48 protein-coding genes (1 of these 48 only partly in view) are annotated in these 57,375 nt (G+C 69.9%); 18 read left to right on the forward strand and 30 right to left on the reverse strand.

Annotated elements, in window-relative coordinates; translation table 11 throughout:
- From OEB96_RS10095 to OEB96_RS10115, 5 genes are all read right to left on the reverse strand, one after another.
- The coding region (locus OEB96_RS10095) for a transposase (RefSeq protein WP_266215320.1) at positions 1-333 on the reverse strand (333 nt) is incomplete at its 3' end.
- Between the two features lie 97 nt (positions 334-430).
- The gene (locus OEB96_RS10100) at positions 431-2,005 is read right to left on the reverse strand and encodes a vWA domain-containing protein (RefSeq protein WP_266215321.1); all 1,575 of its coding nucleotides are present in this window, start codon (positions 2,003-2,005) and stop codon (positions 431-433) included.
- Positions 2,006-2,332: 327 nt separating this feature from the next.
- The gene (locus tag OEB96_RS10105) at positions 2,333-3,832 is read right to left on the reverse strand and encodes a vWA domain-containing protein (RefSeq protein ID WP_266215323.1); all 1,500 of its coding nucleotides are present in this window, start codon (positions 3,830-3,832) and stop codon (positions 2,333-2,335) included.
- A 293-nt stretch (positions 3,833-4,125) separates the two neighbouring features.
- Positions 4,126-6,852, reverse strand: a complete 2,727-nt coding sequence (gene leuS, locus OEB96_RS10110; RefSeq protein WP_266215324.1) for a leucine--tRNA ligase — start codon at positions 6,850-6,852, stop codon at positions 4,126-4,128.
- Between the two features lie 84 nt (positions 6,853-6,936).
- Entirely contained in the window at positions 6,937-7,443 is a 507-nt protein-coding gene (locus OEB96_RS10115) for a hypothetical protein (protein WP_266215325.1), read from the reverse strand.
- An 82-nt stretch (positions 7,444-7,525) separates the two neighbouring features.
- Between OEB96_RS10115 and OEB96_RS10120 the strand changes: the two genes are divergently transcribed.
- A complete protein-coding gene (locus tag OEB96_RS10120) occupies positions 7,526-8,482 on the forward strand; it encodes an outer membrane protein assembly factor BamD (protein ID WP_266215326.1) in 957 nt (318 codons plus the stop codon).
- Position 8,483: 1 nt separating this feature from the next.
- On the opposite strand, the gene OEB96_RS10125 is transcribed toward OEB96_RS10120, so the two are convergent.
- A complete protein-coding gene (locus OEB96_RS10125; RefSeq protein WP_266215327.1) occupies positions 8,484-9,581 on the reverse strand; it encodes a hypothetical protein in 1,098 nt (365 codons plus the stop codon).
- A gap of 121 nt (positions 9,582-9,702) precedes the next feature.
- Between OEB96_RS10125 and OEB96_RS10130 the strand changes: the two genes are divergently transcribed.
- Positions 9,703-11,031, forward strand: coding sequence for an FG-GAP repeat domain-containing protein (locus OEB96_RS10130; protein WP_266215328.1), 1,329 nt, complete (start codon positions 9,703-9,705; stop codon positions 11,029-11,031).
- 168 nt (positions 11,032-11,199) lie between these two features.
- Positions 11,200-13,263 (forward strand): hypothetical protein, encoded by a 2,064-nt coding sequence (locus OEB96_RS10135; protein ID WP_266215329.1) that lies wholly within the window; start codon positions 11,200-11,202, stop codon positions 13,261-13,263.
- Positions 13,264-13,273: 10 nt separating this feature from the next.
- Here the strand turns inward: OEB96_RS10135 and OEB96_RS10140 are convergent, their stop codons facing one another.
- The 4 genes from OEB96_RS10140 to OEB96_RS10155 all read right to left on the reverse strand — a co-directional run bounded on the left by OEB96_RS10140 (position 13,274) and on the right by OEB96_RS10155 (position 18,282).
- Positions 13,274-14,599, reverse strand: a complete 1,326-nt coding sequence (locus OEB96_RS10140; protein WP_266215330.1) for a TRAP transporter large permease — start codon at positions 14,597-14,599, stop codon at positions 13,274-13,276.
- Positions 14,599-16,005, reverse strand: coding sequence for a TRAP transporter small permease (locus tag OEB96_RS10145; RefSeq protein WP_266215331.1), 1,407 nt, complete (start codon positions 16,003-16,005; stop codon positions 14,599-14,601). Before OEB96_RS10145 ends, OEB96_RS10140 begins: the two co-directional genes overlap by 1 nt.
- A 194-nt stretch (positions 16,006-16,199) precedes the next feature.
- The gene (locus tag OEB96_RS10150) at positions 16,200-17,213 is read right to left on the reverse strand and encodes a TRAP transporter substrate-binding protein (protein WP_266215332.1); all 1,014 of its coding nucleotides are present in this window, start codon (positions 17,211-17,213) and stop codon (positions 16,200-16,202) included.
- 130 nt (positions 17,214-17,343) lie between these two features.
- Positions 17,344-18,282, reverse strand: a complete 939-nt coding sequence (locus OEB96_RS10155; protein WP_266215333.1) for a TRAP transporter TatT component family protein — start codon at positions 18,280-18,282, stop codon at positions 17,344-17,346.
- Between the two features lie 191 nt (positions 18,283-18,473).
- On the opposite strand from OEB96_RS10155, the gene OEB96_RS10160 reads away from it, so the two are divergent.
- Positions 18,474-18,905 (forward strand): hypothetical protein, encoded by a 432-nt coding sequence (locus OEB96_RS10160; RefSeq protein WP_266215334.1) that lies wholly within the window; start codon positions 18,474-18,476, stop codon positions 18,903-18,905.
- A gap of 82 nt (positions 18,906-18,987) precedes the next feature.
- The gene (locus OEB96_RS10165; protein WP_266215335.1) at positions 18,988-20,127 is read left to right on the forward strand and encodes a hypothetical protein; all 1,140 of its coding nucleotides are present in this window, start codon (positions 18,988-18,990) and stop codon (positions 20,125-20,127) included.
- A gap of 88 nt (positions 20,128-20,215) precedes the next feature.
- On the opposite strand, the gene OEB96_RS10170 is transcribed toward OEB96_RS10165, so the two are convergent.
- Positions 20,216-20,830, reverse strand: coding sequence for a hypothetical protein (locus OEB96_RS10170; protein ID WP_266215336.1), 615 nt, complete (start codon positions 20,828-20,830; stop codon positions 20,216-20,218).
- Positions 20,831-21,002: 172 nt separating this feature from the next.
- Positions 21,003-21,359 (reverse strand): MmcQ/YjbR family DNA-binding protein, encoded by a 357-nt coding sequence (locus OEB96_RS10175; RefSeq protein WP_266215337.1) that lies wholly within the window; start codon positions 21,357-21,359, stop codon positions 21,003-21,005.
- Positions 21,360-21,390: 31 nt separating this feature from the next.
- Between OEB96_RS10175 and OEB96_RS10180 the strand changes: the two genes are divergently transcribed.
- Both OEB96_RS10180 and OEB96_RS10185 read left to right on the forward strand, forming a co-directional pair.
- Entirely contained in the window at positions 21,391-21,894 is a 504-nt protein-coding gene (locus OEB96_RS10180; RefSeq protein WP_266215338.1) for a hypothetical protein, read from the forward strand.
- A complete protein-coding gene (locus tag OEB96_RS10185) occupies positions 21,845-22,645 on the forward strand; it encodes a ferritin-like domain-containing protein (protein WP_266215339.1) in 801 nt (266 codons plus the stop codon). Before OEB96_RS10180 ends, OEB96_RS10185 begins: the two co-directional genes overlap by 50 nt.
- On the opposite strand, the gene OEB96_RS10190 is transcribed toward OEB96_RS10185, so the two are convergent.
- From OEB96_RS10190 to OEB96_RS10200, 3 genes are read right to left on the reverse strand one after another with little or no spacing between them, the layout of a single operon-like run.
- On the reverse strand, positions 22,646-23,638 hold the full coding sequence (locus tag OEB96_RS10190; protein ID WP_266215340.1) for an FAD binding domain-containing protein: 993 nt from the start codon (positions 23,636-23,638) through the stop codon (positions 22,646-22,648).
- Between the two features lie 8 nt (positions 23,639-23,646).
- Complete coding sequence (locus OEB96_RS10195; protein WP_266215341.1) at positions 23,647-26,124, reverse strand: xanthine dehydrogenase family protein molybdopterin-binding subunit; 2,478 nt, start codon at positions 26,122-26,124, stop codon at positions 23,647-23,649.
- A 44-nt stretch (positions 26,125-26,168) separates the two neighbouring features.
- Entirely contained in the window at positions 26,169-26,723 is a 555-nt protein-coding gene (locus tag OEB96_RS10200) for a (2Fe-2S)-binding protein (RefSeq protein ID WP_266215342.1), read from the reverse strand.
- Positions 26,724-26,909: 186 nt separating this feature from the next.
- On the opposite strand from OEB96_RS10200, the gene OEB96_RS10205 reads away from it, so the two are divergent.
- Positions 26,910-28,157, forward strand: coding sequence for a metallophosphoesterase family protein (locus tag OEB96_RS10205; RefSeq protein ID WP_266215343.1), 1,248 nt, complete (start codon positions 26,910-26,912; stop codon positions 28,155-28,157).
- A 12-nt stretch (positions 28,158-28,169) separates the two neighbouring features.
- Here OEB96_RS10205 and OEB96_RS10210 read toward each other — a convergent pair whose 3' ends face one another.
- On the reverse strand, positions 28,170-29,201 hold the full coding sequence (locus tag OEB96_RS10210; RefSeq protein ID WP_266215344.1) for an AraC family transcriptional regulator: 1,032 nt from the start codon (positions 29,199-29,201) through the stop codon (positions 28,170-28,172).
- Positions 29,202-29,429: 228 nt separating this feature from the next.
- Here OEB96_RS10210 and OEB96_RS10215 point away from each other — a divergent pair, with 228 nt between their 5' ends.
- Entirely contained in the window at positions 29,430-29,975 is a 546-nt protein-coding gene (locus OEB96_RS10215; protein ID WP_266215346.1) for a VOC family protein, read from the forward strand.
- A gap of 69 nt (positions 29,976-30,044) precedes the next feature.
- Complete coding sequence (locus OEB96_RS10220; protein WP_266215347.1) at positions 30,045-30,827, forward strand: GNAT family N-acetyltransferase; 783 nt, start codon at positions 30,045-30,047, stop codon at positions 30,825-30,827.
- A 156-nt stretch (positions 30,828-30,983) separates the two neighbouring features.
- Here OEB96_RS10220 and OEB96_RS10225 read toward each other — a convergent pair whose 3' ends face one another.
- The 3 genes from OEB96_RS10225 to OEB96_RS10235 all read right to left on the reverse strand — a co-directional run bounded on the left by OEB96_RS10225 (position 30,984) and on the right by OEB96_RS10235 (position 35,114).
- On the reverse strand, positions 30,984-32,090 hold the full coding sequence (locus OEB96_RS10225; RefSeq protein ID WP_266215348.1) for an SO2930 family diheme c-type cytochrome: 1,107 nt from the start codon (positions 32,088-32,090) through the stop codon (positions 30,984-30,986).
- A 19-nt stretch (positions 32,091-32,109) separates the two neighbouring features.
- A complete protein-coding gene (locus OEB96_RS10230) occupies positions 32,110-33,414 on the reverse strand; it encodes a parallel beta-helix domain-containing protein (protein ID WP_266215349.1) in 1,305 nt (434 codons plus the stop codon).
- A 176-nt stretch (positions 33,415-33,590) separates the two neighbouring features.
- A complete protein-coding gene (locus tag OEB96_RS10235; protein WP_266215351.1) occupies positions 33,591-35,114 on the reverse strand; it encodes a sugar transferase in 1,524 nt (507 codons plus the stop codon).
- 273 nt (positions 35,115-35,387) lie between these two features.
- Between OEB96_RS10235 and OEB96_RS10240 the strand changes: the two genes are divergently transcribed.
- Positions 35,388-37,361, forward strand: coding sequence for an FHA domain-containing protein (locus OEB96_RS10240; RefSeq protein ID WP_266215352.1), 1,974 nt, complete (start codon positions 35,388-35,390; stop codon positions 37,359-37,361).
- 46 nt (positions 37,362-37,407) lie between these two features.
- Here OEB96_RS10240 and OEB96_RS10245 read toward each other — a convergent pair whose 3' ends face one another.
- The 3 genes from OEB96_RS10245 to OEB96_RS10255 form a co-directional block, all read right to left on the reverse strand.
- Complete coding sequence (locus OEB96_RS10245) at positions 37,408-38,721, reverse strand: hypothetical protein (protein ID WP_266215353.1); 1,314 nt, start codon at positions 38,719-38,721, stop codon at positions 37,408-37,410.
- A 12-nt stretch (positions 38,722-38,733) separates the two neighbouring features.
- Positions 38,734-39,333 (reverse strand): polysaccharide biosynthesis/export family protein, encoded by a 600-nt coding sequence (locus OEB96_RS10250; protein ID WP_266215354.1) that lies wholly within the window; start codon positions 39,331-39,333, stop codon positions 38,734-38,736.
- Between the two features lie 67 nt (positions 39,334-39,400).
- Positions 39,401-40,348, reverse strand: coding sequence for a glycosyltransferase (locus OEB96_RS10255; protein ID WP_266215355.1), 948 nt, complete (start codon positions 40,346-40,348; stop codon positions 39,401-39,403).
- 151 nt (positions 40,349-40,499) lie between these two features.
- On the opposite strand from OEB96_RS10255, the gene OEB96_RS10260 reads away from it, so the two are divergent.
- Positions 40,500-40,862: a PilZ domain-containing protein gene (locus OEB96_RS10260; RefSeq protein ID WP_266215356.1), complete on the forward strand. Its 363-nt coding sequence runs from the start codon at positions 40,500-40,502 to the stop codon at positions 40,860-40,862.
- A 45-nt stretch (positions 40,863-40,907) separates the two neighbouring features.
- Here OEB96_RS10260 and rfbD read toward each other — a convergent pair whose 3' ends face one another.
- From rfbD to OEB96_RS10290, 6 genes are all read right to left on the reverse strand, one after another.
- On the reverse strand, positions 40,908-41,804 hold the full coding sequence (rfbD, locus tag OEB96_RS10265) for a dTDP-4-dehydrorhamnose reductase (RefSeq protein ID WP_266215357.1): 897 nt from the start codon (positions 41,802-41,804) through the stop codon (positions 40,908-40,910).
- 2 nt (positions 41,805-41,806) lie between these two features.
- The gene (gene rfbC, locus OEB96_RS10270) at positions 41,807-42,361 is read right to left on the reverse strand and encodes a dTDP-4-dehydrorhamnose 3,5-epimerase (RefSeq protein ID WP_266215358.1); all 555 of its coding nucleotides are present in this window, start codon (positions 42,359-42,361) and stop codon (positions 41,807-41,809) included.
- The gene (gene rfbA, locus OEB96_RS10275) at positions 42,358-43,251 is read right to left on the reverse strand and encodes a glucose-1-phosphate thymidylyltransferase RfbA (protein ID WP_266215359.1); all 894 of its coding nucleotides are present in this window, start codon (positions 43,249-43,251) and stop codon (positions 42,358-42,360) included. Before rfbA ends, rfbC begins: the two co-directional genes overlap by 4 nt.
- A gap of 20 nt (positions 43,252-43,271) precedes the next feature.
- Entirely contained in the window at positions 43,272-44,318 is a 1,047-nt protein-coding gene (gene rfbB / locus OEB96_RS10280) for a dTDP-glucose 4,6-dehydratase (protein ID WP_266215360.1), read from the reverse strand.
- A gap of 339 nt (positions 44,319-44,657) precedes the next feature.
- Positions 44,658-44,951, reverse strand: a complete 294-nt coding sequence (locus OEB96_RS10285) for a hypothetical protein (RefSeq protein WP_266215361.1) — start codon at positions 44,949-44,951, stop codon at positions 44,658-44,660.
- 77 nt (positions 44,952-45,028) lie between these two features.
- The gene (locus OEB96_RS10290; protein ID WP_266215362.1) at positions 45,029-46,570 is read right to left on the reverse strand and encodes a hybrid sensor histidine kinase/response regulator; all 1,542 of its coding nucleotides are present in this window, start codon (positions 46,568-46,570) and stop codon (positions 45,029-45,031) included.
- Positions 46,571-46,722: 152 nt separating this feature from the next.
- Between OEB96_RS10290 and ppk1 the strand changes: the two genes are divergently transcribed.
- Positions 46,723-48,975 (forward strand): polyphosphate kinase 1, encoded by a 2,253-nt coding sequence (gene ppk1, locus OEB96_RS10295; protein ID WP_266215363.1) that lies wholly within the window; start codon positions 46,723-46,725, stop codon positions 48,973-48,975.
- 44 nt (positions 48,976-49,019) lie between these two features.
- On the opposite strand, the gene OEB96_RS10300 is transcribed toward ppk1, so the two are convergent.
- Both OEB96_RS10300 and OEB96_RS10305 read right to left on the reverse strand, forming a co-directional pair.
- Positions 49,020-49,943 carry a HEAT repeat domain-containing protein gene (locus OEB96_RS10300; RefSeq protein ID WP_266215364.1) on the reverse strand — a complete coding sequence of 308 codons (924 nt, stop codon included), beginning with the start codon at positions 49,941-49,943 and terminating at the stop codon, positions 49,020-49,022.
- A 33-nt stretch (positions 49,944-49,976) separates the two neighbouring features.
- Positions 49,977-51,680, reverse strand: coding sequence for a protein-arginine deiminase family protein (locus OEB96_RS10305; protein ID WP_266215365.1), 1,704 nt, complete (start codon positions 51,678-51,680; stop codon positions 49,977-49,979).
- A gap of 179 nt (positions 51,681-51,859) precedes the next feature.
- On the opposite strand from OEB96_RS10305, the gene OEB96_RS10310 reads away from it, so the two are divergent.
- The 5 genes from OEB96_RS10310 to OEB96_RS10330 form a co-directional block, all read left to right on the forward strand.
- Positions 51,860-52,813 carry a hypothetical protein gene (locus OEB96_RS10310; protein WP_266215366.1) on the forward strand — a complete coding sequence of 318 codons (954 nt, stop codon included), beginning with the start codon at positions 51,860-51,862 and terminating at the stop codon, positions 52,811-52,813.
- Between the two features lie 100 nt (positions 52,814-52,913).
- Positions 52,914-53,987, forward strand: a complete 1,074-nt coding sequence (locus OEB96_RS10315; RefSeq protein WP_266215367.1) for an alpha/beta fold hydrolase — start codon at positions 52,914-52,916, stop codon at positions 53,985-53,987.
- Complete coding sequence (locus tag OEB96_RS10320; protein ID WP_266215368.1) at positions 53,984-55,231, forward strand: NAD(P)/FAD-dependent oxidoreductase; 1,248 nt, start codon at positions 53,984-53,986, stop codon at positions 55,229-55,231. The genes OEB96_RS10315 and OEB96_RS10320 overlap by 4 nt, the downstream gene beginning before the upstream one ends.
- A gap of 4 nt (positions 55,232-55,235) precedes the next feature.
- Positions 55,236-56,393, forward strand: a complete 1,158-nt coding sequence (locus OEB96_RS10325; protein ID WP_266215369.1) for an acyl-CoA dehydrogenase family protein — start codon at positions 55,236-55,238, stop codon at positions 56,391-56,393.
- A protein-coding gene (locus OEB96_RS10330) for an amino acid adenylation domain-containing protein (RefSeq protein ID WP_266215370.1) crosses the window boundary here: on the forward strand, positions 56,390-57,375 show its 5' portion. It continues 622 nt past the right edge of the window; 986 of the gene's 1,608 nt are visible here — the first part of the coding sequence; it begins with the start codon at positions 56,390-56,392; its stop codon lies beyond the right edge, outside the window. The genes OEB96_RS10325 and OEB96_RS10330 overlap by 4 nt, the downstream gene beginning before the upstream one ends.

The raw sequence follows: 57,375 nt of genomic DNA on the forward strand, positions 1-57,375 counted from the left end.
CGGTGCCGTTTCGGCGCCGTCGCAATCGAGCACCATCTGCCAACGCCGATCGAAGACCGCTGCTTCGACGGCCGCCGCATCCGAAACGCCGCCGGCAGCCTGGAGGATCGTCACCATCGCCAGCAGTGCGGGCGGCACGGGCGGCTTGCCCTTGGGCGTGTCGGCATAGACCTCAGCGAGCTCGGCCTGGAAGTCCTCGGGGAACAGCTCGTGGCGGTGCCTTCGCAGGAAGGCGAAGAGCCGTCCCGTGCGCTTACACCGCGCACAGATCATCTCCTCCACCTTGGTCAGTTCGATCGCGGGGCTCCATCGGATGTTCTCGTGGCGGGGCATGACCCAACCACGAGATCATGATCGAGCCCCAGGGTCGATCCCCTTGGCGCTATCTGATCGCCGCTCTAGCCGCCCGTGACGGTTGCGAGGAGCAAGGTCAGCCCTGCACGCCGATGGCGTCGGAGAGCACGCCGGTGAGGCAGCGGATGGCGGGGCTGAAGTTGGTGTCGCAGATCGACTCGATGCAACACCGCACGACTTCCTTGTCCTCGTCCTCGTCGTAGTAGTTCAGGCTCTCGCAGACCTCGCGGATGCGCACGGGCGGGATCGCCTGGCCGGTGAAGTTGCCTTCCTCGTCCTGGCCGGTGCAGCCGGGGCCGATGTTGCCGAACTCGAAGATCTTGTTGGCCGCGCGCGTCGGCGACTCCGGGTCGTACCACTCGTCGGGCAGGATGTCGCCGTTGGGGTACGGGAAGTCGATCCAGTTGCGGTACAGCAGGTCGGCCGCACCGCCCGCGGTGGGCTCGTAGGGCGGCAAGGGATTGTGCGCCACCACCTCGGGCACGCCGAGGATGCCCAGCATGACGACCTGCCGCTTCTGGTTGTTGGTGAGGTAGTCGAGGTACTGGGTGTAGCGCGCCACCGGGTGCAGCACCTCGCTGTTCTCCGACGACTCGCAGCTCTCGTAGAGCCCGTCCCCGTTGTCGTCGGCACAGGTCACGCCCGCGTTGAAGCAGATCGCCGAGGTGGCCTGCGGGATCTCGAGCTCGGGGTTGATGTTCCAGTAGATCGTGTTCTCGATGTCGGTGAAGAACGAGTAGCCCGCCGGTGCCTTGACCGAGCAGTCCATCTCGTCGGTGATGAGCACGATGCCGACGATCGAGTCCTCGCGCAGGAAGCCCTTGGTGACGTCGACCCACTCGGGGTCGTCGTCGCACTTGTCCTGGTCGGGGTTGTTCCAGCACGCGCCCTCGTTGAGCGCCTGCAGCATGGTCTCGAGCGGTGCCTCGTAGCCGCAGCCGTCGATGCCCTGCGGGCCGATGCACGAGAGCGCCGCGCCCACGTCGTCGTTGGGCACGTTGGCCCCGAACGAGCTGAAGTTGATGAAGTGGTTGCCGGGGGCGATGTCGGCCGGGCAGTTCTCGGTGCAGGCCTCCTCGATCACCACCGGGTTGCTGGGGTCGAGGCCGGTGAAGCGGTTGATGCGAGAGTTGCAGCCCGTGTAGACCGGCGCGCCCTGGCGCGGCAGGTAGTCGGGCTTCTGGAACGCCGTGCACAGCGGGTGACCGAAGTCGGTCGTGGTCACCATGATGTTGACGTTGGGGTTGACGTCCTGCCCGTCGGGATCCTTGAGGTTCTCGAGCTCGTCGACCAGCTGCTGGAAGTTGCGCGCGAGGTTCAGCTGCTCCTCGCCCATCGTGCCCGAGTTGTCGATCACGAACAGCAGATCGACGAGGTCGCAGGAGCCATCGGTGGCGCACTGCGGGTTGTCACCGGTTTGGTTGTTTGCATCGAGCTTGATGACGCCGCCCGAGGACTCGTCGGGATCGACGTCGTTGCTGGTGCTCTCACCAGTGGTGGTCATCGCCATCGGCATCGTGGTCGTGCCGTCGGGATCCATCATGATCGGCTCGTCGGGGGTGCACGCGACGAACACTGCCGCGCTGGCGCCCCATGCCACGAGGGCCAGTCCCAGGGTATCGAGCTTGCGCATCTTCATGGTCATGGTCATGGTCGTGCCGTCTTCCGTTCGCCACACCGGGCGGTGTCACACGCGATCGAGCCGTGCGTCGCCCCCGGCACGAGTGTGGCAAATCGATGGCGTCCGAATCAAGCGGCGATGATCGGCCCCCCCTCTCGACCCGACCGTCGTGAGCTGGGCCACGGGTGAGCGCGCGGCGAGGGAAACGCCGACGGACGCGCGCTCGCCGTCCGAGGATCGACGCCATGTCTCGGCTTCGAAACGACGAAGACGGGCCGCACGACCTGCGACCCGTCTTCCGTGGCCCCTCCCCTCGCACGGAGGTGGGGCTGGCTCCAACTCGACCCGAGCCCCGCGCTAGCCCGGCAGCTGGATGCTCTCCTGGATGATGCCGGTGAGGCACTCGATGGCCGGGCTGAAGTCGTCGTCGCAGATCGACTCGATGCAGCAGCGGATGTCGCCGTTGGCGAGGTTCAGCGACTCGCAGACCTCCTTGATCCGCACCGGCGGGATCGCCTGGCCGGTGAACGCCCCCAGGCTGTCCTGACCGGTGCAGCCGGGTCCGATGCCGAAGTCGAACTGCTTGTCGGCCGCGCTCTCGCCCATCGCGAACTCGTCGGGCAGGATGTCGCCCACCGGGTACTGGCCGTCTCGCCAGTTGCGGTACTCCAGCGTCATCACGCCGCCCGCCGTGGGCTGGAACGGAGGATCGGGGTTGTGCGCGGTCACCAGCGGCACGCCGAGGATGCCGAGCATGATGACCTCCTTGCCCTGGTTCTCGCGCAGCTCGTTGATGAGGTAGTTGGTGTAGCGCTCGATCGGCTGGAGATCCTCGGCATCACGCGAGTGGCACTCGGAGAACACGCCCATCGCGTCGGGACCGGTGCAGCTCACACCGGCGTTCCAGCAGATCGCCGAGCTCGGCCCCGTCATCCCGCTGTCCGGGTTGACGTTGTGGAACGCCGCGTTCTCCATGATGGAGTAGTCCTTCACCGAGCAGTCGGCCTCGTCGGTGACCATCGCCACCGCGAGCAGCGCGCCCTCGCGGAGGAACGGCTGCGTGCCCTGGTTCCACGTGGCGGCGGGATTGAGTGCCTGCAGCATGTTCTCGAGCTGCGACTCGTAGCCGCAGCCGTTGACGCCCTGCGGACCGATGCACGCCAGGGCCTGCGCCGCCGGAGAGTCGGGCGTGCCGTCGCCGTTGATGTCGGTCTCCACCACGGAGTCGGGGATGTTGTCGCCGTTGATGCTGAAGGCGATGTAGTCGCCGTCGGGCTGCACGGGCGCCGGACACAGGTTGGTGCACGCCTCGGGCACCGAGTTGGTCATCGTCAGGTCCGTGAAGTCCTGCAGACGGGTGGTGCACGCGGTGCTGATCGGGGCGCCGCGGGCCGGGTCGTAGCCCATGGGCTCGAACGGCGTGCACAGCGGGTTGCCGAAGTCCGACGTGGTCACCATGATGTGGACGTCGGGGTTGACCGCCATGCCGCTCGAGTCGGTGAGGTTCTCGAGCCGCTGGATCAGCAGCGGGAAGTTGCGGGCGAGGTTGATCTGCTCCTCGCCCATGGTCCCGGAGTTGTCGATCACGAACAGCAGGTCGATCTGATCGGTGCAGCCCACGTCGCCGGTGTTGCAGCCGGGCGTGGTGTCGGTGGCGCCGCCGCCCACGTCGAGCTTGTCCCCGGTGTCGTCGGGATCGATGCTCGTCATGCCCATCGATTCGGTGGCGGTGATGGTGATCGAGATGACACCCGTGGTGGTGTCGTCCTCGTCCTCGTCGGGCTTGCCGCAGGCCAGCGACATCATGCCGACCGCGAGGCCGGAGATCAGGATCGGTGTCAGGTCTAGACGCTTCACGGTAGGTCCCCTCTGCGAAATTCGGTCGTCCCGGTCGTGCCCAGTCTTCGTTGCCCCGACTCGGCTTGGGTCGCGCATCGCCGCGCACTCGTGTAGACGACACGACGCAACGGCATCGGCTCACCCTATCACCTTCGCCGGGGGGCCGGCAGCGCTGGGCGCTCACTTTTTGCCGGAGCCGGACCTCGCAGGGACCTCGCCGGGGCACCTCACAAAGCTGAGCCGATCCGATGGCCTCGTGCGTCGCGACCCGAACACCGACCGCCGCCGCGGGCGAAAGTGGTATCGCCGCTTCACCCCACGAAGTTGACCAGGCGACCGGGAACCACGATCACCCGCTTGGGCTCGCGCCCCTCGAGGAACCGCTGGACCTCGTCGGTGGCCCGGGCCAATGCCGCCAGCTCGTCCCGGCTCGCGTCCTTGGGGGCGCTGACCTCGGTTCGGCGCTTGCCGTCGACCTGCACCACCAGCGTGAAGGTGTCTTCGCGCAAGAGCGCCTCGTCCGCGGCGGGCCACGGCTCGTCGATCAGCGAACGCTCGTGCCCCAGCGCGCTCCACAGCTGCTCGGCCAGGTGCGGCGCAAACGGCGCAAGCAGCAGCGCAAATTGCTCGGCCGCATCGCGGGGCAGCGGCTCGGCCCCCCCGTCCGCGCCTCGCGGCACGATGTCGCGCACGAACACCATCATGGAGGCGATCGCCGTATTGAAGCTCATCCGCTCGATGCGCTCGGTGACCTCGTGGATGGTCTTGTGCAGGAGCTTGCGCTGACGCGGCGTGCCCTCGCCGGGAGCGAGCGCGCGCAGGCGATCGCCCTCGCCACCCGCTTGGACCCGATCACCAGCCTGCTTGCCCTCTTCGAAATAGAGCCGATGGACCCGTGCCAGGAAGCGGTGCACCCCCGCCAGCCCCTCGGTCTGCCACGGTGCGCTCTGCTCGAGCGGCCCCATGAACATCTCGTACATGCGCACGGAGTCGGCCCCGTAGGTCGCCACCACCTCGTCGGGGTTGACCACGTTGCCCTTGGACTTGGACATCTTGTCCCACTGGATGTCGACGGGCTCGCCGGTCTGCTTGACCGTGTAGCGCACCTGCCCGTCCTCCTCGTGCACGTCGACCTCGTCGGGCAGGAACGTGAGCTTCTTGCCCTCGGCGTCGCGGCGGCCGTCGGAGGGCATGAACACCGCGCCGAGGATGATCCCCTGGTTGACCAGGCGCCGGAACGGCTCGGGCTCGTGCACGTGGCCGAGGTCGTACAGCACCTTGTGCCAGAACCGCGAGTAGAGCAGGTGCGTGGCCGCGTGCTCCACCCCGCCCACGTAGAGGTCGACCGGCATCCAGTAGTCCTCGGCCTCCTTCGACCACGGCAGCGAGGAGTTTCGCGGATCCACGAAGCGCAGGTAGTACCAGCAGCTGCCGGCCCACTGCGGCATGGTGTTGGTCTCGCGGCGCGAGCCATCGGGGAGCGCGACCCAGTCGGTGGCCTTGGACAGCGGCGGCTCGCCGGTCTCGCTGGGATCGAAGTCGGCCATCGGCGGCAGCTCCACCGGCAGATCCTGCGTCGGGAGCGGGCGCACGGTGCCGTCGGCATCGTGCACCAGCGGGAACGGCTCGCCCCAGTAGCGCTGGCGAGAGAACAGCCAGTCGCGGAGCTTGTAGGTCACCCGGGCGCGGCCGAGGTTCTGGGTGACCAGGTAGCCGGTCATGGTGGTCTTGGCCTGCGGCGTGGGCAGGCCGTCGATCACGGGGCTGGACACGGCCACCCCTTCGTCCACGAACGCCTCGGACTGCACGTCGATCGCCGCGGCCTTCGCCGGATCGGCCGGCGCCACCACCTGCACGATCGGCAGCGCCATCGCCTTGGCGAACGCATGGTCGCGCTCGTCGTGGGCGGGCACCGCCATGATCGCCCCGGTGCCGTAGCCCATCAGCACGTAGTCGGCGATCCAGATCGGCAGGTGAGCACCGGTCAGCGGGTGCAGGGCACGGGCGCCCGTGTCCACGCCGGTCTTGCGGCCCTCGATCGAGGCCGACTGTCGATCGCGCTCGGTGCGGTGCAGGGTCTGGTCGACGTAGGCGGTCACCGCCTCGCGCTGGGCCTCGGTGGTGATGCGCTCGACCAGCGGATGCTCGGGCGCCAGCACCATGTACGTGGCGCCATGGAGCGTATCGGGGCGGGTGGTGAACACGGTGAGCGCCCCGGCGTCTTCGTGGCCCTCCACGGCGAAGTCGATCTCCGCGCCCTCGGAGCGCCCCACCCAGTTGCGCTGGATCTCCAGCACGTGCGGCGGCCAGTCCAACCCTTCGAGGTCCGACAGCAGCCGCTCGGCGTACTCGGTGATCCGCAGCATCCACTGCTTCATGGGCTTGCGCACCACCTCGTGGCCGGCGTCGACGATCTCGGCGACCTCCTCGTTGGCCAGCACGATCCGCAGATCCGGACACCAGTTGACGGGCGACTCCTGCAGGTAGGCCAGCCGCCGCCCGTCGCGATACTCGGCCACGGCCCGCGTTCCGGCCGCGCGCACCTCCTCGGGGATCGGCAGCGCCTCGATGGGCCGAGCGCGACCGGCCTGGCGATCGTAGTAGTGCCCCCACATCTGCAAGAAGATCCACTGGGTCCACTTGTAGTAGCCGGGATCGGTGGTGTTGATCTCGCGGCTCCAGTCGTAGCAAAAGCCCAGGCGCTGCAGCTGCTTGCGGAAGTTGGCGCAGTTGTCCCGGGTGGTCTGCTCGGGGTGGCGGCCGGTCTTCATCGCGTAGCGCTCGGCGGGCAGCCCGAACGCATCCCAGCCCATGGGGTGCAGCACGTTGAAGCCGCGCATCCGCTTGTAGCGGGCGATGATGTCGGTGGCCGTGTAGCCCTCCACGTGCCCCACGTGGAGCCCGTTGCCCGAGGGATAGGGGAACATGTCGAGCACGTAGAACTTGGGGCGCTCGCGATCGATCTCGACCGCGAAGGTCTGGTGGTCCGCCCAGTACGCCTGCCAGCGCTGCTCGATGGCCTGATGGTCGTAGCCCATTTGGCCGGCAACGCTAGTGCGTCGCGCTCCATTGGGCAATAGCAGGCCGAGGCGCCCCCGTCCGCGCGACGGCGGCGGCGGCCGTCACGGGCACGGGCCGTGCTCGGCCAGCACCACCGGGGACGGCCCCTCGAGCCGGGTCCGCGGCAGCTCGATCGCCACGTCGCCGGCCGCCTCCGACTCGGGGTCCACGAAGCACTCGGGCTGCTCCTGTCCGGTGGTGAGCTCGGCGACCGCCTCGACCCGGTAGCGCCCGGGGCGGGTCAGCATCACGCCGAGGTCGTAGTGCGCGTCGGTGGCCGGGCAGGTGTAGCGATCGCCGTCGATCACCGTCGCCTCGGGCGGCTCGCAGCCGGGCTCGGTGGCGGCGCAGGCCTGCCAGTGGGCACGCACCCGCACCTCGACCACCGGGTCCATGTCGCAGAAGTGATGGGTGTCGAGGGTCGCCAGCAGGAGCCAGCCGTCCTGTTCGGGGTTGGCCTCGAGCCCGTCGCAGCCGCTCCCGAGCAGGCTCCCGACCACCATGGCCATGCGCGAGACGACCGCCGCCCAGCCTCCCCGCGCTCGCACCACCGCACGACCCCTCGCCATCGGGTCCGGATCGTAGCAGACGGCCTCGGATCGCGTCGTTGCCCCGTGGTCAGGGCACCACGGCTTCGCTATCGTGGCCCTCATGCCGAGGCATCGCGTCCCCGGGCGCTCCTTCGTCGACCTCGGGGTCACCGCCATCCTCGCGGCCGCGCTCGCCATCGGGGCGCCGCTCGCCACGACCGCCGTGGCCGCTCCTGCGCGCAAGGGCGAGCCCGCCCCCCCGTCGGAGCGGGCCGAGCCCGATCCGCTCGAGCAGGCGCAGCAGCTCTACGACCGCGGTCGAGCCAAGTTCGAAACCGCCGACTACCGCGCGGCCATCGAGCTGTGGACCGAGGCCTACGCCAACGTGCCCGACACCCCCGAGGGCAACCAGGTCAAGGTCCTGCTCATCTACAACCTGGCCACCGCCCGCGAGAAGGCGTTCGACGTCAGCCGCGATCCCTCCGAGCTTCGCCAGGCCCAGATCCTGCTGCGGAACTTCGAGCAGAGCATCGATGCCCTCTACGGCGAGGGCGAGGATGCCGAGGCCGAGCGCCTCAAGGTCCAGCAGCGGATCGCGGCCCTCGACGAGCGCCTCGCCGCATTCGAGGCCGCACGGGCCGACGACGAAGGCGACGATGGGAGCGACGAGCCCGAACCGGAGCCCGAGCCCGAGCCCGCTCCCTCCCCGCCCGACGACGTGGTGGACGAGCCTCCGGTTCCCAGTCGACGGGGCCTGGTGATCGGGGGAGCCGTGACCGCGGGGCTCGGGGTGGCCGGGCTGGGCGTGATGGGGGCCGGGCTGGCCATGGGGGCCGGGGCCAACGACATCTCCGGCCTGGCGCCCGACGACGTCGACGCACGGCGTGCGCAATTCGATCGCGGCCGCCTCGGCAACACCCTCGGCGTGGTCGGCGGCGTGGCCGGCGGCGCGCTGCTGGTCACGGGCGCGGTGCTCCTGAGCCTGGGCATGCGACGCGGTGGGAAGGGCAAGGCAGTCGCGATGCAGCCGAGCGTGGGCCCCCACCACGGTGCGCTGGTGCTGCACGGTCGCTTCTAGATCATCTCATCTCGAACGGAGCGACGACCACGTCGTCGATGGCCCAGCCCGCTCCCAGCGGTGCATTGGACTGCCAGCAGTTGGCGCAGTCGTAGCCGATCTCGAACACGAGGCGCACCGTCATGCCCTCCACCCCAGGCAGCGGCAAGGCCGCGTCGGTCCAGTTGATGATCGAGGTATAGACGGGACCGCCTTGCTCGTAGAGCGGGTTGGTGGGGTTGACTCCGATCGCACACCCGCCGAGGTCGTCGAGCTGGTCGGGAGACGACGGCGGAGGGCCCACGCGCTGCATGGGCATGCCCGCTTCGTCCATGACCCACACCACCGCGCCGTCGCCCCGAAGCGGCAAGGGACACGCGGTGGGGCCCACGTCCATGGGGTTGCCGTCGAAGCGGAACCGATGGCGGAAGCGCAGCTCGTAGTGGAAGCCCGATCCAGGTTCGGGAGCAAAGGCGATCGGCGGGCTGATCAAGCGGGCGGTTCCCGACGACTCCGAGTACACCCCGCTCTGCCACGAGCCGGGCTCGGGCAGGCCATGCTGCCAGCCGGAGCTCAGCATGAAGGACATGCCGCTGCCCGGATCGGTCCACGAGGGGATCTCGGTCATCCACATCCCGGGCTGGTCCATGCCGTCGAACAACAGCGTGGCTCGACACTCCGAGGTGCACGCGTCGACGTCCGAGTCGTTGGCATCGTCGCAGTCCTCCCCGGCCTCGAGGTTGGGATGACCGTCGCCGCACTCGACCGCCGAGCAATCGGCGTCGCAGTCGGCTGCATCGAGCCCCGTACCCGGATCGCAGTCCTCGCCCTCGTCGATCACCCCATTGCCACAGCCGGGCAGCGTCCCCGTGCTCTCGCCCGAGGATGACGAGCTTCCGTCCAGCGAGGTCCCCGACGAGCTCGACTCGGCGCTGGTCATGACGGTGGTCGAGGCGTCGCCCGTGGCCGTGGGACCGCCACAGACGCCCGCCTCGCAGCGCTGACCCTTGCCGCAATCGGCATCCTCGCGGCACGGCAGGCCCAGCGCATCGGCCCCATCGAAGCACGACGTCGCCCCGAGGCTGGCCAGCGCCACCATCCCCCCGATCGTCCCCACCATGCGCCAGCCGATCCCTCGGTCTCCTCCCCTGGCCGATCGCAAACGCCCGTGCTCCATGTGGTCGCGAGCATATCGCACCCCGTGATGAGCGTCCGCCCCTCGAATCGTGCATCCTTGGCCCATGACTTGCCTCGCTCCGTGGTCGACCTTGGTCCTCACCGCCGTCTTGCTCCTCCCTGGCTGCCGTGACGACCAAGAGGACGGTGACGCAGGTGCATCCTCCGACACCACCGCCGACACCACCCAGGGCTCGGTCACCGGTACCGGTGTCGACAGCGGGAGCACCACCACCATGGACACCACCGCCGGCTCGAGCACCAGCAGCTCCGACGACGGCAGCACGACGCTCGTGGATCCCACCACCGGCGACGACACCACCGGCGGGCCCGCCTGCGGCGATGGGGTCCCCGTGGCCGGCGAGCTGTGCTTTGGCCCCTCGTCCATGGTCGACGACGTGCCCGCGGGGGCGCTCGTGCTCGGCGATCTCGACGGCAATGGCTCGCTCGATCTGCTCGCCGGCCACCCCGGTGCGTTCTCGGTGCGGCTGGGGCTGGGCGACGGCAGCTTCGACGCGCCGATCGACATCCCAGCCCCCTCGGGCGTGCTGGGCCTCGTGCTGGGCGACCTCGACGACGACGGCACGCTCGACGCGATCGCGGCCAACACCGGCAACGACACCGTGGGCATCCATCTGGGCAACGGTGACGGCACCTTCGGTGCCGCCGATCTCATCGACGTGGGGGATTCCCCGCGGGGCCTGGCGCTGGGCGACTTCGATGGCGACGCCGTGCTCGACCTGGCCGTGGCCAACGAGGCCAGCGGCGACGTCACCATCCTCACCGGCGTGGGGGACGGCGGGTTCTCCTTCGACTCGACCCTGACCGTCGGCACCAGCCCCATCGCCATCGCCACGATCGATCTGAACGGCGCCGGCCCGCCCGACCTGGCCGTCCTCAACTTCGGCGCGGGTACCATCAGCGTGTTCCAGACGATGGCCGGTGGCACCTTCACCCCCGAGGCCGCGTTCACCACCGGGGTGGCGCCCCGGGCCCTGGTCGCGCGCGACTTCGACGGAGACGGCGACCTCGACATCGGCACCCCCAACCAGGCCAACGACGACTTCTCCGTGCTGCTCGGCAACGGCACCGGCGGGCTGCTGAACGCGGTGTTCTTCCCCACCGGTGGCGCCCCTCGCCATGCAGCCGCGGGCGACTTCGATGCCGACGGCCTGTGGGACGTGGCCCTGGCGCTCGAGGGAGCCGACGCGGTGGGACTGCTGCGCAGCGATCAGGCCGGCATGCTCTCGTTCGAGGCCGGCGATCCGCTGCCCACGCTCGCACGTCCCTCCGTGGTCGCGATCGGTGACCTCGACGGCGATGGCGTCGACGACATCGTGGTGGGCAGCATCGAGGCCGGCGGGGGCATTGCGGTGATCCTGGCCGACCCGTGACGTCGATGTCCGACCGCGACACCGGTGTCAGGGGCACGGGGCTCGGCCACGCGCCCACGTGGGCCCGCGTCCGTGCCCCGCTGATGCAAGCGCTCGGAAACACGAGTCGCTCCCGCCTTGGCGCGTCGTTGGCATGGAGCCGCGGCGGGTTGATATCGTAGGACCACGATGCGCGAACGTTCGATCGACATGGGGTGTGTTTGGGTCGTGCTCGCGCTGAGCGGAGTGGGCTGCATGGGCGACTTCGCGGAGAGCGGAGGGTTCGATGGCGTGACCGCGGGGACCGGCGACGGCCCGCCCAATGCCGCGACCGATGCCGAGACCGGAGGGGCCGACACCACCGGAGCGGGCGAGCAGGACGAATCCAGTGGCACTGGGGGCGACGGCGAGAGCGGCCAGCCCCCGTCCGAGCCCGGTCCCTGCGATGGCCTCGATTGCGGCCCCAACGGCGACTGCGAGGCCGACGGCGACGACCTGCCGGTGTGCGTGTGCGACGAGGGCTACGTCGCCTACGGCCTGCGCTGCCTGCCCTGCAGCTCCACCAGCGGATCGCTGGACGTCGACATCCCCACCGCGACCGTGAGCGCCACCTTCCTGCTGGACGGCGAGCCGTTCCCCCGCTCGATCTACGAGCACGGCGACATCGTGCTGCGCGACCCCCGAAGCGACGACGAGGTCGTGCTCGGCAGCACCCTCGACGGCGGCACCACCCACGACGTGAAGGTGATCCCCGGCAGCTACGAGATCCACTACGTGCGTCGGGCCGGAGGCCTGGAGGTCCCCGCCAACGCGAGCGCTCGCGTCGAGGCGATCACCCTCACGGAGGGCGACGCCGCCTCGCTGGTGATCGACGTGCACGCGATCGAGCTGCACGGCGCGCTGCAGATGAACGGGCAGGCGCCCCCCATGGCGTTCTACGAGAACGGCCAGGTCGTGCTGCGCAACGCGGCCACCGGGGACGAGGTCGTGCTCGGCGACACCTACCTGGGCGAGTACCGGGCGCTGGTGATCCCCGGCACCTACGACCTGCACTATCGCCGCAAGCTGGCCGACGCGGAGGCACCCCGCAACCGCGACGTTCGCTTCGGCTCGCTGGAGCTCGGAGAGCATCCGCTCGACCAGGAGCTCGCGATCGACATCCCCGTGACGCTCCTCTCGGGCACGTTCATGCTCGACGGCGGCGACCCACCCCCCGGCGCCTACGAGAGCGGCCGCATCACGCTTCGCGACCCGGTGACCCACGACGAGATCGTGCTCGGCAGCACCAACGAGGGCAGCTACGAGCAGCTCCCGATCGTCACCGGCACCTACGACGTGGTCTATCGCCGCCTGCTCGGGGGCAACGAGGTGCCGGTCAACAGCGGGGCCGTGCTGGGGCAGGTCGCACTCTCGGCGCTCGGCGACACGGTCGACGTGAACATCGAGACCGCGATCGTCAACGGAACCATCACCGTGGGTGGAGGCCCGGCGCCGTCCGATCCCACCAACGACGGTCTCATCATCCTGCGCAACCCCGACACCGGCGACGAGGCGGTGCTCGGCAACACCGCCAACGGCAGCTACACCCGCCGCGTGGTGCGAGGCACCTACGACGTCCACTACCGCCAGGAGACCAGCAGCGGTGGCGTGCCGGTCAACACCAACGCCAAGCTCGACTCGGTCGACATCCAGGGCGGGGCCGGCTTCGACGTGGACGTGCCGATGGTGACCGTGAGCGCGGCGGTGACGGTGGGCGGGGCCCAGCCGCCGTCCTCGGTCTTCGACGACGGCCTGCTCTACCTGCTCGACGCCACCACCGGGGACACGGTGCTGCTCGGCAACACCCGCATGGCCAGCCTGCAGCGCCCGGTGGTCCCCGGCACCTACGACCTGGTCTACGTGGTCGAGGCCGCCGGCCCCACCATGCCGATCAACGCCAAGTCCGTGCTCGACACGGTGGACATCGCCACCCCGACCAACCTGATGGTGAACATCCCGGTGGTCGCGCTCGGGGGGGCGATCACGCTCGACGGCGCCGGTCCGCCCCAGGGCTTCTACGACCAGGCGTCGCTGCTGCTGCACGACCTCGCGACCGAGGACACCATCGATCTGGGCACCATCGACGTCGGCGCGTTCGCTCGCACGCTCAACGCCGGCCGGTACGTCCTCGCCTACCGCCTGCTGGCCAGCACCGGCATGGTGCCGGGCAACACCGACGCCGGGCTCGCGTGCGTGGACGTCGTCGCCCCCTAGATCTGGATCTCTAGGGGCCGGCCCCCGAGGACGCCCACCGCTCCACCAGCCACAGCGACAGCCCCTCGTTGAAGGTGATGACCAGGAGCGCGACCATCATCAGCAAGAGGAACGGCAGCGCCATGCGATAGAGCTGGACCACGGGCCGGTCGAAGGCCAGCGACGAGATGAACAGGTTGAGCCCCACCGGCGGGGTCAGGTAGCCGATCTCGAGGTTGGCCAGGAAGATGACGCCCAGGTGCACCGGGTGCACGTCGTACTGCGCGGCGATCGGCGTGATCAGCGGAACCACCACGATGATGGCCGAGAAGATGTCCATCAGGCAGCCGACGATCAGCAGGAACACCGTCAGCAGCAGCAGGAAAGAGACCCGGCTCTCGATGTGCCCCTCGATCGCGGCCAGGATCTTCATGGGCACCTCCTCCTGCACCAAGTAGTTGGTCAGGCCCAGCGCCACCCCGAGGATGATCATGATGGAGCCCACCATGACCATGGCCTCGCGGGTGACCTTGTAGAGGTCGGGCACCTCGGGGTCGCGCGAGAACACCTTGATGTCCCCGTAGACGAACACCTCGATCACCACGAGGTAGAGCGCACAGATGGCCGAGGCCTCGGCGATGGTCACCAGGCCCCGGGTGACCCCCGGGATCCCGTAGATGGCCACGATCACCACCACCGGCACCAGCAGCTCCCACTTGGCGGCCCAGGTCGCGCGCAGCGCCTCGCCGGCGTCGAACGGAGTGCGCACCACGTCGTGCTTGCGCCCCATGTACAGCGAGAAGCCCCCGAGCACGGCCAGGAACAGCATGCCCGGCACGATGCCCGCCACGAACAGCTGATCGATACTGGTGCCCGCGACGATCCCGTAGAGGATGATCGGCAGCGACGGCGGGAACAACAGGCCAATCGATCCCGACGAGGTGATGAGCCCGAGGCTGAAGCTCTCGGGGTACTTCTCCTTCATGAGGATGGGGAACAAGAGGCCCCCCAGCGCGATGATGGTGACCCCCGAGGCGCCGGTGAAGGTGGTGAAGAACGCACACGATGCCACCACCACGATCCCCAGGCCGCCCGGCAGCCAGCCCAGCAGGGCCCGGCTGACGCGGACCAGGCGATCGGCCGCCTTGGACTCCGCCATCAGGAAGCCCGACAGGGTAAAGAGCGGGATCGTGATGAGGTGCGGGTTGGTGGCGAGCTTGTAGTGCTCCTCCGCCAGGACCACCAGCGCGGTGTCGGTGCTGCTGAAGTTGGCGATGCCCGCCCCTCCCAGCACCACGAACAAGGGCGCGCCGAGCAAGGCGAGGGCCACGAGGATCAGTGCGATCAAGGCTCCCATCAGCGCGGCCCTCCCTCGCTGGCCGCCGAGGCGGCCGCATCGTCATCGCCGGTGGACCGGTCGGGGGCATCGTCGTCGGACTCGGCTCCGTCGCCCCCGTCGCCGTCGAGCAGCTGGGGCTCGGTGGCGGCCTTGGGCCGCGAGGGCGGCGGCCGAGGCGGGTCGGCCAGCGCCTCCACCAGACCAACCCCGAAGTGCACCGCCAGCAGGCCAAAGCCCACCGGGAACATCAGCTGGAGCGTCCACTCATCTGCCCAGGGCAACAGCTCGGTGGGGTACTCGCGGCTGATCGTCACCAGATCCCAGCCCGCGCCGGCGAACACCAGGCACACCGAGATCGCGGCCAGGGGGATCACCACCCGCACCACCCGCTGGGCCTTGGGGGGCAGCACCTTGGAGAGCGCGTCGATGTTGATGTGCTTGCCGCGCTGGGTCGCCAGCATCGCGCCCAGGAAGCTCACCATGATGACCAGCTGCCTCAGGAAGATGTCGATCCAGTCGAGCTTGATGGCATCGACGAATGCGATCGCCGCGGCCTGCCACGAGCCCTTGGGCGGAGGGCCGCCCTGGAGCGCGTCGTCGGCGTCCTTCTTGGCCGCCACGTCGATCTCGGCCAGGTTGGCGAACGGATCCTCGTCGTCGTCGCCGAAGATGTCGTCGAGTTCGTCCTCGGGCGCGTCGGCCTTGCCCTGCGGCTTGCCGTCGTCGTCGCCAAAGCCCCCGCCGAAGCCTTCCGCGCCGTCGTCCCCGTCGTCGTGGGCATCCGATGCGGGCTCGGCCTTCGCCTCGGGCTCGTCGTCGCCAAAGCCTCCGCCGAATCCACCGAAGTCGTCCGATGCCGGCTCGGCCTTGGGCTCGGGCTTGGGCTCGGGCTTGGGCTCGGCCTTCGCCTCGGGCTTGGGCTCGGCCTTCGCCTCGGGCTCGTCGTCGCCAAAGCCACCGCCGAACCCACCGAAGTCGTCCGATGCCGGCTCGGCCTTCGTCTCGGGCTTGGGCTCGGCCTTCGTCTCGGGCTCGTCGTCGCCAAAGCCACCGCCGAATCCACCGAAGTCGTCCGATGCCGGCTCGGCCTTCGTCTCGGGCTTGGGCTCGGCCTTCGCCTCGGGCTCGTCGTCACCAAGGCCACCGCCGAACCCACCGAAGTCGTCCGATGCCGGCTCGGCCTTCGTCTCGGGCTTGGCGTCCGGAGGCCCCTGCGGTTTGGCCTCGGGCGCGGGGTCGACCGCCGCCGCCGGCTCGGTCGCGACGGGAGGCCCGCTATGCGCCCACCGCTGCTGCAGCGGCACCAGCACATTGCGGTAGACCACGTTGTAGCTGGCCAGCACCAGCATCACGAGCACCAGCGCCACCGCCAGCACCGACTCGGCCCGGATCAACCACTCCTCGAGCTCGCGGAGCTTCCGCATGTGACGACGTGTACCGCATTTTCGCGCGCTCGGGACGTGGATTCCAACCGCCTGGCGCGCCCAGAACGTGCGAGCCAGCCGTCCGCTCGAGCCCGTCCGCCCGGGCCGCGCCGGTCCACGGTGACCCGGTCCACACTGACCAGGCCATCACGGACCGACGGGTGATGCGATCCCCTGCGAGGGCAGGGCCTGGACTAGATGAGGGCCATCATCTCATCGACGAGCGCCTTGTCGAACAGCGAGCCGGTCAGGTTGTGCCGCACGGTGTCGGCCACCTTCTTCCAGGCCGCGAAGTCCTCCGGCTCGACGACGGTGATGCCCTTGTCGGTCAGCGCAGAGATCGCCTTCTTGTTGTCCGACCGGATCCGCGACAGCAGCTTGTCGTGCACGCTCATGCTGGCGTCTTGCAGGATCTTCTGGAATTCGGGCGGCAATGCATCCCAGGACTTCTTGCCGATCACGGTGCCGCCGATGGTCATCGAGAGCTTGAGGTTGGTGATGTAGGCGGCCTTCGTGTACCACTGCAGCGCGATGGCGCCGTAGGGCGAGTTGGCAAAGGCATCGATGACACCGGTCTGCAGGCTGGGCAGCACGTCGGGCACGTCGAGGGGCACGGCGTTGACGCCAGCCACCTTCATGATCTCCTTGGAGACCGGATCCGATTGCCAGACCCACATCTTGGTGTTCTTGACGTCCGAAGGCACCTTGATCGGCGAGTTGGAGAACAGGTACGCAAAGCCCACGTCGCCGTCGCCGCCCGCAATGAAGCCCGCACTGGCGAGCAATGCGTCGAACTTGGGCTTCATCACCTTGCGAACGCGATCGAGCTGGTCGTAGTTCTTGAACAGCAGCGGCATCTGGAGCATGAGCAGCTGCTTGTCGATCTCGCCGAGACCCACGTTGGTCACGGCGACCGCATCGAGCTGGCCGGTGCGAACCTTGCGAACCATCGCCGGCTCGTCGCCCATCGTGCCACCGAGGTAGGTCTTGACGACCATCTCGCCGCCGCTCTCTTCCTTGACCATCCGCGCCACCGCCTCGAACGCCTTGGCCCACGACGAGCCCTTGGGCGCGAGGCTGGCCATCTTGATCGTGAACGAGGGTCCTGCCTTGGCGATCAATGGGAAGCCGGTGGCCAGGGCGGCCGTCGCAGCGGCGCTGCCCTTGATGAAGGTCCGACGAAGGGGCTTGCGGGTGGCGTTGGTCATCGTTGCGTGCTCCCAGAGTTCGATCGATGGCTATCGATGGGGGTGAAGGTTCGGAGGGTGAGGTCCTAGGATGTTCCTACCAGAAGGGTCCTAGGTTTAAGAACGCCCATTCGACGGTGGCGCCTCCGGGCTATTCCGAGAGGATGATCTCGTCGACGTGGGTCGCCCAGAACCTGGCGCGATCCCTGGCGATTTCGTTGGTCAGGCGCAGGTCGGGATGGGCCGTGACGTCGGCGTCGGCGACCTTGCCGATCATTTCGTCGAACAGCGCCCGGTCTTGCACCATGGGGGCATAGAAGCGGGCGTAGAGGTAGGGCAGGAGCAAATTCTCCTGGCCGTGCGCGGCCATCCCCTGGTCGAAGATCGCCTTGGCCTTCTGCGGCTCTCCCCCGAGGGCGGGCGGCTTGCTGGCATGGTAGACGCCCACCAGGGCGTAGGGGGCCCCGGCGTTGTAGTCGGGGTCGAGCTCGAGGGCCCGGTTCATCATGCGCTCGATGGACGGCAACCCGGCCACCATCTCGGGATCGTCGACCGCGAGGTTGACCGCCGAGGCCCAGCCATAGACCGCCCAGAACAGGCCCGGCACGTCCTCCTTCTTCAGGCGACCGAGCTCGGCATCGAGGGTCTCGAGATCCCCCTTCTTGGCGGCCTCCTCGAGGGCAGGTCGAGCCAACCAACGAAATCCGTACTCGCGGCCGCGCAGGTAGTGGATCTTGGCGCGGCGCGACAGCGACTCCACGGCGTGCTCGGGACCGTCGAGCTGAGCGTGCTCGAGGTCCGCCTCGATGATGCCAAAGGCGTAGGCGTTGTATCCCCGCGCCAGCAGGACCAACAGCGACTTGTTGTCGGGCGACGAGACCAGGAAGGTCTCGATGGTCTTGAGGCTGGCCGGGAACGCGTAGCGAGCGAACTCGAGATCGGCCTCGCGATCCATGGCGACCGAGCCGAACTCGAGGTTCTTGGCGGTCGTGTTCGCGGTCAGCTTCTTGACGTTGCAGCCGCTGGCGGCAAGGACCACGAGGGCTGCCGCCGCGGCAGCCCGGTGGGCCCACGGGACGAATCGAGACATGCGGTGGTGTGCTCCGGCCTGGGAGGTTTGGCGGCCCTAGTATCGCCACCGCGAGCGCGATTCCGCAATGGGCGCCCGACCCACCGGCGGCCGCAATGCCGGCCTGCCACAGAGGTGGGACGGACCGGCCCGACGTCGTAGGCTGAAGGCCCGTGTGCCCAGCCCGTGTGCCCAGCCCCGTGTGCCCAGCCATGGACCGCCCATCCACTCGTCGCCTGCCGTGTGCGCTGCTGTTGTTGCTGCTGGCCTGTGAACGGCGCACGAACGAGTGCAACGACCTCATCGGGCGGATGAACCCCCATACGGAGGCCCTCGTGCGCGCGGTGGAGGGCTTGGCCCGGGTGGAGGACGAGCCGGCACGCCTCGATGCGCTGGTCGAGGCCGCCGACCGTGCCGACCACGAGCTGGCCGTGATCGCGCTCGAGGACGCACGGCTGGCCGAATTCGGCCTGCGCTACCGCAAGCAGCTGGCCGGGGCACGAGAGGCGGCACAGGCCATGCGCCGCGCCGCGCAAGACGACGATCCAAGGGGCTTGCACGCGGCCGCCAAGCAGGCCGATGCCTTCCTCGAGACCCAGGCAACGCTGCTCGAGGAGCTGAATCGGTACTGTACGGGCAGCTAGGTGCCGCCGGTGGGCGATCCACCGATGGCCGACGGGCCTGTTTTCCCCGCTTCTTGGGCGGTGCTACCCTGCGGGTTGCCGAATGCGCTTCGATTTCGCCGCTGATCCGTGGGCCACGGCGATGTTGGCCGCGGCCGCGCTGTGGTTGATGTCGCTGATGGTGGTGATCTCCGCGTTCGTGGCGGGTACGTCGCGCCGCACGGGGGGCCGCATCATGCTCGTGTCGCTGCTGGCCTTCCTCGCCACCGCCGCCGCAGGCACGTGGCAGCAGATCCAGCGGGCGGATGCGGTGGCGAACGCCCCTCCGCCGCCCGATCCGGTCGTGATCGAGGCCAAGACCCCGCCGCCCGACGCGGACGACGCGGCGGCCGGGAGCACGGGAGGTGGCGATCCCTCCGATGCCACCGGCTCCACGGGTGATGGTGGGACCGGAGCGACCACGGACGCCACCAGTGAGACCAACGGAACCACCGCGGGCACCGGAGCCGCCACTGGCGACTCGGGCGCGGCCGGGGCCGAGGGCGGTGCCTCCACGGGGGCCGACGAGGGAGGCTCCACCGGAGCGGAGGACGGGGCCGGGCCAGCGACCGATCCGATCGAGCCGCCCGATCCCGAGATCACCAAGGTGCCCGAGCGGGTGCTGCCGCAGAACCTGCCGCAGGTCGAAGCCTTGCCCACCGACCCCGGGGCACGCGCGGCCGCGATCCGGGAGATCGTGCAGGAGGCGGAGAAGGCCGCCGGAGGCGGCAGCCGCTGCGGCAACCTCGAGCGCGTGGCCGAGGCCTGGGCCCGGCTGCGCATGGTTCCCGTCGACAAGGAGGCCAAGGCGATCGCGGCCGACCTCGAGACGTGTCGACGCAAGCTCCTCTACACCATCAGCCGACGCCACCGCGCCGATCGAGTGAAGGCCCGCGACGCCTACGCCAAGGCGCTCCGCGAGCGCATGCGCAAGGAACACGGCCTGATGGTGCAGGTGGCGATCAGCGGCCAGTCCCACGAGCGGCTGCGCATGGGCAACCCGGAATTCGATGCGACCCGAGCCGATGCCTTGATGGACGGAGGCCTGCGCGCCGAGCTGATGGACCTCGAGTTCGCCCACGTGGTGCTGTCCAACGGCAAGAAGACTCGAATCTACGAGTTCGAGGTGACGCCGGACACCGAGCTGGGGCTGCCCGATCTGCGCGCCGTGGGCCTCGGGGAGCCGCTGGTGCTCGGCGAGTGAGTGATGGTTCGAAACGAGCACGCCGCCCGCAGGCCAACCGGTTCGACGTTGGCGAGGGGCGGCGTGCCGTCGCGGTGCGACCTGCGAGCTACTGCTTGAGGCTCTTGCAGAAGTCGAGCGCGGCCGTCTGCTGCTCGGCGGAGGACGCGGTGGTCTCGCACCAGTAGGCCTTGCCGCCGATCTCGCGGCGAACCTGCACGAAGAAGTTGGCGCCCATGCTGCCCTCGTTGTCGAAGGTCATGGCCCAGCCGTCCTCGAGCTTCTCGGTCTTGAGGTTCTTGGGCGTGTACATGTCCGCCTCCTTGGTGGCGTCCTCCTCGGTCTTGGGCCGAGTGTCGGAGGCCTCCTCGACGGTGAGCATCAGGTTGGGGCCCTGGACCATCTGGCCCTCGCCCACGATGGCATCGGACACGTTGGTGCCAGCGGGCGCGTCGCCCTTGAGGCCGAGCTTGGCCAGCTCCACCGGTCCCGCCGCCGCGGGCTCGCCACCACCGTCGGCAGCGGGCTCGCCACCGTCGGCGGCAGCCTCACCGCCGTCGGCCTTGGCGTCGTCGGCCTTGACGTCGGTCTTGGCGTCGGCCTTCTCATCGGTCTTCTTGGCCTCGGCCTTCTTGTCGGCGGGCTTGTCCTCCTTCTTGTCGCAGGCGGACAGGCCAAGGGCCGCGGTCAGAGCAAACAGGGTGGCGAACGTTCGCGTACGCATTGAAAATCGTCCTCGGTGTGGGTGGTCTTGGAAGCGCCCTTGGCCGTGGGGCCGTGGGGAGGGCGCGTGTCGTTGCCGCCAAGACGCGGCGATCGGGGGAAGGTTGCAATCGCGCGTGGCGCCGGAGCAAGGGCCCTTTCGGGGCTGGACCCGGGCCGCCGAGCGATAGATCTCACGTGCTCGCCAAGACCGGACCCCGCGCATCGAGCTCGGCGATCTTGGTCTTGGGCGCCACGGCGCGGTAGCTCTCCTCGATCCAGGCCACCAGTACGCTCGGCGGCGGAAGCTCGGCGGCCGGGATCCGCACCGTGACCCAGCCCGCACGTCCCAGGCCATAGCCGGTGGGCTCGGCGAACGGCAGGGCGAGCACGAGGTCACCCGTGCGCGGCAGCTTGACGCTCATGCCCAGCCCTTCGCGCAGCTGGGCGTCGTCGCTCATTCCGAAGAACACGAACACCTTCTTGCCCACCTTGGCCACGCTCTCGCCCCATGGGTGATCTTCCCAGGCCCCCGGCAGCGACAGCGCCACGCGCAGCAGATCCTCGCGAGCACGCCGCAGGGTGGCCAGGCCGTCGAGCGCAGGATTGGTCGCCGTCGGTTGCTTCGCCTTCGCCGGCTTCGGCTTGGCCTTCGTCGTCTTCTTCGCGGTCGCCGGCGTCGACTTGGCCTTCGTCGTCTTCTTCGCGGTCGCCGGCTTCGGCTTGGCCTTCGTCGACTTCTTCGCGGTCGCCGGCTTCGGCTTGGCCTTCGTCGTCTTCTTCGCGGTCGCCGGCTTCGGCTTGGCCTTCGTCGCCTTCGTCGCCTTCGTCGTCTTCGTCTTGCGCACTGCCGTCATCGTGGCACCTCCGCCCGGATCCGAACGTCCCGCGCGCGGGCCATCGGTGCAAGTCCCCGGCGCCCCAGGGTGGCTCATGGTCGGTCCGTGGCCGTTCGGCGCCCGCTCCCGACCGCCCACGCGCCCACGGGCTGACGAAGCCCCGAGCCCGCGTCATGCCAAGCACGAGGAGACGACCCATGCCTTGGACCCAATGGCGAGCCCGCTTCGAAGCCCGACGTCACCGTGAGCGACCAGCGATCGGCGACATCGGTGAGATCCCCCCTTCCCTTCGCCCTGCCCTCGCGACCAGCCTGGCCCGCTTCCAGCTCGGGGAGACGGGCGAGGGCCGCATCGTGGCCGACCTGCGCCGCAAGGCGACGGCATGGAACCTGTCCCCCGACTATCTCGAGGCGCTGCGACTGTTCATCGCCGAGGAAGGCCGACACGCGTCGATCCTCGGCGAGGCCGTTCGCGCGCTGGGGGGCCGAACCCAGACCCGGACCTGGTCGGCCGATGGCTTCGCCCGCGTGCGCCGGCTTGGCGGGCCCGGGTTCGAGCTGCTCGTGCTGCTCGCGGCCGAGGTCGCCGCGCTGAGCTTCTATGGACTGCTGGCCGAGCGCCTGCCCGCGGGACCGCTTCGCGAGGCGATCCGGGAGATTGCGGCCGACGAGGTGATCCATTTGCGCTTCCACGTCGAGTTCCTGCGCACGCACCTCCCCGCACGCACGACGCGACGCGCGGTCACTGCCGCCTGGAGCCCCCTGGGGATGAGCGCGGGCGCCGTGATTGCGGCCGACCATGGTGCCACGCTCGGAGCCCTGGGCTCGAGCCGCCGCGAGGTGCTCGCTCGCGCTCACGAGCTCGTCGGCGACACGATGCAAGCCATCTTCGATGCTCCCATGTCCACCGGTCGTACGCGGATCGCGTTCACGAGCTTCTGCGGCCCCATGCCGGCATGCGGCGAGGGCCCTCGAGCATCCGCGAGCGCGTCGGGCTAGCTACCCCGCGGCGACCATCACCTCGATCGCCCGCCGGGCGTGCACGCGCAGCATCGTTCGCCGGTAGGGAGCCTCGTACGGCACGTTCTCCAGCGGCTTGCACTGCTGGTGCACCCGCTCGGCCACGGCCGTCGCCAGCGAGGGGTCGTCGAGCGCCTTGCCCACCACGTCGTCGAGCCGCGTCACCCTTCGGGGCTTGGACCCGAGCACGCCCACGACCACGTGCGCCTCGCTCACGGGCGCGCTCACGTGGTCCTGCTCGAGGTCGAAGCGCAGCGCCACGGACACGAGCGGGAAGTCGATGCTCCCGCGCACCGTCCACTTGGCGTAGTGGCTGCGCCGAGGGCCACGGGGCAGCGGGACCACCAGCTCGGTGGTCAGCTCGTCGTCCAGGCGGGTCGTGTGCCGCACCCCGTCGGCGAGGTAGTAGTCCTCGAGCGGGAGCTCTCGACGCCCCTGCGAGCCCACGAGCACGATGCTCGCGCCCAGCGAGATCAACACCGGCACGCAATCGCTGCTCATGGCAGCGACGCAATTGCGGCCGCCGGGTACCACGTGACACACGCTGCCCTCGCTCTTGATGCACCCACCGCCCAGCGCCTCGCGCCAGAACGCGGTCTGGTTGACGTAGCGGCAGCGGGTGTCGAGGTTCACGTTGCCGCCCAGCGTGCCCATGTTGCGAATGAGCGGGCTGGCCACCACGCCGGCGGCCCTGGCGAGGCTGGGGAAGCGCTCGCGCACCTGGGCATGCTCGGAGATCGCGGTCAGCGTGACGCGGGCGCCGATGCGCATCACTCCCGCCGCCTCGTCGACCACCACGTCGCCGAGCTCCCGTACCCGGCTGAGGCTCACGAGCACCGGGGGTTGCTCGAGGCGGTGCTTGATGTTCGGGAGCAGGTCGGTGCCCCCCGCGACGAGGCGCGCGCCCGGGGTACGCAGCGCCTGCACCACCTCGTCGATGGTGCGGGGGGTCTGCACCGAGAACCGTGGCATGCGAAGCATCAGGCCGTCCTCCGTGCCGAGTCCCGGCCAACGACGCCAAGGCCCCCCTTGTGGGGCGGCAGCTCACCCGCACGCTCGCGAGCGCGGCGCTGCTCGATCGCGGCCAGCACGCGGGGCGGCGTGAACGGCAGCTCGTCCATGCGCACGCCGACCGCGTCGTGGATGGCGTTGGCGATCGCCGGAATCGACGGGTGCAGCGGCCCCTCGCCGGCTTCCTTGGCCCCGTAGGGCCCCTGCGCATCGGGGGCCTCGACGATGAGCGCACGAAGCTGCGGTGTGTCGAGGAAGGTGGGGATCCGGTAGTCCAGCAGGCTCGGCCCGGGGTGCACGCCGCGGTGGGCCGGATCGACGACGTGCTGTTCCATGATCGCCTCGCCAAAGCCCATGTAGGCCGACCCTTCCATCTGCCCCTCGACGATCCGGCGCGACAGCGCGCGGCCGCAATCGTGAGCGACCCAGATCGTCTTGACGTCGACCACTCCGGTCTCGTCGTCGACCTCGACCTCGGCCACGTGGGCGGTGAAGCTATAGGCGGGCGACGCTCCGATGGTGCCCCCGCGATAGTCGCCGTGGCGATCCTTGGGCGTGGTGTACGAGCCCACCGCTCCCAGCAGGCCATGATCGGCCTCGGCCCACTCGAACGCCTGCGCCAGCTCGACGTGGCGATCGGGGTCCTCGATGTCGATCGCCTTGCGCTGCACCAGCGTCACGCGCCGCGCGGGAACCTCCCAGCGTCGCGCCACCGCCCCGCAGACCTGCTTGCGCAGCTGTTGTGCGGCCTGCATGCAGGCGTTGCCCACCATCAGCGTGATGCGCGAGCTGTAGGCGCCCAGGTCCACCGGGCACAGGTCGGTGTCGGCCGAGAGCACGCGGATGTCCTCGAGCGGCAGGCCGAGCTCCTCGCCCACGATGACCGCGAGCATGGTGTTGGACCCCTGCCCGATGTCGTTGGCGCCCGAGAACACGCGCGCCCGCCCGCTGCGATCGAGACACACCTGGACCGCGGCCTGCGGCATCTCGTTGGGGTAGATCGGATAGTTGGTGCCCGAGATGTACGTGCTGCCCGCCACGCCCAGCCCTCGCCCGTAGGGGAGCGCGGGCCGTCGCTCGGCCCAGCCGCTGCTCTGCTCGACCCTTCGCAGGCACTCGAGGAACCCGTTGGAGCCGATCGCGAACTCGTTGACCGTCTTGCCGCCGGCGCCCATGTCGTTGCGCCGCCGCAGCTCGATGGGATCGAGGCCGAGGGCCTGCGCGGCCTTGTCGAGCTGGACCTCGATGGCGAAGCGAGGCTGGACGCTGCCGTGCCCGCGCTTGGGGCCGCACGCCGGCTTGTTGGTGTAGGCCCGCCGCGAGTGGAAGCGATACGCGCCGAACTCGTAGGGCGAGCACAAGAGCTGCCCCGAGTAGTAGGTGGTGACCAGGCCAAAGCTCGAGTAGGCGCCACCGTCGAGCACGGTCTTGGCGTCGACCGCCTTGATCCGGCCGTCGCGATCGACCCCGAGCCGATGCTTCATGCGCATGGGGTGACGGCCGCGGTGGCTGTAGAACACCTCCTCGCGCGTGTAGAGGATCTTCACCGGACGCCCGGTCTTCAGCGCGAGCTTGGCCACGCAGAACTCGAGGTCGAACGGCTCGCTCTTGCCCCCGAACGCCCCGCCCAGCGGGGGCTGGATCACCCGGATGCGGTGGGCGGGCCGCTCGAGCACCTTGGCCAGCTCGCGGTGCAGGTAGTGCGAGACCTGGGTGGCCGACCACACCGTCAGCAGGCCCTCCTCGCCTCCCGCCCCGCCGCGCTCCACGTAGGCCACCGCGCAGTGGGGCTCGATCGCGGCGTGGGTGGTGCCCTCGAAGAAGTACTCGCCCTCGATCACGAGGTCGGCGCTCGCGAGCCCGGCGTCGACGTCACCGAACTCGAGCAGGACCTCCTTGCTGAGGTTGCCCTTGCGCGCATAGGGGTTGATCTGGACGTCGGCCGCCAGCGCCTGCTCGGGGTCGAAGAACGCGGGCAGCAGCTCGTAGACCACGTCGATGGCGTCGAGCGCCTCGATCGCGGTGTCCTCGTCGACCGCCGCCACCGCGGCCACGCCGTCGCCCACGTGCAGCACCTTGTCCACGGCCAGCGCGTTCTCGTCGGGCGTCCACGGAATGATGCCGTAGGGGATCGGGAAGTCGCGCCCGGTCACCACGCCGTGGACCCCGGGCATGGCCTCGGCGCGCCGGGTATCGATGGACACGATGCGCGCGTGCGCGTGGGGGCTGCGCTTGATCTTGCCGTGCAGCATGCCCGGCAGCTTGAGGTCGTCGGTGTAGCGAGCGATGCCCCGCATCCGCTCCATGGCGTCGACCTTGCGATGCGAGCGTCCCACCTGCCATGGCTGGCGCCCGGCCTCGTGGGCGGCCGCTTCGATCGGAGCGTCGTCGGGAGCCTCGTCGATCGGGTCGGCGTGGGGCGGATCTTCGCGGGACTGCTCGGCCATCGGGGTCTCCTTCTCCTTCCCTCGCGCTCTCCCTCGCGCCGAGGTCACTGCGCCGCCTGCACCCGGGGGACCGGCGGGGCCTCGGCCTCGGCGCTCTTGGCATCGTCTCCGGCCGCCATGCGCTTGCTCGCGTCGACGACCGCATCGATGATCTTGGTGTAGCCGGTGCAGCGGCACAGGTTGCCGGCCAGCGCCTCCCGCACCTCGGCCGGCGTGACCGGACCCCCCGCCTTGCGCACGAGGGCCTCGGCGCTCATCAGGATCCCGGGGGTACAAAAGCCGCACTGCGCCGCGTCCCAGCGATCGAATGCGTCCTGCAGCGGGTGCACCCCACCGCTCTGCGTGGCGAGCCCCTCCACCGTGGTCACGTCACGGTCCTCGGCGTGCGCGGCCAGGGTCAGGCACGCCAATTGCGGCACCCCGTCGATCTGCACCGTACAGGCTCCGCAGTCGCCCTTGTCGCACCCCTGCTTGCTCCCGATGAGATCGAGCTGGTAGCGCAGCACCTCGAGCAGGGTGTGGTGCGGCGAAACGGCGACCTGCACGGGCTCTGCGTTGACGCGAAGGCTGAGCAGGAACGCGGGGCCGGGCGCCGACATGGACCAAGAGTGCTACCCCGCCCTCGCGCGACGCAAGGCCCGGCCGCGGGTGGCACGAGCGGCCGAGGCGGCCCAGGGACGTGGCGCGACGGGCGATCGGGCCGCCCCATGGGCGGGCGATGCCAGGACCGAGGGCTCGCCCGTGTGAAAGCTCCGTCGTCGAACGGACCATGCTATGAACGCGGCGTGCGAGCGCGACGGTGGGCCCTGTGCGGCGCAATGCTGCTGGCGACGGGCTGCGTGACCCACCGCGGACCCTGGCGAGTGGAGCACGAGACCGCTTCGGCGCCGGCGCCCGACGGGGTCGAGCTCGTGCTGCTCGCCAACATCGCCCCCGAGGATCGGGGCGCCCGAGCGGTTGCCGATCGAGTCGAGCGGGCGCTCACGGACGAGCGTCCCCGGATCGTGCTGTGGCTGGGCAACGTGCTGGCCGCGCCGATGCCCTCGGCCACCCCGCTGGCGCAGCGTCGAGGCCCGCGATGCCTCGACGACGAGCCCTGGGCCGCCCCCGCTGCCTCCACGCTCGCCAGGGCGGTGGGCACGTCCCCGAGCTTCGCCGTCGGCGGCGCGCTCGACCATCGGTGCGGCGCGCGTCTCGGGCTCGAGCCCACGGCCAACCACGGCGCACCGTGGCGCGTGCCGGCGCCGCACTACGTGCTGCGCGTGCACGCCGATGGCTCGGTGCACGAGCGGATCACCTGCCGCGACGGGGGCTGCACCTTCGCAGAGACCAAGGGCTCGCCCCCATCGTCACGCGCCCTGGTGGACCTGGTCGTGGTCGATCTCTCGCCGTGGCTCCACCCCTCGGACGACCCCAAGCTGCGCACGAGCGACGAGCTGCAGGTCCAGGCCCTCGATGCCCTGCTCACGGCGGTCGCGGGGGTTCCTCCCGAAGGCGCGCCTCCCCGCTTGCTGGTGAGCAACGTGCCGGTCGAAGCCGGAGGTGAGCACGGGCTGGGTGCGCTGTGGCCCGAGGCGACGTTCCACGCGCTCCCGCATCAGCTCCAGCGGCTGCTCGTCGACGGGCACTTCGCGGGCGTGCTCTCGGGCCACGATCGCTCGCTGCAGGCCACCGACGACCTCTCCGACGCGATCAAGCGCGCCGATCGGGCATGGCTCACCGCGCCGGTGTTCCAGGTGGTCGCCGGTGCGGTGAGCAAGCCCAACCGACGGCCCGCGATGGCGCTCCGCCCCCGGCGAGTGCGCCACAGCCAGGCCTACGTCCCTCCCGTGTGGAGCGACCACCCGGGCTTTGCCACCGTTCGCCTCTCGCACGAGCGCGCCGAGGTCGTCCTGCATGCGCGTCGCGGACGTCACTGGGAGCGCGCATCGATGGTGGTGCCGCTGCGCCCCCCGCCCCACCCCGCGCGCACGCCGTCGCCCCACATGGCACCGTGCCGCGACTGCCCGCCGATTCCCGCCAGCGAGCGCTGATCGTCCCGGGTCTCACGAGAGCCGCGCGCGATAGGCACCCGGAGGGACCCCCGTCCAGCGCTTGAAGGCGCGGTAGAAGGTGGCGGGCTCGGAGTAGCCGAGCACCACCGCCACCTCGCCGATCGTCAGCCGGTCGTCGTCGAGGTACTCGAGCGACAGCCGCTGGCGGGTCTCGTCGAGCAGCGCGTCGTAGCTCAGCTCGGCCGCACGCAAGGTCCGCTGCAGCGTGCGGGTGCTGGTGCCCATGCGCTTGGCGGCACCGACGAGGGTGGGATGACGACCGTGGCGGAGCGCCTCGGCGATGTACTCGCGCACGGCGTCCAGGCGCTCGCCACGCCGGGGAAGCCGGCGGAGCAGCGCGGTGGCGCGGGCGCGCAGATGGGCGTCCAGGCCCGAGGCGGGCGCGCGTACGGGGGCGCTCCACCAGGCGCGGTCGAGCTCCAGCCGGACGTGCGGCGCGTCGAATCGCGGGCGAACGCCGAACGTGGCCCGATACCGCTGCGGGCTGGTCAGCGGCGCGTGCGGCAGCTCCACGCACAGGGCATCGACGGGCCCCTGCACCAGCATGCGCAGCAGCTTCATCCAGTAGGCGAGCCCGGCGACGATCATGTGCGGCAGCTCCATCGCGATGGGCAGGGGTGGGTGCTCGATCACGAGCTTGCGGGGCTCCAGCCTCGTCACCTCGAACGGCACGTCGAGGAGCAGGCGCTGGAACCGGTTCTGCTGCCTCACCGCCTCCTCGACGGTGGCGCTGTGGGTCATGAGCATGCCGAGCACGCCGAGGTGATCGAGCTCGAAGTCGTCGGCGAAGGTCAGGCCGAAATCGCCCGGGACCCCCTGCTCGTGCACGTGCCGCCAGACGCTCCAGTGCACCGCAAAGGGCACGCGCGCGTCCGGGTTCGGAGCCACCGGGGAGCGCCACCCCACCCGCTGCAGCAGGCCTCGCAGCGAAACGCCGTTCGATGCCGCATGCTGGATCAAGCGAGCGGTGACCGCAGCGGCAACCGTGCCATCCGTGGGGATCTCTGCCCGGGTGGGAACCATCGTCCGTGGCATCGCTCATCGCGTCGTGGCGGCACCCAGCGTAGCAAACCCGGTCGCGACGATCCGGCCACGGCCCTCGTCGCGGGGCGCAGGGGGTCCGCGAGCACCGTTCCGCGATTTGGCGCCTCCGGCCAATGCCATCGCGACCCCGGCGTTCTACGACTGCCGAGTCGTTCCTCGGCCTCGAACGCGAGGACGACGACTCGCCAGACGGACGGAAGCAAGCACATGAAGCACATCAAGGACATCGAGGACGAGAAGTGCAAGACGCACGGCAACGCGGCGATCCCCCTGATGGGACTGCACCACAGCGCCAATCGCTGTCGCGATGCCGAGCAGACGCGCGCCTTCTACGAGGACTTCCTGGGCCTGCCCCTGTCGTGCTCGTTGCGGCGCAACCGGACGGAGACCGGCGTGGAGACCCCTCTCATCCACATCTTCTTCGCGATGCGCGACGGCTCGTACCTCGCGTTCTTCGAGCTCCCGAAGGTCGAGTTCGAGTTCGAGGACCAAGATCCGTCGGATCTGCACATCGCGCTCGAGGTCGACGACGCGACGCAGAAGGCCATGGTCGAGAAGGGCAAGGCCCGGGGCTACGAGCCCTACGGGCCGGCCGAGCTCGAGAGCCTGCGCTCGATCTACTTCCGCGATCCCAACGGCTACATCGTCGAGCTCACCACCAAGCTCGACGACCACGACGAGGTCATGGATCCCGAGAAGAACGACGCCCGCGGGATCCTCGACCGCTGGCAGGCCGAGAAGGCCTCGTTCTGAGCGGTCCGGCCGAGCGCGTGGGCGCGAGCCTCCGTGGACGCCATCGTCGCGTTCGGCTACCGTCGCACGATGAACGACGCGGAGGCGCTCCAGGAGCTCTTGATGGCCTTGCGCCGCGCGTTCGTTCCGCTGCCCGACACCCGCGTCATCGAGCGCCCGGGCTGGATGCAGCTGGTCACGCCGTCGCTGCGCGACGGCGGCATGAACGAGGTGTGCCTGGCCGTGCTCGACCCCGACGAGGCCGACGCGGTCATCGACGCGACCCTCGCCGAGTACCGGGACCTGGGCATTCGGTTTCGTTGGAACGTGGGGCCCGACTCGGCGCCCTCGGACCTGGTCGCCCGACTGCTGGCGCGTGGCCTGAGGGCCGAGACGACCATCGGTCTGGCCGGCGCCACCGCGGGCCTCACCACTGCGCCGCCCGCTGGGGTGACCGTCGAGCCCGTCGACGAGACCAACGTCGAGGTCTTCACCGACGTGATGGCTCGCGGGTGGGACATGGATCCGACGCCGCTCTTGGCATTCCACCAGCGCATCCTCGACACGGCGCGCGAGCGCGTCCCCATGCACCTCGCCCGCCTCGACGGCCGGCCTGCGGGCACCGCGGCGGGCGCCATGTTCCAGCGCTCGGCCTACCTGATGGGCGCGGTCGTGCTCCCCGAGGCTCGCGGCCGCGGCCTCTATCGTGCGCTCGTCGCCGCGCGTGCCGAGCTGGCCGTCGCGCGGGGCATCCGGCTGCTCACCACGCACGCACGCTCGACCACCTCGGCCCCGATCCTGATGCGCCTGGGTTTCTCCGAGGTCTGCCGCTTCACCGTGCTCACGGAGCCACCGCCACCGAGCCAACCGTAGCGGCTCATGACCGAGGTCGGCCACGGAAGTCAGGTGAGGGCCGGCGGCTTCTTCGGTAGGACCGTGGCGTCAGCGCCCATCCAACCCACATCGTCGTTCACGAAGCCTGGCCCATGGTCCTTCGAGTCTCAGTCACGTCGTGGTGGGAGCTCTTTTCTAGCCCCCGCAGTCGTCCTCGGGCATCGCGGCGATCCACTCGGAGACGAGCCGCACGCCGAAGTCGTCGGCGAGCAGGCTGGGCAGCTCCGGCATCTTGATCTCCGGATCGGTGCTCGCCATGCGATGCACCACGATGCTCTGCTCGGGATGCCCCGGCAGGATGTCGAAGGCATGACCACCAGTCCCGGGCCCCGCCGCCGCCGGCACCTTGCACACGCCAAACTGGGCGGGGTCGGTCTCCCACCAGTAGAACTTCAGGCCGCTCGAGCCACCGCCGCCACCAGGACGATGACAGTGGCTACAGTTGCCGTGGAGATAGGCCCGCGCCCTCGCCTCGAGCGGGGCATCCCCGGCCGGATCGGGGTAGGCCTCGAGCGTCGCCGGATCGGGCAGCCCGTCGATGGCCCCCTGGTCGGCGAGCCACTGTAGCTGCGACACCCGCTGGCCATCGCGCTCGACCTCGACGTTCATCTGCGCGGTGGTGAGCCCGAGCACCCGCAGCACGTCGTCGCGCTCGTGGCAGCTGCCGCAGGTGTTCTCGTCCGGGATGATGTAGATCTGCTCGGCGGGCTCACCCGCCTCGTCGGTGTACTGGATCCGCACGTCGGCGCCGGCCTTGAGCCGCGTGGCCTCCGTCTGCTCGTCGTTCCAGCGGTAGATGTACGAGTGCCAGCGATCCTCCTCGTGGACCAGCAGCCGCGTCTCGATCGTCAGCAGATCGGTCTCGGGTCCGTCGGTCCCCGATTGACTGTGATCGAGATCCACGAAGAAGCTCTTGATGATCACGGTGCCCACCGGCAGCAGCCACTCGTCGCGCTCGGTGAGCTGCAGCGTCTGCCCCTCCGGCAGGACGATGTAGCGCCCCTTGTGGGCGGCATCGGCCCACAGCGGCGCAGCCACGGTGTAGGGCAGCACGCCGGGCGCCGGCTCTGCGTCGACCATCTCGCCCACGAAGAAGCCGTACTCCGACAGCGTCTCGTAGGGCAGCTGGTCGAGGTCGACGACGGGGCGTGGAGCCTCCTCCGGCGGCGGCGCGGGCTCGGTGCACCCCGAGACCAACGCCACCGCCCCCAGCCCGACCACGACGAGCGTCCGCGTGCGCATGACCCGACTCCTCGCGACGCTAGAAGTCACGAGGCAGGGGCTCGTGCATGCAGGTGTAGTTGTCGGTCACGGTCTCGAACATGCTGGTCCCGCACACGTCCGCGGCCACGAAGCGGATGTCGCCGTTGTCGGACACGCAGTTGTCCAGGCTGCCGTCGGCGTTGTCCTTGGCGGCATCGATGCAGCCGTCGAGCACGATGTCGGGACCGGGCGTCATGGCCTGGGCGAGCAGCAGCACCAGGTCGTCGGGGTCGTTGCCGTTGTCCGCGAACATGTTGTCGTGGATCCAGTTGCCCTCGGCGTAGATGTCGAACTCGGGATCCATCGGCGGGGGGAACAGCGCCTCGATGTAGGCGATGACCACGGCGCCCATGCTGTCGTTGCCGCGCACCTCGTTGTCGGCCACCTCGTTGTGATCGGCCGCGAGGATGATGATCCCCACCCCCGGGGGCAGCACGGCCACCGCGGTGCCGGGCTCGCCGAAGTTGGGCACGTTGTTGCTCTCGACGAGGTTGCCGTAGATGTTGGTGCGCACGCCGTTCTTGATGTCGAGCCCGGGCAGGTTGAACACCAGGATGCCGGCCGTGTTGTCGTGCGCCCAGTTGTTGCGCACGATCGCATCGGTCGAGTTCTCGATCTCGATGCCGGCCACGTTGCCGCGCACCTCGTTGTCCTCGACCAGGATCTGGCTGCTCTGGCCCACGTAGACGCCCGCGTCGCGCGAGCCCTGGACCAGGCAGCCGCGAGCGGTCACGCCGGTGCTCTGCACCGGATAGAGCCCATAGGCCCCGTTGTCCATCGACTCGGGCTCGGGCCAGATCACGTGCACGCCGTCGAACGTGATGTTCTCGACGTTGTCGGCCCGAATGCCGTCGCCCGGCGTGTCCAACAATTGCAGCGCGGCGATCGTGACGTCGTTGCCGGTGACCAGCATCCCGTTGCCCCCGCTGATCTGCCCCGAGAAGTCCAGGATGGTCATGTCACCGCCCTCCCCCCGCACGGTCACGCCATCGGCGTCGAGGGTGAGCTGACGGGTGAAGGTGAAGGTCCCCGGCCCCAGACACAGGGTCTGACCGGTCATCACGTCGATGAGCGCCTCCTGAACGGCGGTCTGGTCGTCGTCGCTGGGCTCGACGTAGAGGTCGCAGCCCTCGGGGAGGTTGGCGGTCCCGGTGGTGGTGTCTCCTCCCGAGGAGGTGCCATCGCCCTCGGCCCCGGTCTCACCCGAGCCGGTCTCGCCCCCATCGTCCCCGCACGCGGGCGCCGTCGCCAGCATCCCGCTCAGTACCCACGCCCAACGCTGCCACCCGCTGCTTCGTGCCATGCCCACTCTCCTGGTTGGCCGATCGGTTGATGATCGCCGCCGCCACACTACTCCCGAAATCGCTCACCACGTGCAGCGCCCAAGGGTCGCCTCCGCGGCATTCCTCACGCATTGCGTGTAATGCAGCGCACTCTACGCCGCACCTCGGTGGGGAACGGCGGGGAAGGTCGAGCGCGTCAGCTCGCGCCGCTGCGCAGGACCACGGCGGGCACGGTCTTGAGGATGATCTTGATGTCGAGCCACAGCGACCAGTTGTCGATGTAGTCGAGATCCATCTTCATCCACTCGTCGAAGTCGATCTGGTTGCGACCCGAGACCTGCCACATGCCGGTCAGACCGGGCTTGACCGAGAGCCGACGGCGCTGCCAGGGCTCGTACTGGTCGACCTCGGAGGGCAGCGGCGGCCGAGGCCCGACCAGGCTCATGTCCCCCCACAGGATGTTGAGCAGCTGCGGCAGCTCGTCGATGGAGGTCTTGCGGATGAAGCGCCCGACCGCGGTGATGCGAGGGTCTCGCTTGATCTTGAAGACCGGGCCGTCCATCTCGTTGAGGTGCATCAGCTCCGCCTTGCGCTTCTCGGCGTCCATCACCATCGAGCGGAACTTGAGCATGGTGAACTTGCGACCGTTGCGACCGGCTCGCACCTGCCGAAACAGCACGGGGCCCGGATCGGTGATGCGAATCGCAGCGGCGGTGATCAGCATCACCGGCCCGGTGAGGATGATGCCGATGAGCGCCCCGGTGAAGTCGAGGATCCGCTTGGCCGCCAGCCTCGCCTCGCTGGTGGGCGTGCGGCGAAGGTTCAGCAGCGGGAAGTCGAAGCCCGAGACGTTGGCGATCTGCATGGTGCCCTTGGAGGGCACGGTGGGCGGAAGGTGGACCAGCACGTCGACGCCGCGGACCTCGCACGAGGCCATCGCATCACGCATGATCTCGGGGTGCCGGCCGGCCACGGCGAACACCACCTCGTCGACCGGCTGGCGATCGAGCAGCGAGGCCAGGCTGCCCACGTAGCCGAGGTTGGGGCGCGCCTTGGAGTGCCCCTGCTCGCCGGGCATGCTCACGTAGCCGAGGATCTGGATGTTGAACGGTGATTGCTCCTGCAGCGTGCTGGCAAACGCCACGCCGCGCTCGTTGGCCCCCACGATCACCACGCGATGGCCATCCTCGCTGCGGCGCCGGACGAGCTTGACGGTCTCCATCACCGCCACGCGGCCGAGCATCAGCGCCCCGAGCTGGGCGGTGGCGAACATGGCGACGAGGCTGCGAGAGATGAAGTCGAGGCGGAACAGGAACTGGGCCACGACGAGCAGGGCGAGCCCCACCACCACGGCCCGGGCGTAGCGCACCGCCATCACCCGGTAGGAGCGGCGAAAGTCGTTGGCGTTGGTCCAGTAGAGCGCAAGCGCCCACAGCGGCAGCAGCCCCAGCAGCAGCAGGTAGTACGGATCGGAATCGCCGAGGGGACTGACGTCGAGCGAGGGGATCGAGGACAGCAGCTCGGCCACCCAGCTCGTGCGACCGTCGGGCCCCACCTCTCCGATCCTCTGGCGCACGAGCAGCGTCGCGACGAACGCACCCGCCGAGACGAGCACGTCGAGGACGATCAGGGCCTGCCGCAAGAAGACCGACTTTTGGCGCCACATCGCGAAGAACTCGGCAAGGGCCTTGCGCGGCACGAAGGCCGCGAGGGGGCCCAATGGTGGCACTCACCGAAGGGGCGGCCAAGAGCACCCGGGGGCACCATGACGTGTGCCAGCGCGCTGCGACGATCCGTGCATGGCGATCCCGCCCTGCGCCCCAGCCCGGCCCGACCCGGGGCCAGGCCGGGCACGCCGGCCCATGCGCGGACGCGCCGGGCGTGGCGAGGGTGCGTGCGCCCGTGCGCCCGGGCCTGTGTCGTCGCATGTTGCGCATTTGACGACACCGCGACACGTGCTGATGTGCTACTCAAGGGCGGGTCGCTCTGGTTCATGGACACTGGACGCACAGGCAAGACCATGGGGCCAGGGGCGGTCGCCTCCGGCGGTGGCCTGGACCAGATGCTCGACGCGGTGATCGTGGCGGCACCCGATCCGACGGCCTCCCACGCGTTCCTGCTGGTGCTGTCGGGCTCCGATCCCGGGCGCCTCCACGTGATCGACCGCCCCGAGATGGTCATCGGGCGCTCGCGCTACGCCGACATCCACATCAGCGAGCGCGCGCTGTCCCAGCAGCACTGCAAGCTCACGCGGCACGGTGATCACCACCGCCTGTTCGATCTCGGCTCGACCAACGGCACCTTCGTCAACGACGTTCGGGTGCAGCAGGCGGACCTCAAGCCGGGCGATGTGATCCGGACCGGCGAGACGGTGTTCACGTACATGTCCGGGAACCAGGTGGCGCCGCCCGCCCCGACCGAGGCCGCCACCTCGCGGTACGCGGGTCCGGCCCCCGCCGACGTGCCCTCGGTGACCAGCCAGGCCCTCGTCCGCCAGCGACCCGTGGCTCCGCCCCCATCGACCACCGCGCTCGTCCGCCGCGCGCCGCAGCCCCTCATCACCGTGGCCGAGGGCGGCTACGCGGGGGCCCCCCAGGTGCTCGAGGTGCCGATGCCCGGTCCGGCGGCCGGCAACGAGCCGGACATGCTGGCCCGGATCCTGTGGGCCATCGGCTTCCTGCGCCGCTACTGGCTATCGATCACGCTGCTGACGATCCTGGGCGGGGCCCTGGGCGTGGGCAGCTACAAGCTCGTCAAGCCGCCCGCCCGCGCCGAGTTCGAGATCAGCCTCATCCCCGACGCCAGCGACAACCCCGCCGAGCGGATGATGCGGACCAACTTCGAGTTCTTCCGCTCGGCCCAGAACAACTTCAAGCGGCCCGGCCTCATCCACGACACCCTCAAGCAGCTCGGCGAGACCGACGTGACCCCCGACCGCATCCGCTGGGTGCAGACCACGCTCGAGTTCAACAAGGTCGGCGAGTACACCTACCAGGGGGCTTTCTCGTCCGCCACGCCCGAGGAGGCGATCGCGTTCCTCGACGTGCACCTCGAGCTCTACAAGGACTACGAGCTCGACAAGGCGCTCAAGGTGCTGCTCGCCGAGGTGGAGACGCTGCAGACGCAGCTCACCCAGGCCGAGGAGCAGCTGGGCAGCACCAACCAGGCGATCCTGGCGTTCAAGCAAGAGCACAGCGAGGGGCTGCCCGAGAAAAGCTCGTTCCTCCTGCAGCGCGTGCTGGAGCTGTCGGTGGAGCGCAGCCGGGCGCTGGGCGACGTGACCCGCAGCACCGCCGAGGCCCAGGTGGCCCGCAAGGCGCTCAAGAGCACCGACCCCGAGCTCGAGGTCCGCGTGGAGGAGTCGCGCCCCTACGCCGCCAACATCGCCCGGGTCGACGCCGAGCTGGCCCAGGCGCGATCGGAGGGCAAGGGGCCCGAGCACCCCGACGTCAAGCGTCTCGAGGAGGAGAAGCGCACGCTCGAGGCCCTGCGCGACAAGGTGCTGCAAGAGGGCACGACCAAGGTCATCAAGTCCAAGCACCCGGCCTACAAGTCGGCGCGGATCCAGGCCGACGAGGCCGAGGCGGCCCAGCGGGTCGCGCAGGCGGAGCTGTCTCGCATCACCAAGGAGCTCGAGGAGATGGAGGGCATGGTCGACAAGCTGCCCCGCCTCCAGAGCGAGTACGCCGACCTGACCCGCAAGCAGGAGGCGATCCAGAAGTCGTACGACGAGCTGTTCCAGCAGCTCAACGCCAGCCGCATCCGCCTGGACCTCGAGCGCGCCCAGGAGTCGGCCCGCTACGAGATCATCACCCCACCCAACGTCAAGCCGGTCTCGCGGCTCAAGGTGCTGATCAAGCGCGGCGCGATCGGGGTGATCATGGGCATGATGCTGGGGATCGGGCTGGGCGTGCTGCGAGAGCTGCGGCGATACCTGGCCGTTCGCCTGGCGGCGGTACGCCGCTAGAGCGAGCCTCGCTCGTGCGCCGCTCGTCGCCGTCGCGACGCCGCGGTCAGCCCGGGCTGCGCGCGGTGGTGTAGTCGAGCCGGAACGCCACGTACAGCCAGAATTCGGTCTGGGGAAAGCGACCATTGGGAGCGGTCGTGCCCAGGTGCGGCCCACGAGCGGTGAGCATGGTGCCCGCCTCGAGCATGCGGTGGCGATCGAGCTGGTAGGTCACCGGCGTGCGGATGGTGAGGGTGATCCTCGCCGACGCGGCGTTGGCCGCCTCGGTCTCGTCCGCCGGGGTCGCCGGCAACGGGGGCGTGTAGAAGCTGGCCGAGAGGCCCGCGGTGAGATCGGGCGGGATCTCGAACTCGATCGAGGCCCCGCCGCCGCCGAGCGGCAGGACCGAGCCCTGCACCGGATCGAAGTAGGCCTGGGTGCCCACGTTGACGTCGCCGACGAGCCGCAGCCGCGCGCGCTCGAGCAGGCGTCCCGTCAGCAGGTAGTCGCCGAGCGGGAGCACGGGGGTGCCGCCGTCGCTCTGGCCCGTGAGCTGGACCGTGAAGAACGCCCCGCCGGTCAGCTCGCTGTCGAGGCGCGGGCGCAGCCGCCGTCGCCATGCCGTCGTGGCCGAGGCATAGGCCTGCGCTCCGTTGGCGAAGGCCGCGTAGCCCGAGAGCCCCGTCGAGGTGAGGGTGTCGATCCGCGACACGACCCACGCGTGGGCCAGCGACAGATCGGCCGAGGTCTGATCGAAGACCAGCGCCGCCCCGGACGAGGTCGACACGTCCGACAGCAAGCGCTGCACCGTGGCCGACGGCTGCACCGTGAGCGACTGCAGCCGGGTGAGCCGCCGGGTGAGCCCCACCGAGGCCGAGACCCCACCGGTCCAGATCACGGGCTGATCGAGCAGCGTCCCCTGCTGGCCGCTGCTGCCCACGGCGCCGGCATCGGGGGTCTGATCGCTGCCGAGCTGGGCCGACTGCTGGCTGTAGTCGCTCTGCGTCAGGTTGCCGCCCGCCGTCCCGCTCCAGCTCCAGCGCCGGTTCAGATCGCCGCCGTAGCGAACCCGGAGCTGATGGAGCTGCAGCGGCGCCCTGCAGTCCACGAGCGCGCAGTAGCGCTGGGAGAACCGCATGTAGACCTGCGGGGTGTACTCGATCGACAGCTCCCGCCCCCGCACTCGGTCCTGGTAGATGAACCTCGCGACCGGCGAGATGCTCAGCCGCAACGCCGGCTCGGACACCTCGCCGGGCACCGGCGGCGCCGAGCCGCCGCGCAGCTCGAAGGCCGCGCCGCCGCTCCAGTCGACGTTCTTGGCCCACGGATCCACCATGAGCAGCAGGCCCGGCAGGCCTCGAGCCAGCAGGGCGGCGATCAACGAATCCCCGCCCTACTGCACCACGACGACGTCGCCGTCGCGGAGCTCGAAGTCGATGCTGCGCTCCACCCCGCCCACGAGATCGTCGTAGCGGAAGCGGATGCGGGTGCGCGCGGGGAACGTGCGCACGACGAAGATCTTGGTGGGGTGCGCGAACTCGGTGAGGCCGCCGGCCCGCGACAGCGTGGTCAGGATCGACTCCCCCTGATCGACCTCGAAGCGGCCGGGCTCGCGGACCTCTCCGACCACCGCGACCACGGGCGTGCGGGGCTTGACCACGGTGACCCGGGCGTTGGGCTCGCGCACGATGCCGTTGAGGCGGCTGTTGAGCTGCTGCGCGGCCTGGGCCGGGGTGAGCCCCTCGACGCGAATGGGTCCGATGAACGGCACCATGATGCTGCCATCGGCGGTGATCGTGAGATCGCCGCCCTTGGCGAGGTCGGCCTCCATGCCCGGCACGGTCAAGCGGATGACGTCGCCCGCGCGCAGCGGCTGGCTCTCGACGGGGATTTCGCTCGGGGGCAGCTCGTTGGCCCACACGAACGGATGCTTGGGTTGGCAGCCGATCCCCGCGAGCACCGCGACGACCAGCAACGGGAGCGTGGATCTCATACGGGGCGTTCCGCGCCCAATGTTCGACTCTCGCGGCCAGCCGCGCAAGGGCCCGGGGCGAGGGACCCTACTCGGCGCGAGGCAGCCCCAGGCTGTGCCGCACGAAGTCTTGCAGCAGCCGCGGCGGATCGGGATCGGGCAGCCGCTGGATCGCGCGCCGCATCCTCCACAGCGAGCGCGAGGTCACCCAGGCCACGTCGGCCAGCAGCAGGCCGGTGCGCCCCTTGGCCTTGAGGAAATAGTAGCGTCGCGAGTCCAGCCAGAACTGGGGAATGCGCTTCTTCTTGTTGGTGATGCCGGTGGCGGCGCCTTCCTCGTGCTCGACCACGGCCTCGTCCACGTACCAGATCTTCCATCCCGCCTCGTGCGCGCGCCGGCACAGGTCGGTCTCCTCGAAGTAGAGGAAGAAGTTCTCGTCGAACAGCCCGACCGTCTCGAACACCTCGCGGCGCAGGAACACGCTGGCGCCCGAGACCCAGTCGACCTCGGCCGTGTGATCGGGCGTGCTGGCCCACACCGAGTGCTTGCGCAGGAGCTTGCTGACGGGCCCGAACCGCAGCCCGCCCTCGATCTCGGACAGGATCGAGGGAAATCGAAACGCCGAGGCGTGGCGGCCCGCCCCGGGGTCGTGGATCCGCGTCCCGGCCACGCCCACCTCGGGGTGCGCGTCGAGGAACTCGATCATCGTGCGCAGCGTGCCCGGCCGCACGCGGGCGTCGGGGTTGTGCAGATACACGCAATCGGGGGGACTTGGCTGGGCCAGGGCCCGGCGGATGGCCACGTTGTTGCCGAACCCGAAGCCTCCGTTGCGACCCGAGGGGACCACGGTGACGCGCTCGCCGAGGCCGCGCGCCGCCACCTCCCGCTCCAGGATCTCCAGGGAGCCATCGCCCGAGTCGTTGTCCACCACGGTCACGGAGGCATCGAGCCCCTCCATGTCGGGCAGCAAGCAGGTGAGCGCCTCGAGGGTGAGGGCCGCGGTGCGGAAGTTGACGATGACGACCAAGAGCTTCATGGCGGATCCCGGGCCCGGAGCCTTGGTACGCCGACCACCGGGGACCACGCAACCCGCTTCGAGTGTTTCCCCCGCGTGGCCCCCAACGGGACGGTGTTCGTCGGGCGGTGGCTCCGTCGGCCGCGCGATCTTGTGATAGCGTCGAGTCTCGGTGAGCGACGACAGCCAGGATCTCGACCGACGCCAGTATCCACGCGTCTCCGCTCCGATGTACTGCCGCCCGGCGCGTCGTCGCCTGCTGCGACGGCGCAAGGTGGTCGATCTGAGCCTCGGCGGCATGCGGGTCTATAGCGACGAGGAGTTCGAGATCGGCACGCGGCTCGAGATCGATCTGCTCACCGCCGATGGCGACGACTTCGTCACCTGTCTCACCGAGGTCACCTGGGTCCGCACGCTCACCGCGGACGCGCCCGCCCCCTTCGACGTGGGCCTGCGCTTCCTCGAGGTTCCCGAGCGCGCGCAGGCGATGATCGAAGGGCTGATCCGCCACGCCCTGGCCCGCGAGCAGGCCTAGCCCCGTCGCCCTTGGAGGGGCTACGAGCCTTCGGTTCTTGGAGGGCTAAGAGCCCTCGGGCAAGCGCGCGACCACGTCGGCGACCATCGACGTCCACGGCGGCATGGGGCCCACGAGCGCCTCGGTGGGACCGAGGTCGAGCACGCTGTACGAGGGTCGTCGGGCCGGGCGGGGGAACTCGGCGCTGGTACAGGGCAACACCCGACAGGTGGGATCGACCCGCTCGATCACGGCCCGCGCCAGCTCGTACCAGGTGCACTCGCCCCCGTCGGTGACGTGCAGGGTGCCGCGGGCGCCTCGTCGCAGCAGGGCGAGCGAGGTGGCGGCGAGGTGCTCGGCGCTGGTGGGGCGACCGCGCTGGTCGTCGACCACCCGCAGCTCCGATCGCTCCTTGCCAAGCCTCGCCATCGTGCGCACGAAGTTGTTGCCCCAGGGCGCGTAGAGCCAGCTGGTGCGCAGGAGCAGGAACCCCGGGTCCGCGCCCCCGTCGCTCCCTCCGAGCGCGGCCTCGATGCGTTCCTCGCCCACCGCCTTGCTGCGGCCGTAGGCATTGAGCGGTGCCCTCGGGTGATCGACCGCATAGGGCGCGGTGGCGTCGCCCTCGAACACGTAGTCGGTGCTGTAGTGGACCAGCACCCGACCAACGTCACGACCGGCATCGCGACAGGCCTCGGCCAGCCAGCCCACGCCGTCGCCGTTGAGCGCGGTGGCCTGGGCCTCGTGCGTCTCCGCCCCGTCCACGTCGGTCCACCCGGTGCAGTTGATCACCGCATCGACCTCGCGAATCGGCAGCGCCGCCACGTGCTCGCGCCGGGTCAGATCGAACGCGGGGTAGGTCCGCGGCTCGATCGCGAGCCCCTCGCGCCGCGCGAGCTGGTCCCATGCACGGCCGAGCATGCCGTCGGCACCCAGGAGGAGGATCCGCGCCGGGTTGGAGGCCATCCCTACTCCCACCTGGGCAGGCGCTCGACGGGGAGCTCGGCCAGGCGCGGGAACCTTGCGTCCTTGGCCGAGAGCTGCGGCTCGGTCACCGGCCACTCGATCGCGAGCTCGGGGTCGTTCCACGCCACCCCGAGCTCGGTCTCGCGGTGATAGAGCTCGGTGCACTTGTAGCTGAACAGCGCGTGCTCGCTGGTCACGCAAAAGCCGTGCGCGAACCCGGGCGGGATGTAGAGCTGGCGGTGGTTGTCGCCCGACAGCACGATCCCCTCCCACTGCCCGAAGGTGGGCGAGCCCACCCGCACGTCGACCGCCACGTCGAAGACCTCGCCGACCATGACCTGCACCAGCTTGCCCTGGCCGTGGGGGTGCTGCAGGTGCAGGCCCCGCAGGATGCCCTTGGACGAGCGCGAGAGGTTGTCCTGCACGTAGGTCTGCGGCAGGCCGGCGTCGCTGAAGCGGCGCAGGCTCCAGGTCTCGAGGAAGAAGCCCCGTGGGTCCTCGAACACGTCGGGCTCGATGAGCAGCACGCCCTTGAGCTTGGTGCGGGTGACCTTCATCGCCGTGCCTCGCGCTGCTCGAGCAGCCCCTGGAGATACTTGCCGTACTCGGTCTTGGACAGGGCCTGCGCCAGGCCGCGCAGCCGCTCGTCGTCGATCCAGCCGCGGCCGTAGGCGATCTCCTCGGGGCACGCGATCATCAGGCCCTGCCGGTGCTCGATGGTCTGGATGAAGGTCGCCGCCTCCAGCAGCGAGTCCGGGTTTCCGGTGTCGAGCCAGGCAAAGCCGCGACCGAGCGTCTCGAGGTGGAGCTGGCCCGCCTCGAGGTAGCGGCGATTGAGATCGGTGATCTCGAGCTCACCACGCGCCGAGGGCTCGAGGGACGCCGCGAGGTCGCACACCTGCGCATCGTAGAAGTAGAGGCCCGTGACCGCATAGTTGCTCTTGGGCCGCTGCGGCTTCTCCTCGATGGAGAGCACCCGCCCCTCCCCGTCGATCTCGGCCACGCCGTAGATCTCGGGGTTCTTCACCCAGTAGCCGAACACGGTGGCCCCGTGCTCGCGCGTGGCGGCCCGTCCCACGATGCCCTGCAGCTCGTTGCCGTAGAAGATGTTGTCGCCCAGCACCAGGGCGCACGGCTCGGTGCCCCCGCCGGCGAACGCACGACCGATGATGAACGCCTGCGCCAGACCGTCGGGGCTGGGCTGGACCGCCCACTCGATCTCGATCCCCCACTGCGACCCATCGCCGAGCAGCAGCTGGAACATCGCCTGCTCGTGCGGGGTGGTGATGATCAGGATCTTGCGAATGCCCGCCAGCATCAGGGTGGTCAGCGGGTAGTAGATCATCGGCTTGTCGTAGATCGGCATGAGCTGCTTGCTCACGCCCCTGGTCAGGGGATGCAGCCGCGTCCCCGAGCCACCTGCCAAGATGATGCCCTTTTCGATCATGTGCGCCTCGTCCTCGTGCCCTAGCCGCGGTTGTCGTAGTTCTTCTCGATCCACTTGCGATACTCGCCGGTCCTCACCTGCTGCACCCAGGTTGGATGGTCGAGGTACCAGCGGATCGTCTTGCGCAGCCCGGTGCTGAACGTCTCGGTGGGCTCCCAGTGGAGCTCGGTGCGGAGCTTGGTCGCATCGATGGCGTAGCGGAGGTCGTGCCCGGGCCGGTCCTTGACGTAGGTGATGAGCCCCTCGAGCTCCCCCCGGGACTTGCCGGTCTGCTCCGCCACCACCGCGCAGATCTCCTTGACCACGTCGATGTTGCGGACCTCGTTGTTGCCCCCGATGTTGTAGGTCTGCCCGTCCTCGCCCTCGTGGACGACCTTCCAGATCGCCTCGCAGTGGTCGATGACGTAGAGCCAGTCGCGCACGTTGAGCCCCTCGCCGTAGACGGGCAGCGGCTTGCCCTCGAGGGCGTTGAGCACCATCAAGGGGATCAGCTTCTCGGGGAATTGCAGCGGTCCGTAGTTGTTGGAGCAGTTGGTGATGCGCGTACGCAGCCCGAAGGTCCGCGCGTAGGCCCGCACCAGGTGATCGCTGGCCGCCTTGCTGGCCGAGTACGGCGAGCTGGGGTCGTAGCGGGTGGTCTCCACGAACATGCCCTCGTCACCGAGCGACCCGTAGACCTCATCGGTGCTGACGTGGTGGAACAGGCCCTGCCCCGGCTCCCAGTGCTTGCGACAGGCCTCGAGCAGGTTGAAGGTGCCCTCGATGTTGCTCTTGATGAAGGCCCGCGGCCCCGAGATGCTGCGATCCACGTGGCTCTCGGCCGCGAAGTGGATCACCAGCTCGGGCTCGTGCTCGGCGAACGCCCGATCGACACCGTCGAAGTCCACGAGGTCGATCACCGCCAGCCGGTAGTTGTCGGCCTTGGCCACCGGCTCGAGGCTCGCCAGGTTGGCCGCGTAGGTGAGCTTGTCGAGGTTGACGAACGTATGCTCGGGGTGCTTGGGGACGAGGTGGTTCAGGAAGTTGGCGCCGATGAATCCGGCGCCACCGGTCACGAGGATCTTCATGGCGGCTCACCCTGCCCCTGGGATCGGAGCGGTAGGGGCCGCCATGGTAGCGGCTGGCGTCCGTCCCGTGGCGTCACCCACCGGGTCTGCACGAGAGTTGTCGCAAGCCCGCATCATGCGCGGGCGGTTCTCGGCCGAATTTCCGCCAAACGCGGTGGATCCAGCGTGCGCGAGCGCGCGAGCGCACCTCGGGTCATGGCGGGTGTCACGAGCCCGCTCGCGCGAAGGCCCGGCTCCGACCAACGTCGGACCCGGGCCTCGCGTCCCATCCATTCCCGTCCCGGCGCCGGCCGGGGCTCCATGCAGAGCTGGCCCGGCGCGTGGTCGGGCGCCGATGTCCTAGCCGTCGGCCGGGGCGTCGCCGCCCTCGGCCGCCTTTGCATCGTCCGGCGCCGCGTCGCCGCCCTCGGCCGGGGCTGCTGCGTCGCCACCGTCGGCCGGGGCCGCATCCCCGCCGTCGGCCGGGGCATCGGCCTTGACGTCGGCCGGGGCGTCGGCCTTCTTCTCGTCGGCCTTGGCGTCGGCCTTCTTCTCCTCGGCCTTCTTGTCGTCCTTCTTCTCTTCCTTCTTGTCGCAGCCCGCGACGCCCATGGAGAGAGCCAGGGCGACCGCCGTGATGATCGTGTTGCGCATGGGGTGAACCTTCACTCGTGGTGTGCTTGGTGGGTGAGTTGGACGAGTCGCCGCTCGGGCTCCTCGATCGGTGTCGGTCACGATCCCTCGCGGCGCTCGCGTAGCGCCTTGGCGATCGTGGTCATGAGGGTCATGGAATCGTACGGCTTGTTGAGGAAGCCGTATACACCGGCCTTGCGCAGCGAGGACTCGCGCTCGCGGAGCACGTAGCCCGAGGAGATGATGACCTTGATCTCGGGGTCGATCTCCACCAGACGCCGAAACGCCTGTTCACCGTTCATGTTGGGCATGTCGAGGTCGAGGATGACCAGCTCGACCACGTCGCGGTTCTCGAGGTAGAGCTCGACGGCCTTGGCCCCGTCCTCGGCGGCCAGGACCTTGACCCCGGCGTGCTCGAGCACCCGCCGGGTGGCGTAGCGTACCAGCTCCTCGTCGTCGGCCAAGAGGACCGTCCCCTTGACGGGTGAGTAGTGGTCTTGGGTGATGCGTGGACGCACGACTGGCTTGACCTGGGCTGCGGGCAGGTACACGCGAAACGACGTCCCCTTGTCGCGTTCGCTGTCGACCTCGACGTGCCCCCCGTGGTCGCGCACGATCACCGAGGCGGTGGCGAGCCCGAGGCCCGTCCCCTTGCCACGGGGCTTGGTCGTGAAGAACGGCTCGAAGATGCGGCTGCGGGTCTCGGGATCCATGCCCGTGCCGGTGTCGCGGACCTCGATCACCACGTACTGGCCCGGAGCGAGCAGCGGCGCCCCCTCCTTCTCCTCGACGATCGTCTGCCGCGTGGCCGCGATGGTGAGCGTGCCGCCCTCGGGCATCGCGTCGCCCGCGTTGATGCACAGGTTCATCAGCACCTGGAGCAGCTGCGAGGGATCGCCGATGAGGGTGAGGCCGGTGGGGACCTCGGTGACCAGGGTGATCGAGCGATGCAGGGTGGCTCGCAGGAGCCGCGTGGCATCGCCGATCATGGTGGAGGCATCGGTGGCCTTGTGCTGACGCCGGCTGCTGCGGGCAAAGGCCAGCAGCTGATTGGTGAGGTCGACCGCGCGCCGGGCCGCGGTCTCGACCTCGGTCAGCGACTTGCGGGTCGTCCCCTCGTCGAGCCGATCGAGGCTGAGCAGGTGCGTGATGTTGGCGAGCACCACCCCGAGCAGATTGTTGAAGTCGTGCGCGATGCCGCCGGCGAGCTGGCCGAGCGCCTGGAGCTTCTGGGCCTGGATCCGCTGGTCCTCGAAGCGATCGCGGCTGGCGAACAACAAGATGGTCTGCGAGCCGACCGCGATCTTGTCCCCGAATTGCAGGTTGCTCTCGGTGATGCGCACGCCGTTGACGTAGGTGCCGTTGCGGCTGCCGAGATCCTCGATCTTGTAGCCGTTGTCGATGCGGGCGATGCGACAGTGCGTGCGCGACACGCCGTCGTCGAGGATCTCGATCGGGCTCTGGGGTCCGCGCCCGAGCACCATCTCGTCGCCGAGCAGGAAGCGCCGCCCCATGGCGTGCCCGACGAGCACGATGAGATGCGCCTCCGCACCTCCGCGCTTGTCCCCCGCGCCCTCGGCCATCGGCGATCGACGACGGAGAGTGAGCGTTGCCGGATCGGTGTCGTGGTTGACTGGCACTGGCTGGTCGGATGGTATCGCGGTCCGGGCTCGTCCGCCGAGCCTTCCTGCGCAGCCGACGACCACATTCCCCTTCATGCGCGACCCCGGCGTACCGTCACCTCGGTAGCGCCGTCCCGCGGGGTCTGCGACACTGCCGGTCCCGCTTCGCCGTGACCGATCCCGACGCGCCCAAGCAGCCCGTGGAGGCCAGCGACTCCCCCGGCTCCCCCGGCTCCCCCGGCTCCCCCTCGCCCGAGGGGTGGCTCGCACGAACGCCACCGGCCACTGGCATTCGCTCGACGCTGGAAGAGCCCACGGCTCCACCACCCGAGCCCCCCGCGATCGACTACTACCTGAACCGCGAGCTGACCTGGCTGAACTTTGCCTGGCGGGTCGTGCAGGAGGCCGAGGACCCCCGCAACCCGCTGCTCGAGCGCGTCCGCTTCCTGGCGATCGTGGGGTCCACCCTCGACGAGTTCTTCATGAAGCGGATCGGCGGCCTCAAGTCCCTGGTCGGGGCTGGGATGGGGGAGCTGTCCGTGGACGGGCGCACTCCACGCCAGCAGATCTCCGAGGCCTACGAGGTGATCCGAGGGCTCGAGACCCATGTGCACGAGGTCTTCGAGCAGCTGCAGGGCGAGCTGTCCGACCACGGGATCGGCCTTCGCCGGCACACCGAGCTCGGCGACGCCGAGCGGGCCGAGCTGCGGGACCACTACCTGCGCAACATCTTCCCGCTGGTCACGCCGCAGTCGATGGACCCGGCGCATCCGTTCCCGTTCATCTCCAACCTCTCGCTGAACCTGCTGGTGACGCTGCGTCACCCCGAGGAGGACCGCGAGGTGATGGCGCGCGTGAAGGTGCCGGTCGGCCAGGGCATCCCCCGGCTGCTCCGGGTGGGCACCAGCGACCGGTTCGTGCCGCTCGAGGAGGTGATGGCCGACAACCTCGATCTGCTGTTCCCCGGCATGACCGTGGTGGGCTTCGACACGTTTCGGGTGACCCGCAACGCCGACACCGAGGGCGACGAGGACCAGGCCGACGACCTGCTCGCCATGATCGAGTCGGAGCTGCGCGAGCGAAAATTCGCGCCCATCGTGCGGGTGGAGCTGCCGCGGGGGGTGCGGCCGGAGCACCGGCGGCTCTTGGCGGTGCAGTTCGAGCTCGAGCCCGACGACGTGTTCGAAAAGCCGGGCCTGCTCGGAGTGTCGGACATGGTCGAGATCTGCGGCGTGGAGCGGCCCGACCTGCGCTGGTCGCCTCACCGTCCGATCGATCACCCGCAGCTTCCGGTGGGTCGCAGCATCTTTCGGGCCATTCGCGACGCGGGCGCGATCCTCCTGCACCACCCCTACGAGTCGTTCCACAGCTCGGTGCAGCGATTCCTGCGCGAGGCGAGCACCGATCGCAAGGTTCGCGCGATCAAGATGACCCTGTACCGCACCTCGGAGGACTCCGAGGTGGCCGATGCCCTGGTCGACGCGGCCCGCAACGGCAAGCAGGTGGCGGTGGTGGTCGAGCTCAAGGCCCGCTTCGACGAGGCGGCCAACATCCGCTGGGCCACCTACCTCGAGGAGGCGGGCATCCACGTCAGCTACGGCGTGGTGGGGCTCAAGACCCACTGCAAGGTGATCCTGGTGGTCCGGCAGGATCGCGACGGGCTTCGACGCTACGCGCACATCGGCACGGGCAACTACCACGCGGGCAACGCCCGGGGGTACACCGACCTGGGCCTTCTGACCTGCGATCAGGCGCTGGGGCACGACCTGGGCGAGCTGTTCAACTATCTCACCACCGGCTATCGACCCAGCCGCAACTACCTCAAGATCCTCAAGGCCCCGACCCGGCTCAAGTCGGCGCTGCTCGAGCGGATCGAGCGCGAGATCGAGTGGCACCGCGCGGAGGGGCACGGGCTCATCCAGATGAAGATGAACGCGCTCGAGGACGCGGACATCACCCGCGCGCTCTACCAGGCATCACGAGCCGGGGTACGGGTCGACCTCATCGTGCGCGACACCTGCCGCGCGCGCCCCGGCTTGCCGGGGCTGTCGGAGACGATGCGGGTGGTGAGCATCGTGGGGCGGTTCCTCGAGCACTCGCGGATCTACTACTTTCGCAACGGCGGCGAAGAAGCAGCCGAGTACTTCATCGGCTCGGCCGATCTCATGAACCGCAACCTCGAGAGCCGGGTGGAGGTGCTGGTGCCGGTGGAGACTCCCGCCCTGCGGGCCGAGCTGCGCGAGGTCCTCGACATCCAGCTCGCCGACACGCGCGCGGGCTGGGAGATGCAGTCGGACGGCAGCTACATCAAGGCCAGGGTCGACGGACCGACGGGCCAGGAGCAGCTCATCGAGCGCGCCGAGCACCGGCTGCGCGAGGCCGCTCAGCACAAGCGCCGGGGCAAGCGGGTCGCTCGGCGGTAGCGCGGGTCGGCCCAGCCCGGGCAGGCCCGGCCCAGCCAGTACGGTCAGCCTTCGGTGGCGAGGCGCTCGGCGAGGCGGGCGACCTTGGGATCGGCGTCGCTGCGCAGGGTGGTCAGCTCGGGCAGGGCCTTGGTGCCCGCGGGATCGATGCGGGACAGCGCCCGCAGGGCGTGCAGGCGCACGGCCGGCGACGAGGCGCCGAGCTGGGCTCGGAGCGCGTCGGTGGCGGACTCGAGCGCGAGGTTGCCCGACGCCCGCGCCGCCTCCTGCTGCACCACCGGGTCGGCATCGGTCAGCGCCGCGATGATCGCCTCGGAGAGCTGCGCCCCGTCGGGGCGGGCGCCGAGCGAGCGCAGGGCCTGCGCGCGCACGCGGGCCGCCGTGTCGGCCACGCCGAGCGCGAGGCCCTCGAGCGCATGGGGAGCCTGGGCCCGCTGCAGCGCCGCGCACAGCACCTCGCGGACCTCGGGTGCGGTCTCGAGCGCCATCAGCTCGGCCGCGGCCGCGCTGAAGTCCCCCCCGGTGCGGGGCAACGCCTCGACGATCGCGGCGCGCACCGCCGTGGACTCGCCCTTCGACAGGAGACGGTAGAGCAGGATCGGCGCCGCATCGGGGTTGCGCACCGCCGGGCCGGTCAAGCGCAAGAGCCCCGCTCGCGTGGGACGGGCCTCCAGGGCCATCACGGCATCGAAGGTGTCGGGCTGCTCGCGACGCAGGCGGTCGACCTGCGCCTCCATCCACGGGCGCCACTCCTTCACCGCCACGGTGGCGGGCTCGGCGGTGGCCGCCGCGGGCGCATCGGCCGAAGATGCTGGCGTCGCGGCCTCGGCCGCCTGCGCGGGGGTGACGGCCTCGGGCGCCGAGCGCAGGTCGGGCCCCTCGAGATCGGGACCCCCCGCACAGCCCACCAGGGCAAGCGCGACGAGAGTGGACAGCAGCGAGACGGTGGGATTTCGCGAAGTGGTCATGATCGTTCCCTGGATCCTCGGCGCCTCGACGCACTAGAGCAGGTGAAGCGCGACTTCCCACCAGTTGGCGATGGGCGTCCGCGTCATGTTGGTTCCGCAGTGCACCTCGCCCAGCCCCAGGTGGTAGACGTCCCAGTCGTCCACGTAGTGGGGAACGAGCGAGTCGGGCAGGTTGGCGGTGAAGGCATCGATGACCGGGTCGCTGCCCTGATCACCGAGGTCGGTGCGGAAGTAGGGATCGGGGACGAACAGGTGGGTCTCCCCGCTGGGAAGGTTGCTCACGATGAGGTTGACCATGCCGGGGATGAGCGCCGCCACCCCGCCGCCGCAGCCTCCGATGGTCTCGAACAGGCTGGGCATGTAGACGATGTCGGATTCCTCGAGCCCGAGTTCGGTCACGAACACCTCGCGGATCACGTCGAGCTCGTCGGCCTGCAGATCGTCGTTGAGGTTGCGCAGCGCGGCGTCGACGAGGAGCTCGCCCACGGTGTCGTAGCCATGGTCGGCGCCGTAGCGCGGCAGGGCCATGTCGGGGGGCAGGCTCTCGAGCAGCGCCCAGGCCGAGGGCACGTCGGCGAGCAGGAGCTTGAAACCCTTGGGGGAGTCGGGATCGGGCACGAACGTGGCGAACTCGTCGACGTGGCCGACGCACAGCCACAGCGTGTCGAGTTCGAACGGCGCCTGGACCTCCTGCGCCACCAGCTGCGCCGCCATGTCGCCGTGGATGCCCAGGTCGCCCTGGCGACCGTAGTAGATCCGGCCCAGCGGGTAGTCGACGCCGTCGACGGTGACCGGCGGGGAGTTCTCGAGGTTGCCGAACGAGTCCCAGCTGGTCACCTGAGCCGGGTTGCCCCACGTGCGCACGTTGACGTCGGGGCCCTCGAGCTCGTTCTCGGCAAAGGGATCGAGCTCGCGATCGCGGATGGAGTCGATGATGGTGTCGGCGCGCTGCCCCTGATCCCCGATGCCGTAGGCGGGCTGGATCTCGTCCTGGATCCACACGTCGTTGCCGTAGCTCGGGCCCGGGACCGGGGTGAAGTGATCGCCGAGCACGTCCTCGTAGACCGCCACCATGTCGGCGTTGGTGCCCCAGCCCGCATTCACGGCCACCACCCACACGTGCTCGGTGGGCTGGAGGTGATGGTTCAGGATGAGCGGCGAGGAGCGCAGCTCGACCGGAGCGGTGGCGACCTCGGCCCCGTCTTCGTCGAGCAGGGTGATGGACAGCCCCGCGAACACGTTGTCGCTGCCGAACTCGACGAGCAGCTCGGCGCCCTCGGGGGAGGGGGTGAACTCGTAGCTCTCGACGATCTGGTTGCCCGAGCCGAGCGCAAACGCGCCCGGGCCGTTCCACACGCGGGCGTTGGCGAGATCGCCCACCATCGACAGGTGCACCGAGTAGCCGTCCGGAACGGGCGGGATCGCGAGGGTGGAGACGTCGTCCTCCCCGTCGAACACCGGCTGGTACCAGTCGTTGGTGCCGTTGGCGTCGTCGTCGTCGGCGTTGATCACCCCGAACACGGGCGGAAACTCCCACTCGATCGGCGGGGGATCGTCGGTGGTGGTGCCGTCGAGCGTCTGCCCCGTGGTGGTGACGGCGGTGGTGGTGTCGTCGTCGGGGGTGCCGGTGTCCGAGCCCCCCTCGGTCATGCCCGACGGCTCGCTGCCGTCGTCGCCACAGGCGACGGCCGGACCGAGGGTGAGCATCACCAGCCACCGCACGCTGAGCTTTGCCATGGGGGGACGGTAGCGGGATCGGGGCGCGAGGGTAAAGCGACCGGGCGGCGCCGAGACCGAAAACGGCGGTAGAGGTCGATGCACCCGGGTGGGAGGCGGCCGTAGGGGATCACGTACGGGGACGGCCCGAGGGATGGTGTCGCCTCGCGTCGCATCATGCCGTAACGTGAGCGGGCACGATGGGGGGGAGATCGAGGATCACCGCAGGTCTCTTGGTGGGCTCGGGGCTCGGGCTCGCGGGGAGCCTTGGCTGCCAGCCCGGCGGCTTCGCCTGCGACTCCGATCTCGCCTGCGAGGGTCTGCCCGACGGGCAGTGCGAGCCGAGCGGCTACTGCAGCGTGCCCGACGAGGAGTGCGACTCGGGTCGCCGCTATTCGCCGCACTCGGGCGGCCTTTCGGGCGTGTGCGTGGGGGCGATCGACACGAGCACCGGGCCCACCACCACGAGCGCCGAGGGGGGCACGAGCACGCAGGACGGCACCACCACCGACCCCGACTCCAGCGCCGATGGCACGAGCACCGGAGACCCGGGTCCACCCCGGGTCGCGTGCGACGGGCTCCTGCTCGTCGACGATCCGTTCGATGCGCTCCCGCTCGACCCCGCGCGGTGGGAGATCTACGAGACCATCGGGCTCGCGCTCGACGTGATGGGCGGCGAGCTGCGGCTGACGGCAACCGACGCCAACAATGCGTACACGGGCATCCAGTCCCAGGTGCCGCTGCCGCCTCGGGGGTTCGGCGGGGCCGAGCTGGTCGCCGTGCCGCCGGTCGACGTGACGGGCGAGGCCTACGTGGTGCTCACCAACGACGTCGCTGAGTACGGCTTTACGATCCACGGGGGCATGCTGCACACGTTCTTCGACCACATCGGCGTGGTCCACCGCATCGTGATTCCGCACGACCCGATGGAGCATCGGTGGCTGCGCCTGCGCTTCGACCAGCGTCGGCCCGGGATCTACTGGGAGGCCTCGCCCGATGGGTTCGACTGGGCGATCCTCGACGAGGAGCACGCGCTCGAGGCCGAGTTCTCGCTGCGCGAGGCGAAGATCGAGCTCGGGGCCGGGGTGTGGGATGGGCCGGTGGACGCGGATCCGCTCGGGAGCTTCGGGCACGCGTTCGTGTGCGAGGAGTGAGCGCCTCCACCGGCCCCACGACGGCCGGAAACATGAGCCAGGATCGCGCCTCGGGGTGGTACGATTTCCCGAGCATCTGGCAGGAAGCGAGTCGGCCCCGATGAGCACAGCGCAGGAAGACGCGACCACGGCCACCATAACCGCGTTCGTCAACGACGCGCTCGTGCGCGACGGAGCACCCGTCGATGCTCGTACGCCGCTGCTCGAGCTCGGCTTGCTCGACTCGCTCGGGCTCGGCAGCCTGCTCGCGTTCATCCGCGAGCGCTTCGGGGTGGCAGTGCCCGACGAGCGCGTGGTGCCGAGCGCCTTCATGAGCGCGCAGAGCATCGCCCGGCTCGTCGACGAGCTCGTCCGAGACGGCGGCTTCGCCTGCATCGAGCCCGCGCCCGGCGGACCGGTCACCACGAGCCACATCACGCCGCGAGCGTTCGCGCTCGCCGACGGCACCGAGATCCACGCGCTCGAGGTCGCGGGCCCCGATCCGCGCTGGCTGCTGCTGCCGGGGCTGGGCGAGGTCGCCAGCTCGTGGAGCGCCGTGCTCACCTCGCTCGCAACGGAGCATGGCGCGCTCGCGATCGACTACGCCGGCTTCGGCCGCTCGAGCGGCCCGCTGCACACCCCTACCCTGCGCGATCACGTGGGCCATGCGCTCGCGGTGATCGAGGCGTGGGCGTCCGACGAGCCGCTGGTGCTGGTGGGATGCTCGGCGGGCTCGATGATCGCCTGCGAGCTCGCGCGCCGCCTGGGCTCGCGCGTGCGCGGCCTCGTCGTCACCGGCTTCGGCCTGCTCGACGATCCCGAGTCGTGGTGGCTCGCGCTGCAGCGGCTGGCCGATGATCCACGCGCATTCCTGGCCGCCGCCTTCGACCGCCCCGTGACGCTGTCCACCGCGGCGCTCGAGGGGTCGCTGTCGCGTCCCGCCTACCGCAGCTTCCTCGGGCCCGACGACCGCGCGCGCTTGCCCGCCCTGTTCGAGGGCCTCCACGTGCCCGTGCTGGTGGTGGGCGGACAGAGCGACGGGATCATTCCCCGCGACGCGTTCGTGCGCGCGAGCGAGGCAATCCCGGGCGCGTGCCTCGAGTGGCTCGCCCGCTGCGGTCACTTCCCCCACGCCGAGCAGGCCGACGAGCTCGTCCACCTGATTCGAGGCTTCCTCTCGGAGGCAGTCGCATGAGCGCGCCATCTTCCGCCGAGGACGTCGACGTCGCCATCGTGGGTGCTGGCCCGGCGGGCTCGTGCCTGGCCACCCTGCTCGCGCGTGCCGGTCGGCGGGTCGCCGTCGTCGAGCGCGCCGACTTCCCGCGCTACCACATCGGCGAGTCGCTCACCGGTGCGTCCACCCCGATCCTCGAGGAGCTCGGGGTCGCCGAGGAGATGGACCGGCGCCAGTTCCCGCCCAAGCGCGGCGTCAAGGTCATCGGGCACGAGGCCCACAACGAGTTCTTCGTGCCGGTGCTCAATCCGACGTGGCAGGTCCGCCGCGAGGAGTTCGACCAGATCCTGCTCGAGCGTGCGCTGCACGAGGGTGCCACCCTCCGCCGCAGCGTCGTCGAGTCGGTGCTCCGCGAAGGCGAGCGCGTGGTGGGGTTGCTCCATCGGCCGGTCCACGGCCACGCGGACGGCCCGGCGCACGAGCTCCGGGCTCGCTTCGTCGCCGACTGCAGCGGCCAGAGCAGCCTACTCGCGCGGCTGGGGGTCGCCAGCAAGCGGGTGGTCGACGACGTGTTCTCGCGCCAGATCGCGCTGTTCACCCAGTACGAAGGTGCGCGCCGCGACCCCGGCGAGATGGGCAACAACACGTTCATCTTCTACGGCACCGAGCTGCACTGGGCGTGGTTCATCCCGCTGTCGCCCACCCTCACCAGCGTGGGGGTGGTGATGCCCGCGGCGAAGGTCGCCGAGCACGGCGGTCCCGAAGCGGCCTTCGAGTGGGGGCGCACGCACATCAACCCCGACCTGGCCAAGCGCTTCAACTTTGCCCGAGAGGTGAGCCCGGTGCGGGCGCTCGCCAACTACTCGTACCACGTCGATCGCTTCTGGGGCGAGGGCTGGTGCTGCGTGGGCGATGCCCACCAGTTCATCGATCCGATCTTCTCGTTCGGGGTGTCGTTCGCGCTCATCGAGGCGCGGGCCGCCAGCGCGGCCATCCTCGACGTGCTCGTGGGGGCCGACGAGGCGACCCGGCTCGGTGAGTACGCCGCGCTGTGCAGCCGCGGGCAAGGCGTGGCGCGCGACCTCATCCGCTACTTCTGGCGCTTCCCCACCTTCTTCGCCTTCCTCGCGCGGGGCGAGTACCGCCGCGACGTGATCCGCCTGCTGGGCAGCGCGTGCCACGACCCCGAGGAGCTCGGGGCGATCAAGGCCATGCGCGCCGCCCTGCGCGAGGCGGGAGTCGAGACGGCCGTGGCCGGGGGCTGACCACATGGACTTCGAGCCGAGCGGCGAGCAGCAGGACTTCCGGGCGCGCGCGGCCGAGTTCGCGCGCACCCGGCTGCAGCCCGGGTTGGCCCAGCGCGACCGCGAGGGCAGCTTTCCGCGGGCGCTGTGGCGAGCGTGCGCCGAGTTCGGCGTGCTCGGCCTGCCGTTCCCCGAGCGCTACGGCGGCTCGGAGCGCGACGTGCTCGTCACCGTGGCCATGATGGAGGGCCTGGGCCACGGCTGCGGCGACAACGGGCTCTTGTTCGGACTCAACGCGCAGATGTGGAGCGTGCAGCACCCCATCGCCCGGTTCGGCACCGACGAGCAACGGGAGCGCTTCTTGCCCGGGCTCATCGCCGGGGAGCTCGTTGGCGCGCACGGCATGACCGAGCCCGGGTCGGGCTCGGATGCCTTCGCGCTCACCGCCCGGGCCGTGCCCTGCGACGGCGGCCACCGCCTCACGGGCACCAAGACCATGGTGACCCACGCCCCCGTGTGCGATCTGGCGGTGGTGTTCGCCACCACCAACCCGGCGCTGGGCATGTGGGGGATCTCGGCCTTCATCGTGGAGCGAGGCATGCCGGGGTTCTCGGTGGGCGGCACCATCGACAAGATGGGCCTGCGCACCTCGCCCATGGGCGAGCTGGTGCTCGAGGATTGCTTCGTGCCCCGCGCGCTGCAGCTCGGGCCCGACGGGGTGGGCGCGCGCGTGTTCGAGAGCTCGATGGGGTGGGAGCGCAGCTGCATCTTGGCCACGCAGCTCGGTGCCATGCAGCGGCAGCTCGAGCGCTCGATCGAGTACGCCAACCAGCGCGAGCAATTCGGGCAGCCCATCGGTGCGTTCCAGTCGGTCTCCAACCGCATCGCCGACATGGCCGTGCGGCTCGAGACCGCGCGCCTGCTGCTCTACAAGGTCGCGTGGCTCAAGCAGCGAGACCGACCCGCGGCCATGGAGGCGGCCATGGTCAAGCTGTGCCTCGGCGAGGCGTTCGTGGCCTCGAGCCTCGACGCCCTGCGGATCCACGGGGGCTACGGCTACGCCACCGAGACCGGGATCGAGCGCGACGTGCGTGATGCCCTGGGCGGCACGCTCTACTCGGGCACCTCCGACATCCAGCGCAACATCATCGCGCGTCACCTGGGGCTGGGGAAGCGATCATGAGCCACGCGCCCCCGGCAACGCTGGCCGCGGCGCTCCGCCGAGCCGCCGTCGCCCACGGCTCGCGACCCGCGGTCCACGACCTGCGGCGCTCGGTCACCTACGCGCAGCTCCACCAGCGCGTGCTCGCGGCCGCGGCGTGCCTGAGCGCGCGCGGCGTTGCGCGAGGCGATCGCGTGGCCGTGCGGATGGACAAGGGCCTGCCCGCCGTGGTGGCGCTCCACGCCATCCATGCCATGGGGGCGGTGTTCGTGCCGCTCGACGTGCGTGCCCCACCGCTGCGGGCCGCTCGCATCCTGGCCGACTGCGGGGTGCGGCACGTGCTGGCCGATCGTGCCGGTCTGCGCCAGCGCGGGGCCATCGACGAGGCTTGCCCCGAGCTCGAGTGGGTGAGCGAGCTGGGCGAGCTGGCCACCACCGAGGCCCCGCCCGGAGCCCAGCCCGAGCTCGAGGAGCCCGGGCCCGACGAGCTGGCGTACATCCTCTACACCTCGGGCACCACCGGTACGCCCAAGGGCATCGTGCACACGCATCGCAGCGCGCTCGCGTTCGCCGGGTGGGCCGCGGAGCACTACGGCCTGCGACCCGACGATCGGGTCAGCAGCCACGCGCCCTTCCACTTCGACCTCAGCACCCTCGACCTCTACTCCACCGTGCTGGCCGGGGCATGCGTGGTGCTGCTGCCGCCTTCGATCCTGAGCTTTCCGTTCGAGCTGGTGCGGGTGGCTCACGAGCAGGCCCTCACGGTGTGGTACTCGGTGCCGCTGGCGCTGACCGAGCTGCTCGAGCGCGGCCAGCTCGAGCAGCGTCCGCTCCCTGCCCTGCGCTGGGTGCTGTTCGCGGGCGAGCCGTTCCCCACCGCCAAGCTGCGTCGGCTCGCCCGGGCGCTGCCCCACGCGCGCCTGTCCAACCTCTACGGGCCCACCGAGACCAACGTGTGCACGTTCCACGACGTCGTCGACATCCCCGACGACGACACGCCGAT

Origin of the sequence: Paraliomyxa miuraensis, from assembly GCF_026337845.1 — a bacterium.
In the GTDB taxonomy this organism is placed as follows: Bacteria; Myxococcota_A; Polyangia; order Nannocystales; family Nannocystaceae; genus Paraliomyxa; species Paraliomyxa miuraensis.

Excerpts from the sequence above, each read along its gene's own strand:
- OEB96_RS10145 (WP_266215331.1), bottom strand. The coding sequence starts at position 16,005 with ATGCGGAAGCTCCGCGAGCTCGAGGAGTGGTTGATCCGGGCCGAGTCG.
- OEB96_RS10150 (WP_266215332.1), bottom strand. The coding sequence starts at position 17,213 with ATGACCAACGCCACCCGCAAGCCCCTTCGTCGGACCTTCATCAAGGGC.
- OEB96_RS10125 (WP_266215327.1), bottom strand. The coding sequence starts at position 9,581 with ATGGTGGGGACGATCGGGGGGATGGTGGCGCTGGCCAGCCTCGGGGCG.
- OEB96_RS10240 (WP_266215352.1), top strand. The coding sequence starts at position 35,388 with ATGGACACTGGACGCACAGGCAAGACCATGGGGCCAGGGGCGGTCGCC.
- leuS (WP_266215324.1), bottom strand. The coding sequence starts at position 6,852 with ATGGGCTACGACCATCAGGCCATCGAGCAGCGCTGGCAGGCGTACTGG.
- OEB96_RS10135 (WP_266215329.1), top strand. The coding sequence starts at position 11,200 with ATGCGCGAACGTTCGATCGACATGGGGTGTGTTTGGGTCGTGCTCGCG.
- OEB96_RS10210 (WP_266215344.1), bottom strand. The coding sequence starts at position 29,201 with ATGGTTCCCACCCGGGCAGAGATCCCCACGGATGGCACGGTTGCCGCT.
- rfbC (WP_266215358.1), bottom strand. The coding sequence starts at position 42,361 with ATGAAGGTCACCCGCACCAAGCTCAAGGGCGTGCTGCTCATCGAGCCC.
- rfbB (WP_266215360.1), bottom strand. The coding sequence starts at position 44,318 with ATGAAGATCCTCGTGACCGGTGGCGCCGGATTCATCGGCGCCAACTTC.
- OEB96_RS10115 (WP_266215325.1), bottom strand. The coding sequence starts at position 7,443 with ATGGCGAGGGGTCGTGCGGTGGTGCGAGCGCGGGGAGGCTGGGCGGCG.
- OEB96_RS10220 (WP_266215347.1), top strand. The coding sequence starts at position 30,045 with ATGAACGACGCGGAGGCGCTCCAGGAGCTCTTGATGGCCTTGCGCCGC.
- OEB96_RS10100 (WP_266215321.1), bottom strand. The coding sequence starts at position 2,005 with ATGACCATGACCATGAAGATGCGCAAGCTCGATACCCTGGGACTGGCC.
- OEB96_RS10215 (WP_266215346.1), top strand. The coding sequence starts at position 29,430 with ATGAAGCACATCAAGGACATCGAGGACGAGAAGTGCAAGACGCACGGC.
- OEB96_RS10200 (WP_266215342.1), bottom strand. The coding sequence starts at position 26,723 with ATGTCGGCGCCCGGCCCCGCGTTCCTGCTCAGCCTTCGCGTCAACGCA.
- OEB96_RS10325 (WP_266215369.1), top strand. The coding sequence starts at position 55,236 with ATGGACTTCGAGCCGAGCGGCGAGCAGCAGGACTTCCGGGCGCGCGCG.
- OEB96_RS10170 (WP_266215336.1), bottom strand. The coding sequence starts at position 20,830 with ATGCGTACGCGAACGTTCGCCACCCTGTTTGCTCTGACCGCGGCCCTT.
- OEB96_RS10250 (WP_266215354.1), bottom strand. The coding sequence starts at position 39,333 with ATGAGATCCACGCTCCCGTTGCTGGTCGTCGCGGTGCTCGCGGGGATC.
- OEB96_RS10190 (WP_266215340.1), bottom strand. The coding sequence starts at position 23,638 with ATGCCACGGTTCTCGGTGCAGACCCCCCGCACCATCGACGAGGTGGTG.
- OEB96_RS10185 (WP_266215339.1), top strand. The coding sequence starts at position 21,845 with ATGCCTTGGACCCAATGGCGAGCCCGCTTCGAAGCCCGACGTCACCGT.
- rfbD (WP_266215357.1), bottom strand. The coding sequence starts at position 41,804 with ATGGCCTCCAACCCGGCGCGGATCCTCCTCCTGGGTGCCGACGGCATG.
- OEB96_RS10285 (WP_266215361.1), bottom strand. The coding sequence starts at position 44,951 with ATGCGCAACACGATCATCACGGCGGTCGCCCTGGCTCTCTCCATGGGC.
- OEB96_RS10300 (WP_266215364.1), bottom strand. The coding sequence starts at position 49,943 with ATGACCACTTCGCGAAATCCCACCGTCTCGCTGCTGTCCACTCTCGTC.
- OEB96_RS10320 (WP_266215368.1), top strand. The coding sequence starts at position 53,984 with ATGAGCGCGCCATCTTCCGCCGAGGACGTCGACGTCGCCATCGTGGGT.
- OEB96_RS10165 (WP_266215335.1), top strand. The coding sequence starts at position 18,988 with ATGCGCTTCGATTTCGCCGCTGATCCGTGGGCCACGGCGATGTTGGCC.
- OEB96_RS10120 (WP_266215326.1), top strand. The coding sequence starts at position 7,526 with ATGCCGAGGCATCGCGTCCCCGGGCGCTCCTTCGTCGACCTCGGGGTC.
- OEB96_RS10195 (WP_266215341.1), bottom strand. The coding sequence starts at position 26,124 with ATGGCCGAGCAGTCCCGCGAAGATCCGCCCCACGCCGACCCGATCGAC.
- OEB96_RS10225 (WP_266215348.1), bottom strand. The coding sequence starts at position 32,090 with ATGCGCACGCGGACGCTCGTCGTGGTCGGGCTGGGGGCGGTGGCGTTG.
- OEB96_RS10230 (WP_266215349.1), bottom strand. The coding sequence starts at position 33,414 with ATGGCACGAAGCAGCGGGTGGCAGCGTTGGGCGTGGGTACTGAGCGGG.
- OEB96_RS10305 (WP_266215365.1), bottom strand. The coding sequence starts at position 51,680 with ATGGCAAAGCTCAGCGTGCGGTGGCTGGTGATGCTCACCCTCGGTCCG.
- OEB96_RS10130 (WP_266215328.1), top strand. The coding sequence starts at position 9,703 with ATGACTTGCCTCGCTCCGTGGTCGACCTTGGTCCTCACCGCCGTCTTG.
- OEB96_RS10310 (WP_266215366.1), top strand. The coding sequence starts at position 51,860 with ATGGGGGGGAGATCGAGGATCACCGCAGGTCTCTTGGTGGGCTCGGGG.
- OEB96_RS10315 (WP_266215367.1), top strand. The coding sequence starts at position 52,914 with ATGAGCACAGCGCAGGAAGACGCGACCACGGCCACCATAACCGCGTTC.
- OEB96_RS10255 (WP_266215355.1), bottom strand. The coding sequence starts at position 40,348 with ATGAAGCTCTTGGTCGTCATCGTCAACTTCCGCACCGCGGCCCTCACC.
- OEB96_RS10155 (WP_266215333.1), bottom strand. The coding sequence starts at position 18,282 with ATGTCTCGATTCGTCCCGTGGGCCCACCGGGCTGCCGCGGCGGCAGCC.
- OEB96_RS10140 (WP_266215330.1), bottom strand. The coding sequence starts at position 14,599 with ATGGGAGCCTTGATCGCACTGATCCTCGTGGCCCTCGCCTTGCTCGGC.
- OEB96_RS10160 (WP_266215334.1), top strand. The coding sequence starts at position 18,474 with ATGGACCGCCCATCCACTCGTCGCCTGCCGTGTGCGCTGCTGTTGTTG.
- rfbA (WP_266215359.1), bottom strand. The coding sequence starts at position 43,251 with ATGATCGAAAAGGGCATCATCTTGGCAGGTGGCTCGGGGACGCGGCTG.